This is a genomic window from Kineosporia babensis, assembly GCF_021129305.1.
In the GTDB taxonomy this organism is placed as follows: domain Bacteria; phylum Actinomycetota; class Actinomycetes; order Actinomycetales; family Kineosporiaceae; genus Kineosporia; species Kineosporia babensis.
The window spans coordinates 1-54,254 of the sequence record NZ_JAJOMB010000037.1 but is presented as its reverse complement, the minus strand read 5'-3'; the positions used below and the strand labels follow the sequence as shown (position 1 = coordinate 54,254).

Annotated in this window: 53 protein-coding genes and 5 pseudogenes; 30 read left to right on the top strand and 28 right to left on the bottom strand. The window is 67.5% G+C overall.

Annotated features, from left to right (window positions below):
* Positions 1-119: 119 nt before the first annotated feature.
* Together LR394_RS39335 and LR394_RS39330 are read left to right on the top strand one after the other, a co-directional pair.
* Positions 120-1,343 (top strand): IS110 family RNA-guided transposase, encoded by a 1,224-nt coding sequence (locus LR394_RS39335; RefSeq protein WP_231449818.1) that lies wholly within the window; start codon positions 120-122, stop codon positions 1,341-1,343.
* A 68-nt stretch (positions 1,344-1,411) separates the two neighbouring features.
* A pseudogene (locus tag LR394_RS39330) lies at positions 1,412-1,825 on the top strand (DDE-type integrase/transposase/recombinase); the annotation flags it as partial.
* A gap of 39 nt (positions 1,826-1,864) precedes the next feature.
* Here the strand turns inward: LR394_RS39330 and LR394_RS39325 are convergent.
* The 6 genes from LR394_RS39325 to LR394_RS39305 all read right to left on the bottom strand — a co-directional run bounded on the left by LR394_RS39325 (position 1,865) and on the right by LR394_RS39305 (position 6,717).
* Positions 1,865-2,200, bottom strand: a complete 336-nt coding sequence (locus LR394_RS39325; RefSeq protein ID WP_231449817.1) for a phage integrase N-terminal SAM-like domain-containing protein — start codon at positions 2,198-2,200, stop codon at positions 1,865-1,867.
* Positions 2,201-2,300: 100 nt separating this feature from the next.
* Positions 2,301-3,005 carry a transposase family protein gene (locus LR394_RS39320; RefSeq protein WP_231449816.1) on the bottom strand — a complete coding sequence of 235 codons (705 nt, stop codon included), beginning with the start codon at positions 3,003-3,005 and terminating at the stop codon, positions 2,301-2,303.
* A gap of 445 nt (positions 3,006-3,450) precedes the next feature.
* The gene (locus LR394_RS43910) at positions 3,451-3,735 is read right to left on the bottom strand and encodes a transposase family protein (protein ID WP_407937209.1); all 285 of its coding nucleotides are present in this window, start codon (positions 3,733-3,735) and stop codon (positions 3,451-3,453) included.
* Positions 3,736-4,033: 298 nt separating this feature from the next.
* Positions 4,034-4,909 (bottom strand): transporter substrate-binding domain-containing protein, encoded by an 876-nt coding sequence (locus tag LR394_RS39315; protein WP_231449815.1) that lies wholly within the window; start codon positions 4,907-4,909, stop codon positions 4,034-4,036.
* Positions 4,906-5,580 carry a hypothetical protein gene (locus LR394_RS39310; protein ID WP_231449814.1) on the bottom strand — a complete coding sequence of 225 codons (675 nt, stop codon included), beginning with the start codon at positions 5,578-5,580 and terminating at the stop codon, positions 4,906-4,908. Before LR394_RS39310 ends, LR394_RS39315 begins: the two co-directional genes overlap by 4 nt.
* A 330-nt stretch (positions 5,581-5,910) precedes the next feature.
* On the bottom strand, positions 5,911-6,717 hold the full coding sequence (locus LR394_RS39305; protein WP_231449813.1) for a hypothetical protein: 807 nt from the start codon (positions 6,715-6,717) through the stop codon (positions 5,911-5,913).
* Between the two features lie 451 nt (positions 6,718-7,168).
* Here LR394_RS39305 and LR394_RS39300 point away from each other — a divergent pair, with 451 nt between their 5' ends.
* From LR394_RS39300 to LR394_RS39280, 5 genes are all read left to right on the top strand, one after another.
* Entirely contained in the window at positions 7,169-8,284 is a 1,116-nt protein-coding gene (locus LR394_RS39300) for a LacI family DNA-binding transcriptional regulator (protein WP_231449812.1), read from the top strand.
* A 99-nt stretch (positions 8,285-8,383) separates the two neighbouring features.
* Positions 8,384-9,652 carry an extracellular solute-binding protein gene (locus tag LR394_RS39295; RefSeq protein WP_231449811.1) on the top strand — a complete coding sequence of 423 codons (1,269 nt, stop codon included), beginning with the start codon at positions 8,384-8,386 and terminating at the stop codon, positions 9,650-9,652.
* A 6-nt stretch (positions 9,653-9,658) separates the two neighbouring features.
* Positions 9,659-10,543, top strand: a complete 885-nt coding sequence (locus LR394_RS39290) for a carbohydrate ABC transporter permease (RefSeq protein ID WP_231449810.1) — start codon at positions 9,659-9,661, stop codon at positions 10,541-10,543.
* A gap of 9 nt (positions 10,544-10,552) precedes the next feature.
* Positions 10,553-11,362, top strand: coding sequence for a carbohydrate ABC transporter permease (locus tag LR394_RS39285; protein ID WP_231449809.1), 810 nt, complete (start codon positions 10,553-10,555; stop codon positions 11,360-11,362).
* A gap of 10 nt (positions 11,363-11,372) precedes the next feature.
* The gene (locus tag LR394_RS39280; protein WP_231449808.1) at positions 11,373-13,202 is read left to right on the top strand and encodes a glycoside hydrolase family 3 protein; all 1,830 of its coding nucleotides are present in this window, start codon (positions 11,373-11,375) and stop codon (positions 13,200-13,202) included.
* Here the strand turns inward: LR394_RS39280 and LR394_RS39275 are convergent.
* The 6 genes from LR394_RS39275 to LR394_RS39250 all read right to left on the bottom strand — a co-directional run bounded on the left by LR394_RS39275 (position 13,199) and on the right by LR394_RS39250 (position 21,632).
* Positions 13,199-13,708 (bottom strand): flavin reductase family protein, encoded by a 510-nt coding sequence (locus LR394_RS39275; protein ID WP_231449807.1) that lies wholly within the window; start codon positions 13,706-13,708, stop codon positions 13,199-13,201. The two genes, LR394_RS39280 and LR394_RS39275, sit on opposite strands and share 4 nt — an antisense overlap.
* Entirely contained in the window at positions 13,698-15,788 is a 2,091-nt protein-coding gene (locus LR394_RS43495; RefSeq protein ID WP_231449806.1) for a tetratricopeptide repeat protein, read from the bottom strand. Before LR394_RS43495 ends, LR394_RS39275 begins: the two co-directional genes overlap by 11 nt.
* 11 nt (positions 15,789-15,799) lie before the next feature.
* Positions 15,800-16,996, bottom strand: a complete 1,197-nt coding sequence (locus LR394_RS39265; protein ID WP_231449805.1) for a hypothetical protein — start codon at positions 16,994-16,996, stop codon at positions 15,800-15,802.
* A 253-nt stretch (positions 16,997-17,249) separates the two neighbouring features.
* A complete protein-coding gene (locus LR394_RS39260; protein WP_231449804.1) occupies positions 17,250-19,016 on the bottom strand; it encodes a BTAD domain-containing putative transcriptional regulator in 1,767 nt (588 codons plus the stop codon).
* 193 nt (positions 19,017-19,209) lie between these two features.
* Complete coding sequence (locus LR394_RS39255) at positions 19,210-20,229, bottom strand: STAS-like domain-containing protein (RefSeq protein ID WP_231449803.1); 1,020 nt, start codon at positions 20,227-20,229, stop codon at positions 19,210-19,212.
* Between the two features lie 281 nt (positions 20,230-20,510).
* A complete protein-coding gene (locus LR394_RS39250; RefSeq protein WP_231449802.1) occupies positions 20,511-21,632 on the bottom strand; it encodes a DUF3500 domain-containing protein in 1,122 nt (373 codons plus the stop codon).
* A gap of 284 nt (positions 21,633-21,916) precedes the next feature.
* Here LR394_RS39250 and LR394_RS39245 point away from each other — a divergent pair, with 284 nt between their 5' ends.
* Positions 21,917-22,207 carry a hypothetical protein gene (locus LR394_RS39245; protein WP_231449801.1) on the top strand — a complete coding sequence of 97 codons (291 nt, stop codon included), beginning with the start codon at positions 21,917-21,919 and terminating at the stop codon, positions 22,205-22,207.
* 103 nt (positions 22,208-22,310) lie between these two features.
* Positions 22,311-23,342, top strand: coding sequence for a hypothetical protein (locus LR394_RS39240; protein ID WP_231449800.1), 1,032 nt, complete (start codon positions 22,311-22,313; stop codon positions 23,340-23,342).
* Here the strand turns inward: LR394_RS39240 and pip are convergent.
* The 3 genes from pip to LR394_RS39225 are packed head-to-tail and all read right to left on the bottom strand — an operon-like array spanning position 23,318 to position 25,214.
* Positions 23,318-24,277, bottom strand: coding sequence for a prolyl aminopeptidase (pip, locus tag LR394_RS39235; protein ID WP_231449799.1), 960 nt, complete (start codon positions 24,275-24,277; stop codon positions 23,318-23,320). The genes LR394_RS39240 and pip overlap by 25 nt on opposite strands.
* Positions 24,277-24,744: an SRPBCC family protein gene (locus LR394_RS39230; RefSeq protein ID WP_231449798.1), complete on the bottom strand. Its 468-nt coding sequence runs from the start codon at positions 24,742-24,744 to the stop codon at positions 24,277-24,279. The genes pip and LR394_RS39230 overlap by 1 nt, the downstream gene beginning before the upstream one ends.
* 56 nt (positions 24,745-24,800) lie before the next feature.
* Positions 24,801-25,214, bottom strand: a complete 414-nt coding sequence (locus LR394_RS39225; RefSeq protein ID WP_231449797.1) for a VOC family protein — start codon at positions 25,212-25,214, stop codon at positions 24,801-24,803.
* 142 nt (positions 25,215-25,356) lie between these two features.
* On the opposite strand from LR394_RS39225, the gene LR394_RS39220 reads away from it, so the two are divergent.
* Positions 25,357-25,767: a nuclear transport factor 2 family protein gene (locus LR394_RS39220; protein WP_231449796.1), complete on the top strand. Its 411-nt coding sequence runs from the start codon at positions 25,357-25,359 to the stop codon at positions 25,765-25,767.
* Between the two features lie 3 nt (positions 25,768-25,770).
* On the opposite strand, the gene LR394_RS39215 is transcribed toward LR394_RS39220, so the two are convergent.
* Complete coding sequence (locus tag LR394_RS39215) at positions 25,771-26,436, bottom strand: hypothetical protein (RefSeq protein ID WP_231449795.1); 666 nt, start codon at positions 26,434-26,436, stop codon at positions 25,771-25,773.
* Positions 26,437-26,466: 30 nt separating this feature from the next.
* Here LR394_RS39215 and LR394_RS39210 point away from each other — a divergent pair, with 30 nt between their 5' ends.
* On the top strand, positions 26,467-27,549 hold the full coding sequence (locus LR394_RS39210; protein WP_231449794.1) for a M20 family metallopeptidase: 1,083 nt from the start codon (positions 26,467-26,469) through the stop codon (positions 27,547-27,549).
* A gap of 1 nt (position 27,550) precedes the next feature.
* Here LR394_RS39210 and LR394_RS39205 read toward each other — a convergent pair whose 3' ends face one another.
* Positions 27,551-28,150, bottom strand: a complete 600-nt coding sequence (locus LR394_RS39205) for an NAD(P)H-dependent oxidoreductase (RefSeq protein ID WP_231449793.1) — start codon at positions 28,148-28,150, stop codon at positions 27,551-27,553.
* A 132-nt stretch (positions 28,151-28,282) separates the two neighbouring features.
* On the opposite strand from LR394_RS39205, the gene LR394_RS39200 reads away from it, so the two are divergent.
* A complete protein-coding gene (locus LR394_RS39200) occupies positions 28,283-29,131 on the top strand; it encodes a helix-turn-helix transcriptional regulator (protein ID WP_231449792.1) in 849 nt (282 codons plus the stop codon).
* Here LR394_RS39200 and LR394_RS39195 read toward each other — a convergent pair.
* From LR394_RS39195 to LR394_RS39180, 4 genes are all read right to left on the bottom strand, one after another.
* Positions 29,095-29,949 carry a carbohydrate ABC transporter permease gene (locus LR394_RS39195; protein ID WP_231449791.1) on the bottom strand — a complete coding sequence of 285 codons (855 nt, stop codon included), beginning with the start codon at positions 29,947-29,949 and terminating at the stop codon, positions 29,095-29,097. The two genes, LR394_RS39200 and LR394_RS39195, sit on opposite strands and share 37 nt — an antisense overlap.
* Positions 29,946-30,875, bottom strand: a complete 930-nt coding sequence (locus tag LR394_RS39190; protein WP_407937208.1) for a carbohydrate ABC transporter permease — start codon at positions 30,873-30,875, stop codon at positions 29,946-29,948. Before LR394_RS39190 ends, LR394_RS39195 begins: the two co-directional genes overlap by 4 nt.
* A gap of 18 nt (positions 30,876-30,893) precedes the next feature.
* Complete coding sequence (locus LR394_RS39185; protein WP_231449789.1) at positions 30,894-32,156, bottom strand: ABC transporter substrate-binding protein; 1,263 nt, start codon at positions 32,154-32,156, stop codon at positions 30,894-30,896.
* A gap of 80 nt (positions 32,157-32,236) precedes the next feature.
* Positions 32,237-34,111 carry a glycoside hydrolase family 127 protein gene (locus tag LR394_RS39180; RefSeq protein ID WP_231449788.1) on the bottom strand — a complete coding sequence of 625 codons (1,875 nt, stop codon included), beginning with the start codon at positions 34,109-34,111 and terminating at the stop codon, positions 32,237-32,239.
* A gap of 175 nt (positions 34,112-34,286) precedes the next feature.
* Here LR394_RS39180 and LR394_RS39175 point away from each other — a divergent pair, with 175 nt between their 5' ends.
* The gene (locus LR394_RS39175) at positions 34,287-35,324 is read left to right on the top strand and encodes a LacI family DNA-binding transcriptional regulator (protein WP_231449787.1); all 1,038 of its coding nucleotides are present in this window, start codon (positions 34,287-34,289) and stop codon (positions 35,322-35,324) included.
* Between the two features lie 163 nt (positions 35,325-35,487).
* Positions 35,488-36,288 (top strand): hypothetical protein, encoded by an 801-nt coding sequence (locus LR394_RS39170; protein ID WP_231449786.1) that lies wholly within the window; start codon positions 35,488-35,490, stop codon positions 36,286-36,288.
* On the opposite strand, the gene LR394_RS39165 is transcribed toward LR394_RS39170, so the two are convergent.
* On the bottom strand, positions 36,276-37,142 hold the full coding sequence (locus tag LR394_RS39165; RefSeq protein ID WP_231449785.1) for an LLM class flavin-dependent oxidoreductase: 867 nt from the start codon (positions 37,140-37,142) through the stop codon (positions 36,276-36,278). The genes LR394_RS39170 and LR394_RS39165 overlap by 13 nt on opposite strands.
* Positions 37,143-37,255: 113 nt before the next feature.
* Between LR394_RS39165 and LR394_RS39160 the strand changes: the two genes are divergently transcribed.
* The 4 genes from LR394_RS39160 (at position 37,256) to LR394_RS42535 (ending at position 38,528) form a co-directional block, all read left to right on the top strand.
* Entirely contained in the window at positions 37,256-37,495 is a 240-nt protein-coding gene (locus LR394_RS39160) for a hypothetical protein (RefSeq protein WP_231449784.1), read from the top strand.
* Positions 37,496-37,644: 149 nt separating this feature from the next.
* On the top strand, positions 37,645-37,986 hold the full coding sequence (locus LR394_RS39155) for a helix-turn-helix domain-containing protein (protein WP_231449783.1): 342 nt from the start codon (positions 37,645-37,647) through the stop codon (positions 37,984-37,986).
* Positions 37,987-37,993: 7 nt separating this feature from the next.
* Positions 37,994-38,356 carry a response regulator transcription factor gene (locus LR394_RS39150; RefSeq protein ID WP_231449782.1) on the top strand — a complete coding sequence of 121 codons (363 nt, stop codon included), beginning with the start codon at positions 37,994-37,996 and terminating at the stop codon, positions 38,354-38,356.
* A 43-nt stretch (positions 38,357-38,399) separates the two neighbouring features.
* Positions 38,400-38,528: a hypothetical protein gene (locus LR394_RS42535; protein ID WP_269330508.1), complete on the top strand. Its 129-nt coding sequence runs from the start codon at positions 38,400-38,402 to the stop codon at positions 38,526-38,528.
* Here the strand turns inward: LR394_RS42535 and LR394_RS39145 are convergent.
* Entirely contained in the window at positions 38,519-38,767 is a 249-nt protein-coding gene (locus tag LR394_RS39145) for a hypothetical protein (protein ID WP_231449781.1), read from the bottom strand. The genes LR394_RS42535 and LR394_RS39145 overlap by 10 nt on opposite strands.
* Positions 38,768-38,999: 232 nt before the next feature.
* Here LR394_RS39145 and LR394_RS39140 point away from each other — a divergent pair, with 232 nt between their 5' ends.
* Positions 39,000-39,998, top strand: coding sequence for a GlxA family transcriptional regulator (locus LR394_RS39140; protein ID WP_231449780.1), 999 nt, complete (start codon positions 39,000-39,002; stop codon positions 39,996-39,998).
* A gap of 721 nt (positions 39,999-40,719) precedes the next feature.
* Positions 40,720-41,241 (top strand): hypothetical protein, encoded by a 522-nt coding sequence (locus LR394_RS39135; RefSeq protein WP_231449779.1) that lies wholly within the window; start codon positions 40,720-40,722, stop codon positions 41,239-41,241.
* Here the strand turns inward: LR394_RS39135 and LR394_RS39130 are convergent, their stop codons facing one another.
* The 3 genes from LR394_RS39130 to LR394_RS39120 form a co-directional block, all read right to left on the bottom strand.
* Positions 41,242-41,466, bottom strand: coding sequence for a hypothetical protein (locus LR394_RS39130; RefSeq protein WP_231449778.1), 225 nt, complete (start codon positions 41,464-41,466; stop codon positions 41,242-41,244).
* Positions 41,467-41,590: 124 nt separating this feature from the next.
* Positions 41,591-43,156, bottom strand: a complete 1,566-nt coding sequence (locus LR394_RS39125) for a multicopper oxidase family protein (protein ID WP_231449777.1) — start codon at positions 43,154-43,156, stop codon at positions 41,591-41,593.
* A gap of 30 nt (positions 43,157-43,186) precedes the next feature.
* Entirely contained in the window at positions 43,187-43,762 is a 576-nt protein-coding gene (locus tag LR394_RS39120) for a TetR/AcrR family transcriptional regulator (RefSeq protein WP_231449776.1), read from the bottom strand.
* Between the two features lie 76 nt (positions 43,763-43,838).
* Here LR394_RS39120 and LR394_RS39115 point away from each other — a divergent pair, with 76 nt between their 5' ends.
* Positions 43,839-44,417 carry a dihydrofolate reductase family protein gene (locus LR394_RS39115; protein WP_231449775.1) on the top strand — a complete coding sequence of 193 codons (579 nt, stop codon included), beginning with the start codon at positions 43,839-43,841 and terminating at the stop codon, positions 44,415-44,417.
* A 24-nt stretch (positions 44,418-44,441) separates the two neighbouring features.
* Here LR394_RS39115 and LR394_RS39110 read toward each other — a convergent pair whose 3' ends face one another.
* Complete coding sequence (locus tag LR394_RS39110) at positions 44,442-46,559, bottom strand: MMPL family transporter (protein WP_231449774.1); 2,118 nt, start codon at positions 46,557-46,559, stop codon at positions 44,442-44,444.
* Positions 46,560-46,582: 23 nt separating this feature from the next.
* Here LR394_RS39110 and LR394_RS43490 point away from each other — a divergent pair, with 23 nt between their 5' ends.
* The 8 genes and pseudogenes from LR394_RS43490 (at position 46,583) to LR394_RS39075 (ending at position 52,196) form a co-directional block, all read left to right on the top strand.
* A complete protein-coding gene (locus LR394_RS43490) occupies positions 46,583-47,122 on the top strand; it encodes a MarR family winged helix-turn-helix transcriptional regulator (RefSeq protein ID WP_231449773.1) in 540 nt (179 codons plus the stop codon).
* A 90-nt stretch (positions 47,123-47,212) separates the two neighbouring features.
* Entirely contained in the window at positions 47,213-48,832 is a 1,620-nt protein-coding gene (locus LR394_RS39100) for a carboxylesterase/lipase family protein (protein WP_231449772.1), read from the top strand.
* 136 nt (positions 48,833-48,968) lie between these two features.
* Positions 48,969-50,162: a sensor histidine kinase gene (locus tag LR394_RS39095; RefSeq protein ID WP_231449771.1), complete on the top strand. Its 1,194-nt coding sequence runs from the start codon at positions 48,969-48,971 to the stop codon at positions 50,160-50,162.
* A complete protein-coding gene (locus LR394_RS39090; protein WP_231449770.1) occupies positions 50,159-51,019 on the top strand; it encodes a hypothetical protein in 861 nt (286 codons plus the stop codon). Before LR394_RS39095 ends, LR394_RS39090 begins: the two co-directional genes overlap by 4 nt.
* A gap of 47 nt (positions 51,020-51,066) precedes the next feature.
* A pseudogene (locus tag LR394_RS43905) lies at positions 51,067-51,157 on the top strand (sugar O-acetyltransferase); the annotation flags it as partial.
* Positions 51,133-51,207: pseudogene (locus LR394_RS43900) on the top strand (sugar O-acetyltransferase); the annotation flags it as partial. The pseudogenes LR394_RS43905 and LR394_RS43900, both read left to right, overlap by 25 nt.
* A gap of 39 nt (positions 51,208-51,246) precedes the next feature.
* Positions 51,247-51,648: pseudogene (locus LR394_RS39085) on the top strand (sugar O-acetyltransferase); the annotation flags it as partial.
* A complete protein-coding gene (locus LR394_RS39075) occupies positions 51,648-52,196 on the top strand; it encodes a TetR/AcrR family transcriptional regulator (protein ID WP_231449769.1) in 549 nt (182 codons plus the stop codon). The pseudogene LR394_RS39085 and the gene LR394_RS39075, both read left to right, overlap by 1 nt.
* A 20-nt stretch (positions 52,197-52,216) precedes the next feature.
* Here the strand turns inward: LR394_RS39075 and LR394_RS43895 are convergent.
* A pseudogene (locus LR394_RS43895) lies at positions 52,217-52,983 on the bottom strand (aldo/keto reductase); the annotation flags it as partial.
* Between the two features lie 169 nt (positions 52,984-53,152).
* On the opposite strand from LR394_RS43895, the gene LR394_RS39060 reads away from it, so the two are divergent.
* Complete coding sequence (locus tag LR394_RS39060; RefSeq protein ID WP_231449766.1) at positions 53,153-54,202, top strand: hypothetical protein; 1,050 nt, start codon at positions 53,153-53,155, stop codon at positions 54,200-54,202.
* The last annotated feature ends 52 nt before the right edge of the window (positions 54,203-54,254 follow it).

The following is a 54,254-nucleotide window of genomic DNA, read 5'->3' as shown; positions in this document are numbered from 1 at the left end:
CCCCTTCGGTCTGGACGCCCTGGCCACTGATTCAGATCTGATGCGAGTCGTCGCTGTTTAGGGACCTGCTGGCGGGGTTGTCCACCGGGGTTGGCCTGCACGAATAGGAGGTGACGGCGATGGTGGACCGGCTACTGCTCTGGGTCGGAATAGACGTGGGCAAGAGCACGCATCATGCCTGCGCGATGGATTCCGAAGGAAAGATCGTCTTTTCGCGGAAGGTCGCCAACAATCAAGCGGCGATCGAGGATCTACTGGCCAGAGCTGCCCGATTGGTCGACTCGCATGCCGGGCAGGTGCGTTGGGCGATCGACCTGACCAGCAACGCCGCCGCCCTGTTGATGGGGGTGCTGTTGGCTTCCGGCCAGCAGGTCGTCTACGTGCCGGGCCGGGTCGTCAATCGCATGAGCGGCGCCTTCCGAGGCGAAACCAAGTCGGATGCCAAAGATGCTCGGGTGATCGCCGAAACTGCGCGGATGCGTTCGGACTTGAGCCCGGTCACGGCCACGGACGACCTCGTGGTCGAGCTCACCCGTCTCAGCGGACATCGCGAGGATTTGATGGCGGACTGGGTCCGCGGAGTTAACCGGCTGCGTGACCTTCTCACTGGTATCTTCCCCGGCCTGGAGCGAGCTTTCGACTACTCCACCCGCGCTCCGTTGATTCTGCTGACCGGCTTTCAGACGCCCGATGCGATCCGTGAAGCCGGTCAGGACGGCATCGCCGGCTATCTGCGTGAGCACAAGGTCTGGGCCAAGGGCATCCCGGCCATGGCTTCCGCAGCTGTGCAGGCCGCTGCAGCCCAGAGCGTGCGACTGCCCGGCGAGAGAGCTACCGCCGAACTCATCGCCCGTCTGGCCCGGAAGCTGCTGGATCTGGACCGCGAGATCAAGGACACCGACAAACTCATCACCAGCAGCTTCCGCTCCCACCCGCAGGCAGAGATCATCGAATCCCTGCCCGGGCTGGGCCCGATCCTGGGGGCGGAATTCATCATCGTGACCGGGGGCAACCTCAACGGTTTCGCCACTTCCGGGCGCCTCGCCTCCTACGCCGGCCTCGTTCCCGTGGCTCAGGACTCCGGCCGCATCACGGGAAACCTACGCCGCCCCAAGCGATACAACCGAAAACTCAGACGCGTGTTCTACATGGCTGCGCTTTCCAGCATCCGTAGCGAAGGACCCTCACGTACCTTCTACGACCGCAAACGCGGCGAACGCCTCATCCATACCCAAGCCTTGCTTGCGCTGGCCCGCAGGCTCGTCGACGTCCTCTGGGCGCTCCTTCGCGACGGTCGAACCTTCACACCTGTAGCGCCGCAAACAACCGCTGCCGCCGCTTGACTTGGTCATTCAGATTCCTCCGACATCATGTCGGGTTCAGCGTGTCCAAGGTCCGGGGGTAAGTCCCCTTCTCCAACCGGATCGTGGGCTACTCCATCGACTCCCGCATGAAGGCATCCCTGGCCGTCACAGCACTCAAAATGGCCGTGGCCCTGCGGAATCCACGCGGAACGATTGTCCACTCGGACCGCGGGAGCCAGTTCCGGTCCAAGAAGTTCGTCCGCGCCCTGAAGAAGGCCAAGCTACGCGGTTCGATGGGCCGGGTCGGCGCCTGCGGCGACAACGCAACCATGGAATCGTTCTTTGCGCTGCTGCAGAAGAACGTCCTGGACCGCCGCCGCTGGAACACCCGCCAGGAGCTGCGCCTGGAAATCGTGACCTGGATCGAAAGGACCTACCACCGCCGACGACGCCAGGCCACCCTCGGCAAACTCACCCCGATCGAGTACGAGAGCGTCATCAGGCATACTCTTGCTGCCTGATCACCCCAACCCGTGAGTCAACCGGCTTGGGGGCAGTCCCTACCGGCCATCGCAGAGGAACTCGTTGAAGATCCGCAGATTTCCCTGGTAGGCGCGGATCGTCGCCGGCGCCAGACGCCGCTCCGACGCCAGCGACATCGACCACTCATCCACATGGGCAGACGTCCAGCGCCACGGGTACTCGTTGGTGAACGCCATGAACTGGCGCACCAGCCGCTCCCGCTCCGCGATGGTCTCCTCACGCAGACCCCGAGCCGTCTGCTGCGCCCGCCAGCCCCGCAGCATCGCCTCGCTCATCGCGTCCTGCGGACGCAACCGGACAACACCCGACAACAGTTCCAGGTGCGCCGCACCTGCCAAGTCGATCTGACGCAACCGGCCCTCCCCCGAACACCCGGATAGCGGGAAGATCATGCATCAGAAGGGATCCCGGCGCCAAACACTCTGGCCAACGGCGTGTCTCACGCCGGATGCGTTAGGTACTAGATCCTCGCCCCACCACGACACCAGCAACGTACTCGCCCGTCTGATGCAATTCCCGAGGGTTCGCATAGGCGTTAGAGCCGTCGCGACAGACGATCTCGATCCCAGGATGCGCCTTCAACCACGTGGCCAGGGTGCTCGAGAGCCGGTCGGGCAGGAGATCCAGCGGACGATGCGTACCGACGTCGATGATGATCGTCGCGTAACGGTGGCCCTTGCGGATCGCGACGTCATCCACCCCCAGCACGGCGGGGACCACTTCTCCTGCGGCCTGGGCCTGCTCGAACGGAAGCGGCAGCCCCATCACGACCCGCAGCACGGTATCCCGCGAGACCTGCACACCCGCGGCCCCCAGAAGCCGGGAACCCGCACGCCCAGCGGCCAGAGTCCCGAACCGGGCGATCATCGATGTGACCCGCTGCGTGCGGCGCGCCCACCGCCGGGTCAGAGAAGGGATCTGCTCCCGGAACGTCCTTCGAACACAGGCGGCCTCGACGCACACTAGCCTTCGAGAACCTAGCTCCAGCAGCACGTTTCTGCCTGCGATCGCAACGTCCTTCAACCGGCGACGACACCAGCCATGAACCCGGCTCGAAAGGGAACCGCACGAAGGGCATGCCACCTCCGCCGCGGTGGAGACGACCTGGATCCGCAGGCCGTCCCCATCCTCGCAAACCCCTTCCACCACGACGGGCACCCCGGGAAACGACACCCCATCAAGATCAACAGCACACTCAACTCAAGATCACATAGAACGTGATTCACCGGAAATCGACCACTTCGACCACCGTTTGTGCGCCAGAGCCGTTCCCCGGACAGTCCCTCTTCCGACTGGCAATGGGTGGACACCGCCTGGCGAGCACGATGACAAAAGCCCGGTGACGGGAGACTGTCACGCCGGGATCTGTGGGAGCCGGGGGCTGCAATGCCCCCGGCCACCCGACCCTGGGTTCCGCTTAGCCAATGCTCGTGGTCGTGCTCGGCCGGGTCGTGTCAGGGTGCCCGTGGCGTACGTGTGGCCCCGACGGATCGCGACGTCGTCCACCCCGATCACCGCGGGCATCTCCTACCCGGACTGACAGGCCTGCTCGAACGGTAACGACTGGGCCATCACGACCCGCAGTACCGTGTCCCTGCTGACCTCAAGCCCTGCCACGGCCAGAAGCCGTGATCCGGCGCGGCCAACCACCCCGGTACCGAACCCGGCGATCAACGTCGTTGCCCGTGTCGTGCGCCGGCGCCCACCGCCGCGTCAGATCAGGCACCTGCCCCCGGAACGTCTTCTGCCCGCAACCGGAACCAGAACAGAGCATGCGGCGAGACCGCAACTCCACCAACACCTTCCGTCCAGCGCCAGCAAGGTCTTTCAACCACCGCGTGCACCAGCCATGAACCCGGTCCGAGACCGACCCGCACGCCGGACACACCGCTGACGAAGCAGTCGAGACCAGCCGAACCCGAAGGCCTTCCTCCGAGGCGTGCACGCCCTCCACCACCACTGGCAGCCCTGGGAACAACACCTCACCAAGATCAAAATCGCACTCGAGCCAAGATCAGATAGAAGGCGATTCACAGAAAGCCATGACTTGACCACTTTTTGCGCCAGAGCTGCCAGCCGGACAGTCCCTGGCCCTGAGGTACTCAGGCATCATCGGGGCGGAACGGCGGCGGGGACGAGAACGCTGTCTCCAGGGTTGCGTCCAGGCGGCGACATCGACGTCCCGGTCAGCCGTCCGAAGCTGTCACGTCGGCCTCGACCTGGCACGAACGCTCGCTCATCTCGCTGGCATTGGGCAGGAACGGGTTGTTCGGCTGGTACACCGAAGGCGGAATGGCCGGGAAGTAACTGGCGAAGTCACTTTTCCAGTTTCCCGCCAGGTACTTCTTGATGGCTTCGTTGACCCGCTCGCAGTCCTCCTGGTGCCCGCCCAGGATCCCGATTCCGTAGTACTGGGTGCGGCCTTTGACGTCCTCGATGATCCGGTAGTCGTTCTTGTAGTCAGGCAGCCCCATGTAGCCGTAGAGCACGAGCGTGTCGTCGAAGACGGCCTCCACGGCACCGTCGTTCAGGAGCTCGATGCACTGGCTCACCTTGTCCCGCGTGGTGAGGTCGCTCAGGCCGCTGGAGTCGGCGGGAGCGGTTGTGCCGGACACGACGCACACGGACCGGCCCTGAAGATCCGCGGGGGTCGCGGACGAGCCCTTCGGGACGAGGAAGGCCTGGCCCGTCTTCAGGTAGGGGCCGGCGAAGTCGATGCCCTTCTGGTTACGGGCGGGCGTGATCGAGTAGGCGGCGGCGACCAGCGTGGTCTTGCGGTCGAGGATGGCCGCGTCGCGTTCACCGACGTTGTTGAGCCGGACCTTGGTCTGCTCGTCGGACGGCATGTCCGGGCTCTTCAGGCTGGCGTACAGGGCGGTGGCCAGGCTCGCGTCCAGCCCCTGGGGATCCTCCTCGCCCCACGAGAAACCGGGGCTGTCGACCACGTAACCGATCGAGATGGCGTTCTGACCGTCGAACAGGCTCTCGCGTTCGTCGCCGCAGGCGGTCAGGACCAGGGCCGCGGCGGACACCGCGGCCACGGTTGCTCTCAGGGATTTCACCGTTCCAGCCTCGCCCTCTCGATGGAGATGTCGACCACGCAGTTGTTCTCTTCCTCGACGTTCGTGACCGTGAGATCGAACTCCAGATCGGCCTGACCGTCACCCAGCGAGCTGGAGATCGCGTACCCGTTCTCGCCGTCCGCCTCGTACTTCGCCAGCCGGACGCGGTTCGAATCCGTCACCAGCTCGGTGTAATTCGCGCACTCACCGAGCGCGTCGTCCTGGTTGACGATCGCCAGGGTGATGTCGAGCCGGCGCGGTCTCTCCTCCAGGCCGTCGGCCCGGACGCCGATCGACTGACCGGTCTTCATCGAGACGACCCGGGAGCCGTCGGCGAACTGCACCCGGTCGCCGACGTCGACTGGCCTGAGGTAGGTGGCCAGGGCACCGATCGACAGGGCCACCAGCACCACGAAGGCCAGCCCGGTGAAGAAGCGGAGCAGGCTGGCGGTGGAGGCGTCCTTGCCGACGGGATTGATCCCCAGGTAGCTGAGCACCTCGAGAAAGGCGATGACGACGGCCGCCACCAAGGCCAGCCGCTGGCTCCACTGCGGGTAGTTGCTGCGCAGGACCCACACGTTGAGCAGGATGATCACCAGCAGGGCAACGATTTCCCAGGACGTGGGCCGATCGTCGTACCCGTAGTAGTAGGAATTCCTCGAACGTCTCATGAGCGTGCCCCCCGGCCGCCGTTTGTTCTCTCCCCCGTCAGAAAGTAGCACCCAATGACCTGAAAGGAATATTGAGAGCGAAAACCTTAAAAAGATTTGAGCTTCCTGTGGAGAACTGCAGCGACCGGCATCGACAGTCTGCGGACTCCGCTGCCTCCGAAAGCCCTCTCGTTTCCGCAAGGTCGCGGGCCACGAGTGAACGACGGGCAGCCGGAGGGCTCTGCGTGGTTTCGGTCTCCGGCCCGGCCGCGGCGCCGGCGTCAGCAGCCGGCCTGGCTCGTACGGCAAACTGGCCGCTGACAACGGTGCCACGAACCGGTTGGCGTTCGCCTACTTCACCTTGACGTAGTCGCTGCCCGAGGTCGAGACCGAGGTGGCGTCGGTGGCGGGGTGGTAGGCCCTCCAGTGGCCCGACTTCCTGACCTTCACGCGGGCGTCCACCTCACCGTCCTCGGCCGAGACGGTCTTGACGGTGCGATACTTCTGCTCGCCGGCCGCCTTGAACTGGATCTCGACCTCGCCGTCGATTTCTTCCCAGGTGCCGTTGTTCCAGTCCGCGGTCTGCAGGGTGGCCGTCAGGTTGATCCGCTTCCCCTTGCGAACGGGCTCCGGGGAGGCGTTGAAGCTGTCGCCGAAGCGGGTCTGGCGCAGCAGGTTGATCGTGCTCGACTCGCCGAAATGCCCGGCGCCGTCGTCGTCCAGGTGGTTGTGGTCGGCATCGACGAAGGCCTCGGCGTGGATCGGGTTCGGGCCGGTGAGGTCGTTGCCGGGGATGAAGTCGTAGCCCCGGTACGTGCCCCCGATCGGGTTGATGATGCCCGAACCACCGTGCGTGCAGTCATAATTGGTGGGCCCCTGGCGCATGTCGTAGTTGCAGGCTGCGAACCAGAACGCGTGGGCCGCGGTTCCCACGCCGGCGCCCCGCACCGAGAACTTGACGTCCTGGTCGTCGCAGGTGGTCCTGACGCCGAACTGCACGCGCTTGGCTTTGACACCGATGACGACCGTGTGCGGCAGGACGTCGGTCATGGTGCAGTTCTCGACGCTTCCGGCGGCCTGAGCCGGACCGGCCATCAGCAAAGTGGTTGAGGCCAGGGCCGTACTGGCCAGCCCGATCATGAAAGTGCGCTTGATCATCGGTTTCTCCCGTCCGATGGGACTGCCGGTGTGCGGTCTTGCCGAGACATGAGTGCGAGTGCTCTCGCATCACGAAGCGCCGCCGGGCAGCATTTTCCGGCTAATGGCAACGAAATTCGCTAAAGGCGGTCTGGACGTCCTCATCTCCCCCGAGACGTTTCCACGGTAAGTCGTTTACAACAGCTTTGGGCCGTTTTGAGGAAACCGGACCGAACGGGTACTGACAAAAGGCAGCGGGCGTAGACCGGTCGAGGCACCGGCCCCTCCGAGCCGGCACGAACCAGTCCCCTCTTCGCGGACGCAGCGAGGGCGTCGCAGCGAGGTCCAGCCGGCAACCGTCCCGTTGGTAGCCTGCAACAGCACACACCCGGGGCCGGGACGGCTCCGTCGCCACCCAGCAGGTGAAGCCGTCCACAGTCCCTGATCTGCCTTGCTTCCTGGGAGGACACTCTTGACTTCGCGACGCCGTCCGACGGTCCATGACGTCGCGAAACTGGCCGGCGTCTCGATCGCGACAGTGTCGTTCTCGTTCCGCCGCCCCGACCAGGTACGCCCCGAGACCCGCGAGACAGTCCTCCAGGCAGCTCGGGAGTTGGGGTACATCCCCAGCGCGTCGGCGCGAGGGCTGGTGCGGGGTAAGACCGGAACGCTCGGCCTGCACTCGTACGAGTTCCTGCTGGAGCGCCCGCTGCATGAGGAAGCAACAAACCCGGCACCCGCGCCACCGGTGGACATCGATCGTCCACTGATCCCCTGGGAGGACATCGCCGACGCCCAGCGCGCAGATCTCCGGGCCTACCCCCTGTACGTCGATGAGGTGCAGCGCGGATTTGAGCTCGAGGCGCGGCGGCATGAGCGGCCAGTGCTGCTGGGCCGCGGCGATCCGTCGCAGGGGGCGATCACCGAGACAGCGGGACGGGTGGACGGGCTGGCGATCTTCCCCGGCCGTTCGGCGGCGCAGTGGCTGCAAGGAGCCACGCTGAACATGCCCGTGGTCCTGCTCAGCCTTCCTTCCGGCAACGACCGGTACCACCACGTTCTGGCCGACAATCGCGGTGGGATGGACCAATTGGTGACGCACCTGGTCACCGACCACGGGATCGGCGACCTTCAGTTCGTGGGCGGGACCATCGCCTACGACTACCAGGAGCGCTTCCTGGGTTTCCAGCAGGCCCTGCAGAAACTGGGCAGGCCGGTGCCGCAGAAGGTCTGTGACGACGCCGACCTGGGCCAGGGGCCACGGTTCACCGGGGTACTGGAGCTCCTGCGCAGTCATCGGTTGCCGCAGGCGCTGGTGTGTGCGAGCGATCAGCTGGCCCTGGAACTGCTGGACGTGCTGCGTCAGGAGGGTGTGTCGGTGCCGGGTGATGTGGTGGTGACCGGATTCGACGGCATCCTGGCCGGAGCGCTGGGCAGGCCGCCGCTGACCACGGTGCGCCAGCCGATGGAGGCGATGGGGCGGGTGGCCGCCCAGCTCCTGATGATGGAGCACGACGCCGATACGCCCGGCGGTCGCACGGTCGAACTGGGCACCCGTCTGGAGATCCGGGCCAGCTGCGGCTGCTGAGAGGCGCTTGGCCCCTTTGCGCATCGTGGCTGGTCGTGCCACAGTGACCTGGTCGATCTAAACGTTTAGATCCGCGCCGCGTGTTCAAGGAGGAACATTGTGAAAGGGACATCTGCCCGGTCCGCCCTGGCCATCGTCCTGACCGCCGGTCTGGCGCTGAGCGCCTGTGGGCGGGCGGAGGAGGCCGACAGCGGCACCTCGGCCGCCGCCTCCACCATCGGCTCGGACCCGGCGACCGGCGAGATCACCATCTGGGCCATGGGCACCGAGGGTGAGTTGTTGCCGAAGTTCGTCGAGGAGTTCGAGAAGGCCAACCCCGACGCCGACGTCGAGGTCACCGCGATCCCCTGGGACTCCGCACACAACAAGATCCAGACCGCGATCGCCGGTGGCAACAGCCCCGACATGGCCATGATGGGCACCACCTGGATGGCCGACTTCGCCGACGACTTCGCCACCGTGCCGACCGATCTGGACACCTCGGGCTTCTTCCCGGGCGCGCTGAGCACCACCGAGTCCGGCGAGCGCAAGGTGGGCATGCCCTGGTACGTGGACACCCGCGTCCTCTATTACCGCACCGACCTGGCCGAAAAGGCCGGCTGGAACCAGGCCCCGGCCACCTGGGAAGAGCTGCAGCAGATGGCCAAGGACATGCAGGCCAAGGCCGGCGCAGAGTTCGGTATCCGGCTGCCCGCGGGCCCGGACGCCTTCCAGGGCACGCTGTGGATGCCGTGGTCCAACGGCGCCGAGATCACCAGCGGCGACGAGTGGACGCTGGACACCCCGGAGATGGTCGAGGCGTACGAGTACTACCAGAGCTTCTTCACCGGCAAGATCGCGGACGCCAACGCGGACGTCTCGGCCGGGGCGCAGGAGAACTCGTTCGTGGACGGCAGCACCCCGATGCTGATCGACGGCCCGTTCATGCGCGGCTCGCTGGCCACCGTCGGTGGTGACGACTTCGACGAGAAGTACGCGGTGGCCTCGCTTCCGGCCCGGGACAGCTCGACCTCCTTCAGCGGCGGCGCCAACCTGGTGGTCTTCGAGGACAGCAAGAACGCCGGCAGCGCCTGGAAGCTGGCGCAGTGGCTGGGCCAGGCCGACACCCAGGCCGCGTGGTTCCAGGCCTCCGGGGACCTGCCCTCGGTCCAGGCCGCCTGGGACGAGAAGGAACTGGCCGACGACGAGGATCTTCAGGTGTTCGGCACCCAGCTGGAGACCGCCAAGGCACAGCCGGTGAGCACCTCCTGGGTGCAGGTCGGCGCGGCCGCGGACCAGGCCCTGGAGCAGATGCGCCGCGAGAGCGTGAGCGCCGCCGACGCGCTGAAGGACCTGCAGAACAAGGCCGACTCCATCGGGCTGGACTGATCCCGGGTGGGCGCCCAGCTCAGGCGCAAGCAGGCCCTGATCGCGTGGGGGTTCTGCCTGCCCTTCGTCGCGGTGTTCGGGCTGTTCATGCTGGTACCGATCCTCGGCTCGTTCGGCATGTCCTTCACCGACTTCACCGCCCGGGACATCCAGACCCCGTTCTCGGTGAACTTCACCGGCCTGCAGCAGTACACCGACCTGTTCGCCGACGCCCGGTTCCGCCAGGCCATGCTGGTCACCGCGCTGTTCGTGGTGATCGGCATCCCGCTGACGATGACCGTGGCGATGGCCCTGGCGCTCGCCCTGAACTCCGGTTCGGGGCGGATCGTCGCGTTCTTCCGGGTCGGCTTCTACGCTCCGGTGGTCACCAGCATCGTGGCGATCTCGGTGGTCTGGCGCTACATCCTGCAGCCCGAGGGCCTGGCCAACCAGGCCCTGTCGGTGGTGGGGATCAGCGGTCCGGACTGGCTGAACGACTCGACCTGGGCACTGCCCTCGCTGATCGTGATGGCGGTCTGGCGCAACGTCGGCACCCTGATGATCATTTTCCTGGCCGGCCTGCAGGCGGTTCCGCAGGACGTGCACGAGGCCGCCACGATGGACGGTGCGGGCGCGTTCCGGCGGCTGATCTCGGTGACGCTGCCGCTGCTGCGGCCCACGCTGCTGCTCGGCGCGGTCCTGATCTCGGTGGGCTACCTGCAGTTCTTCGAGGAAGCCTTCGTGATGACCAAGGGCGGGCCGCTGGACGCCACCCTGTCGGTCGCCTACTACACCTACCAGCAGTTCGGTTTCGGTGAGTACGGCCTGGCCTCGGCCGCCAGCTACGTGCTGTTCCTGGTCATCGCCCTGGTCAGCCTGGTCCAGTTCCGGCTGCTGCGCTCGCAGGACTGAGGGGGAATCATGCCTAGACGTCTGACCTACGGTGTGCTCACGATCGGTCTGGTGGCCTGGCTGCTGCCGTTCGTCTGGATGGCCCTGGGCTCGTTCAAGAACCAGGGTGAGATCCTGCGGCGGCCGCCGACCTGGTGGCCGCAGACCCCGACCGGTGAGAACTACAGCCAGTGGTTCGGCCCGCTGCACTTCGGCACGTTCTTCACCAACAGCCTGGTGGTGGCCGGGTTCACCGTGCTGGGCAACCTGGTGTTCTGCTCGATGGTCGGCTACGCCCTGGCCAAGATGGACTTCCCGGGCAAGAAACTGCTGTTCGGCGCGGTCATGGTGACCCTGATGGTGCCCGGCGTGGTGACCTTCGTGCCGCTGTTCGTGATGGTCTCCAAGATGGGCCTGCTGAACAGTTACGCGGCGCTGATCCTGCCGTTCATCACCGCACCGCTGGGCGTCTTCCTGATGCGGCAGTTCATCCTGGGCATCCCCGACGCCCTGCTGGAAGCGGCGCGGATCGACGGCGCCGGCGAGTTCCGGATCTTCGCCCGGATCGTGATGCCGCTGTGCGGGCCGCCTCTGGCCACACTCGGCATCCTCACGTTCCTCAGCTCCTGGAACAACTTCCTCTGGCCGCTGGTGGCCGCGCAGAGCGAGGACCGGTACACCCTGCCGGTCGCCCTGTCGCTGTACTCCACCGGGCAGAACGCCACCAACTACGGCCTGCTGCTGGCCGGCTCGGTGCTGGTCATCGTCCCGATCCTGCTGCTCTTCCTGGCCCTGCAGCGCTATTTCATCCAGGGCGTCGCCACCACCGGCCTGAAGTAAGGAGATACCCATGCGCATTCCTGAGTCCACCACCGAAACCGGCGATGTCTACCGTGATCTCAACGGCAACGGCGTCCTGGATCCGTACGAGAACCGTTCCCTGAGCGCCGAGGAGCGGACCGAGGACCTGCTGGCGCGGCTGAGCCTGGCCGAGAAGGCCGGCCTGATGTTCCAGACCGTCATCGAGGTCGGCCCGGACGGAGACCTGGTCCAGACCGCGGGTCGGATCAGCAAGTCCCCCACCGGCGAGGTGGTCCTCGGCAAGCACCTGAACCACTTCAACGTGCACCAGATCGAGACCGCCCGCCAGGCCGCCACCTGGAACAACAACCTGCAGGAACTGGCCGAGCAGACCCCGCACGGCATCCCGGTCACGATCAGCACCGATCCCCGTCACGCCTTCGTCGAGAACGCCGGGGTCGCTTTCTCCGCCGGGCCTTTCAGCCAGTGGCCGGAAGGCCTGGGGCTGGCCGCCCTCGACGATCTGGATTCGGTGCGCCGTTTCGCCGACGTGGCCCGCCAGGAGTACGTGGCGGTCGGCATCCGGGCCGCCCTGCACCCCCAGGTCGACCTGGCCACCGAACCGCGCTGGGGACGCCAGGCCCAGACCATGGGCCATGACGCCGACCGGGTCGCCGAGTTCACGGCCGCCTATCTCGACGGCTTTCAGACAGCGAACCTCGGCCCGTCCAGCGTTGCCTGCACCACCAAGCATTTTCCGGGTGGTGGACCGCAGAAGGACGGGGAGGACGCGCATTTCCCCTACGGCCGCGAGCAGGTCTACCCGGGCGGCAGGTTCGACTACCACCTCAAGCCTTTCCGCGAAGCCATTGCCCGCGGAACTGCAGCGATGATGCCCTATTACGGGATGCCGATCGATCTTGAGCTGAACGGTGAGCGGATCGAGGAGGTGGGCTTCGGCTTCAACCGGCAGATCGTCACCGGCCTGCTGCGCGAGGAACTGGGCTACGACGGCGTCGTGGTGACCGACTGGGAACTGGTCAACGACAACCACGTCGGCTCACAGGTGCTGCCGGCCCGGGCCTGGGGCGTCGAATCGCTCACCCCATCACAGCGAATGGCCAAAATTGTAGACGCCGGATGCGACCAGTTCGGTGGGGAGGAGTGTGTCGACCTGCTCATCGATCTCGTGGAACGCGGCGTGATCGAGGAGTCCCGGATCGACGAGTCGGTGCGCCGGATCCTGCTGGTGAAGTTCCGCCTGGGGTTGTTCGACAACCCCTACGTGGATGTGGAGGCCGCCGAGCGTCTCGTCGGGAACGCTGAGTTCCGGCGCCAGGGTTTCGAGGCACAGGCCAACTCGACCACCCTGCTGGTGAACAAGAACGACTGCTTGCCCCTGGCGTCCTCCATTTCCGCCTACAGCGAGAACCTGAGCACCGAGCACCTTTCCGAGTGGGCCAAGCCGGTCGAATCCCCGCAGGAGGCCGACGTCGCCATCGTGCGGCTCATGGCTCCCTTCGAACCGCGCGACGACCTGTTCCTGGAAGCCTGGTTCCACCAGGGGTCCCTGGACTTCCCGCCCGGTCTGGTCCACCGCCTGTCCCGGATCGCCGACCGCTGCCCCCTGATCCTCGTGGTCACCCTCGATCGTCCGGCGATCCTCACTCCCCTGCTGCCGTTCACCTCCGCACTGGTGGCTGACTACGGTAGTTCCGACGCCGCCGTCCTGGCTGCTCTGACCGGCAAGTTCCCGCCCCGCGGGCGACTTCCCATCGAGATCCCCCGGTCCATGGACGCGGTGCGGGCCTCGCGAGCGGACGTCCCCAGCGATACTGAGGACCCGGTCTTCCCGCTCCATTTCGGCCTCGCACTCTAGGTCGTGCTCTGAACTTCCCTGCCGGAGAAGGCCAGCGGCTCCCCGGCGACCGGAAACAAGCTGTGGTAATCCCGGTTCCAGTACACCAGCGGACGCCCGGGAGAAAGATCGACCTGCTCGAGGAGCCCGATCACCATGGTGTGGTCCCCGATCTCGAACCGTTCCCGCGCCGAGCACTCCAGGTGGGCCACGGCACCCGGGATCCGGGGCAACACCTCGCTGGTCAGCCCGACCAGGTCCCGGTCGCCGGGTTCACCCTGGGCGAAGTGCTCGCCGATCCAGGCCTGCTCCTCGGCCAGGACGTTCACCCGGAACCGGGTGAGCCCGTTCAGCAGGCAGTGGCCGCGGCTGCCGCGGGTGAGGCTGAACATCACCAGCGGCGGGCGCTGCGACAGCACGCCCAGCGAACCGACGGTGACCCCGAGCCCGTCCCCGGTAGTCACCACGGCTACCGACGAAGGCACCTGGCGGCCCACCTGCCGCAGACTCTTGGCGTCAACCGGCATGCGCCACCGAGCCCGACGGCTGGGTGCACTGATGCAGCCGCTCCAGAGCCTCGTCATCGGCGGACGATTCCAGGACCGCCGCGAAGTCGGCTGCTGCTTCGGTCAGGTTTCCGCTGTCCTGGTGGACCACCCCACGGTTGAAGCGGAAGGACGGCTGGTCGTCCAGAGCCACGGCAGCATCGAAGTCGGCCAGTGCCCCGGCCAGGTCTCCTTCCTGGTAGGCCAACTCCGCCCGTACTGCCCAGGCCTGAGGGTAGCGGGGGTCGGCGTGCAAGGCCTCGTCCAGGCACTGCCGGGCCGCGGCGCCGGAGCTCAGGATCTGGGCCTTGAGGGTGAGCAGTTCGGGTCGAGCAGGGATCTCGGTGAGGGCCCGGTCCAGCGCGGCCCGGGCTGCGTCGAGCCGGCCCACCTCAACCAGGAGCTCGATGTAGCTGACGTGCGCCTCGAGCCGGGTGGGATCGAGTTCAACTGCTTCGGCGAAGCTTTCCAGGGCCGGTTGTACTCGTCCTTGGGTCAGTTCGGCATCCCCGATGTTGTAGTGGGCCTCGGGGAAGGGCGGAGACTTGGCCAGGGCGGTCCGGTAGGCGTCTACTGCTTCGGCGGGCCGCCCCAGTCGCCGCAGGAGGTTGCCGATCTGGAAGTAGTGCTCGTAGAACTCCGGGTCGGCCTCGGCCACCGCCCAGTACTCTTGGAGCGCCTCCTCGGTACGGTCGCTCATCATCAGGACCTGGGCCCGGTTGTAGCGCAGGACGATCCGGTGCAGGCGGTACTGGCCCGGTTCGAGTTCAGCGTCCAGCCGGCTCATTCCTTCCTCGAGCAGCCGCAGGGCCACCTCCGGCTGCTTCTCCCGGACCTCGATCAGCGCCAGCCCGTTGTGCGCGAACACCGACTCGAACGCCCGCTTGGCCGGATCCTCGACCTGCCGGGTCAGCACGATGTGCATGTTCATCCACATCCGGGCCAGACGCGGGTCCCGCCGCGGCTCGGGGTAGTACCGCGCATACAGCATCGCCATGCCGTACGTGATGTTCGAGTGGACGCCGTGCTTCTGGCTGCGCACGGCCGCCTCCTGGAACTGCTCGGCCGCCTCGTCCGCCCGGGCCAGCGAGGACAGGCACACCGCGACGGCATGCGTGAACTCCCACCACACGTCCTCGTCGGCAACCGGGTCGACCAGGGACACGCCTCGCCGCCCCAGCTCCACCGCAGCCGAGTACAGCCCGAACTCCCGGCACCGTCGCACCGCCTCCCGCAGGAGATTGACCAGACGCTCGTCACCGGCGCGTTCGGCATGAAAGAGAGCGGCCCCCAGCCCCAGTGAGATCTCCCCTTCTTCGTGCACGGCGGACAGCACCGACTCCAGGGCGGCGCTGTGCAGAGCTGCGCGCTCCTCGTCGGACAGCCGGGCGTAGCGGGCAACCGGGCCTGGTGCGTCGTCCAGGCAGCATCCCTCAACGAATTCCTCGAGCTCACCGTCGTCGATGTTCTCCGAAGCGGTCACAGCCCGCGCCTGAGCACATCGGTCCAGCTCACGGACCAGGGAGATCGGTAACTCACCGGGTGGGTCGGTGACCTGCGCGGTGCCGGTGCAGGCCACGACGGTCAGGTCCGGCAGGTCGGTCCGCCGCAGCAGCACCGCGACGAACTCCTGATCGGTGACGTCGGCCTCGTCCAGGTTCTCCAGGACCAGGGTGCGCGGGCCGCCGCCCAGAGCCCGCAGATGATCGCGCAGCAGGGCGGCCAGGCCGTTGGCCAGGTTGAAGGTGTGCAGCCGGGAGTAGTAGCGGGTCTTCTCCTCACGATCGAGTGACCATTCGAACGCGGCCAGCACCGGCGGTACCCGATGGGCCAGTTCCGGCGCGGCGATGGCGATCTCGTTGAAGTGACGCGGACCGATACCGGGATCCAGCTGCAGGGCGTGGTCGATGATCTGCCGCAGCAGGGTGCCCGCCGCCGTGTACGGGCCGCGCCGGCGACGGTGGGCGTCCAGGACCGCCAGCACCGGTGGCAGGTTCATCCCGCTCAGGGCCCGGGCCCGGTCCGCGCGTCGGCCGCCGTGGATCCAGTGGTGTCGCTTCACGCTGTTCTCCTTCATCCGACGGCATTTCGGCGGTCCCGGGCCCGCAGGGCGAACCAGATCGCGAGCTGTCCCAGGGCGGCCGCGGTCACGACGGCCGAATCGATCAGTTCCGGCAACGGTGTCCGGGTTCCGGCGGCGAAGCGTTCCGCCACCCCGGTGATGATGTGCAGCGTCGCCGGGAGCACGAGCCAGGCGAAACTGACCAGGCTGACGGTGTATCCCACGACGACGAGCCAGGCGTACCAGCGTGAGGCCCGCACGTCGGCCGGATCCCAGCCGTCCGGCCCCACGACTCGCTCCGGGTGACCCAGAAGGCGGTGAAAACGGTTACGGATGACTTGTTTCGTCACCCCGTGCAGGTCGTTCAGGCCGAGTACGGTGGTGAACAGCACGTACAGGTCGGTGCGCAGGTAGAAGTTGAACTGCCACAGCACCCGCAGCCACGAGACGAGCGCGACCGCCAGGCACAATCGTCCCACATTGCTGAAACTCCCCTCCGGCGTCCGGGTCAGGTCGGCGATCAGCATCATCGAGGCGATCGAGACCACATCGAACAGCAGGCCGGCCAGGATCGGCAGGTAGCGCTGCCGGCGGGGCACGGTGACCAGGCCGTCCATCGAGGTCTCGAGGACGACGAAGTACAGGCGGCGATCCAGACGCAGCCGGGAGTTCAGGCCCAGCCGGCGTCCGGCCAGGGCGTGAAAAGCCTCATGGACCATGATGAGAGGGATCCCGATCAGGAACAGCCCCAGCTGACTGATCGAGTAGTAGGAGCTGAAGAACATGTGCTCGTACCGGGGCAGGAGGTCCGGCTTCTGGGCGGCCGCCACCGCGGCGGCCACGATCGCAAGCCCGAACGACAGCAGCACGGGCAGGCTGAACAGCACCCGGCCCAGCCTCCTCCAGCGCACGGCCTCCGGCGGTGGTCGCTCACCGGCGTCCGGCGGTCGCAGGAACTGGCATTCCTCGAGAGACTCGACCAGGTCATGGATATCGAGCGTTTCACCGTACTCCGTGAAGTACCAGTCCGCGGTCTCGCGCGGCGTACGGCCTTCCTCGAGGCGCCGGATCACCTCGGCGCCGTCCGGAGGCACCACGATGTAGACGTCGATGTCGCGACGGCCGACCGTTACCTGCTCGCCCTCCGGCTGGTAGACCAGACGGTGCAGGCTCAGCGCCGCGTCGAGCCACTGTTCGCGCGTGGTCACCGATGTCATGAATCCCCCCGGAAAAGCGCCGGAGCGGTCACCGGGGCCACCATCGAGCCCCGGTGCCGCTGACCAGCGAGTCGGCCTACGTCGGCTTCTTGTACGTCGTGCAGGCCGGGGCCGTCATCCGAACCGGGCCGGCCTTACGGATCTCGATCTTCTTCACGTGGGTCACCTCGCTTCCGTCTGGTGGCGGGATCGATTCTGGATCACCGGTACTGGACCCGAACTGGCCGGATTCTGGACCCGACTGTCAGGGCGCCAGCTCCTGAGCCAGAATCCGGTTCAGTCCCGACAGCGAGTACCAGGAACCGCCGCCCTCGTCCAGACCGTCGAAGCGGATCAGCCTCCGGTCGGTGAGCTGACCCAGCAGTTCCTCGACGATGTCGTCGCTGTGGCCCAGCCAGTCGATCGCCGTCTGCTGACTGAAACGCTCGTCCCGCCGGCCTCCGATCGCGTGAAAAGCTTTCCGGGCCGGTTCATCCAGCTGATCCAGTTCGTCCTCGAAGGTTGCCCGCACGCACAGGCCCGGCAGCGACAGCTCGGCCATCCGTCCGCCCGGCCTCGAAAGACGTTGCACCATCCGGCTCAGGCTGCACTGCGGCCGGTCGGCCAGCCGCACCGCAACGATGCGCAGAGCCAGAGGCAACCCGCTGCACAGCCGGACGATCGCTTCCGCCGCGGCCGGTTCCTGCGCCACCCGCTCGGAACCCAGGATCTGGGCCAGGAAGGTAATCCCCTCCGCCAAGGTGAACGAGTCCACCTCACGCACCTGATGATTGGGAAAGTTGCGGCGTCGCCCCCGGCTGGTCGCGACCACGGCGCAGGTCTGGTTGCCTGGAAGCAGAGGAGCCAACTGGGTCTCGTCGGCCAGGTTGTCGAACACCAAGAGCAGACGACGGTCCGCGAGGGCTGAGCGGTACACCACTGCGAGCTCAGCAGCGTCACCGGGTAACTGATCACACGTGTGCCCGAGGGCGTGCAGCACCCGTCGCTGAAGCCGGGGCACGACGGCATCGCCATGCTGAGCCTCGATGTGAACCTGCCCGTCCGGATACTGCGGCGCCAGCCGGTGGGCCAGCTGCACGGCCAGAGCGCTCTTGCCCGCACCGCCGGCTCCGGTCAGCACCAGCGCCGAGCACCGGCCCATCTCCGCGCGCAGCGAGTCGAGAAGCGTTTCCCGCCCGACGAAATCGCTCTGATCGCCGAGTATCAGGGCCACGCCCTGCGACGGTGTGGCCGGTTGCGGATCAGCCCGGCCCAGCGCGTGACGCTGGGCCGCCTGCAGGTGCGGGCCCGGTTCGATCCCGAGTTCCTCAACCAGGCGCCCGCGGATCTGTGCGTACTCGGCGAGGGCAGCCGCCTGGGCTCCGGAGTCCGCCAGTCCGGTGACCAGCCAGGCGTGCACCGCCTCGTTGAGGGGGTTGAGCGCGCTGACCGCTCTCAGATGCGGCACGATCTCGCCGGTGCGCCGCAGCTCACCGGCGATCCGGGCTGTGGCCAGCACCGCGTCGGTCCACTCCTGGTTGAGATCCCGGATCCACGGATGTTCCGCAAGGTGCTCGTCGAGATCGCCCAGGCACGGATCACGCCAGTGCTCAAGTGCGTCCAGCATCAGGCGCAACCGCTGCGGCAGCTGCTCTTCCCGTTCGGCACCGGCCACCAGAGCCCGGAAACGCAGCAGATCCAGATCGCAGAACTCGGTCCGGATCGCATAACCGGACCCCCTGGTCACCAGCCAGGACTCCCGCCCGCGAACCCCACGACCGGCGTCGACCGCCCGTCGCACCCGGCTCACGTAGGTGTGGACCAGGTTGATCCGGGAGGCCGGGGCGTCCGGGCCCCACAGCGCATCGATGATGGTCTGCCGGGCGACCGGCTCACCGGCCCGGACCAGCAGAAGCCCGAGCAGGGCACGCTGCTTACCGGAAGAGATCTCGACCCGACGCGAACCCCGCATCACGACGAGGGGCCCCAGCACCCGGAACGTCAACGGAGCAAGCTCGGTGTCCTTCTGCATCACAACCCCCGGTTCCGTTCTTCAGCACCTAAGGGGTCAGACTATGGGCGAAACTAACAGAACCAGTGAAACCCTCACTATCAGGCCGAATTACCTCCTCGTCCGCCCCGGCAGCCTGAACAGCACCCGTTCCCCCTTGGGCACCAAGAAGTTCGGGCAGCACAGCATCCCCGGGCAATGGCCCGATTCAGGCTCAGCCGTCCCGACGGGGCAGGCCCCTGCGGACCATGAACTCCACCGGCCCGACCATTCCGACCGGTTCGACAACGGTCTGCGGATGCTGCCGTGGCCAAACCCGGACGATCTCGTCCACGAATCCTTGGCCGACCTCCTCCACACCGCTGAAATCCATGGTGACGTGGGAAAAACGCTCCAGCCCGCGCAACAGGCGCTTGGCCTCGGACCTACTCACGAAGCGAACCCCGAAGCCGAAGAGCTTGACCACGGTCCGCGTGCGCGCGAAGTCGAGATCCTCATCTGTATAGGCCGAGAACACCTCTGAGATGGGAATCTCCGTGGACGGATCCATCTCCCAGCGCACCCTGGTGCCTTCAGTGACATCACTGGCACCCACGGCCTGGTCACGGCGCACATTGTCGACGGTCCACCTGATCCCTCCCGACTCCAGCGTGAACACATCGACCGCTTTCGAGGTAAAGAAGATCCCCTCACCGGTATGACGGTCCGGGTCCGTCGTCGTCTTGCCCTTGGTGAGCTCACCGAGCGCGTCGTAGAGATCGCTCAGTGCCAGACGTTCCCTCAGGTGTGGCAGAGCACCTCGGCCTCGATCCGCGACCTCGAAGCGAGCCTCCACACGCGAGATCCAAACACTGACCTGGACTTCCTCGGCCCCTGAATGGTCGATCGCGTTGTTCAGCATCTCGGTGAAGGCGTAGGCGGCCGTGGAGCGGCCTTCCTGACTCATCCGGTCATGCAGGGCCTCAGCCAGAGCGTCCTGCCAGACGACGTCCTCCTGAAGACCGGAAAGTTCGAGCGTGCGATGCCAGTCCGGCCGCGACCATCTGCGAGAGCTGAAGTCCGAGGTCGACATGAGCTGCGCCAGAGCGCTACGGACGGCCCCCGGATCGAAGAGACGATGCCCTCCAGCCGACCGCTCCGAGGGAATGACCCCACTGTCGGCCAATTGACGCAAGCGCGAGGGAGAGACTCCGAGCTCCCGAGCAACCTCCGAGATGCGGATCAGATCAGCCATTCCACAAAGCTACACAAGATTGGAGATTCGCGCGATGCCAATCGCATCAAAACCTTCCATCACTATGGAGGTTCTACTGACGCCAGGGACAGAGAACCTGCTTCACGAGTGAAGATTTTGGAGGCATCGAGCACCCAGCCGCGGACCAGGCTCCAGGGCCAGAGTGGCGCCGCTGACTCAGACCAGCCACAACAACGACCGGATCCACCTGGCCGCCAGCGCCAAGGCGGGCAGGCGCCCGTCGCCCAGCAGCCCACCCAACCGGCGCCCGGCCTACGTCCTCAATGAAAGTTCGCCCGGTGCTGGGCCAGCACGTCGACGCCGAAGTCGTTGTCCGGGTCACGCCAGACCGAGTGGACGTGGTTGGCATCCCGTTGCGTGTTGTCCCACTCGGCCAGCAGTCCCGGCGCCTGCACCCGGAAATAGTGCGGCCGGCCCGGTTCCTTGCTGCCCGCCCAGGCAAAGTGAACGCCGTCGAAACGATTCCCGGCGTACTTGTCGGCCTCCCGCTCGGCCACTTCCCGTGGCACGCGATCGATGAAGGTACCAAGCAAACGCCGCAGCAGACTCTGCTGGGATGCCGACAACCAGCTCGCCGGAATGCCTTTGGGGACAGACGAGTATTCCACCGCCGCCCGATGCTCCGGCTGTATTCCGGCTCTGGTCTCGGCGATCTCGTGCCCGGCCTCCACGCTGTCCCGCAGCCGGGGCGCAGTGAAACGGCTTCGCCAGAGGTCGGCCAGGGGAATCACGTTGTTCCCGTCTCCAATCTGAGGACGGTTGCCGGTCACCAAGTCGACGGGCGCCACCGGGGCGAGCACCGCCTTGGCTGCCTGCTCCTCGTCCAGCGAGCGCACCAGGCCCCCGGCCAGGTCCTCGCTCGCGCCCAACGGGCGCAGGAGCAGACCGCCCAGAAGTGGGGACGAGGCGGGGTCCGCGCCCAGGAAACACGGGGTACTCGCCTGCACGGCTCCGTCCAGAACCAGGTGCTGGACCGAGACGTGATGCCCGCCGAACCGCCAGGACCAGGGACCCTTTCCATCGGGATCCCCGAAGATGCGCAACCGGTACTCCTGAGGGTCACGACCTCGCGGGCGTCCCCAGTCGACTTCCCAGCTGTCGGCCTTGTCCAGCACGTTCTCCAGGCCGATGATGGTGGCCGCGGTGACGTAGCCCGGATCCGACAGGCCGGTGGCCAGCAGCCGCATGGCCAGGCCCTGCTGCCCCGGCTGCATCTTGTGCAGCGAGAGCCCGCCATGATCGGTCGGGGTGTAGAACCAGCGCAGCCGTTCCTCGTCCGAAGGCCAGGCGTACAGGGCCTGGGCCCGTTGCCCGGCGTTCAGGCTGTGCAGCCAGGCGCGGGCCGCTTCGGACATGGTGGCGGCGAGATCCCCATTGGTCACGCACCTCACGCTACGTCCGGTTCGGAGTTGACTCAACGGGTAGACGCCGATGCGTCGTGAGAAAGTTGCGATCACGACGAGCAGGCCGCGAATGTCCCCATGATGACGAATCATCAACCTCAGAATCCCGCTGCGTTCCAGCAGTTTTCGCGAACACTGAATCCGGCCGGGAACAGCGTGCTAACTTCCTGAGCACTGGCAGGACCGTCAGCTGATGGGCCGTCAACCGGGGGAGGCTGATCGATATGGCCAGAAGAACCAGCACCATGATCTATCCGAGCGGAATGCCTGTCGTACCCGACGGCCTGGACATCGCACTGGGGGGAAAGACATTGGTCGGCGACGATCTTCGGATAGCGGGGGCCACTCCCCCTCATCCGCGCAGGCCCGGCGACGACAAGTCGATCCTCGAGATCCTGTCCGAGGGCGGAGGCCAGCTGTCGCTCTACGAGCTGGCCCAGAAACTCGGCAAGAACACCCTGGTGACCTCCGAGATCGTCCTCCAGTTCGAGAAGTGCCGGCTGGTCGTGCTCGACGGGCTCCCGGGCGACGAGAGTGTCCGGCTCCCCCGCTAGAAGCACGATGCGGCCCGGGAGCGGCCGGTCCGGCCGACGAGGGCTGGCTTTCGCCGACGCTGCCTCAGAATGGCGAGGTCGGCACATCCTGGTCTGCTGCGTCATGATGGTCGGGTTCGCGGTGGTGACCGGGTGGGTCATCCGCAGCGAGGAACCGGATTACTGGTCCTTCTACCTGACTGGCCTGCTGGGCTACCTCACCTCACTGGCCGAGTTGGTGTCCCGTTACCGGGACGCACCCGTCGTCGCCTCGGTCTCTCTTCCGGGCATTGCGTATCTACTGGTCAACATCGGCGCGGCGCTCGCAGCCCTGCACATCGTCCAGCGCTTCGGGTGGGACCTGGGGGCCGGCCCTGACCATGAACAGTTCGCCCAGATCTTTCTGGCCGGATTCGGGGCCACCGCCGTGTTCCGCAGCTCGCTCCTCAACATCACGGCCGGCGATCACACCGTCAGCGTGGGCCCGTACGCTGTGCTGCACGTGATTCTGACCGCGGCCGACCGGGCCGTGGACCGGGAGCGGGCCCTGGCCCGGATGCGACACGTACGCCGGGCGATGCACGGCATCTCGTTCCAGCACAACGCGGACACCATGTTCACCTACACGGTCGCGACCTTGCAGAACCCACCGCCGGACGAGGTGGCCCGGGTGAGCTCCAAGATCTCCTCGCTGCGAGATGCCCAGAACGCAGACATCCCCGATACCGCGAAGTCCCACATCCTCGGTTTCTCGCTGATGGCCCTGGTCGGAAGCAAGGTCCTGACGCAGGCTGCGCACCACGTGCGTGAGCTGCGGAGTGTCAACTCGGACCCGCCGGGCGAGGCCACTGGCGGGCCTGAGCACCGGACGATCGTGCTCCCGGACGAATCTGCCCCGACGGACGATCCCGCAACCGTTGTCAACAACGAACTCAGGCAGACGATCGAGGTGGTGCTGGCTCAGCAGGAGCCGATGTTGCTGCGCGACCTGCACAGGCTGACCAGGGCACCGCTACCTGACTTCACCACGCTGGTCAGCGCGTTGGTCGAGAACGAAACTCTCACCATCGAAGGCGCTCCCGGCGGTGAGCGGGTCTCCAGAACGTTCAGGCCGCCCAGCGCCTCCGACATTCACCCCGAGCCCCGAAGCGTCTGACCGGCCTGCTTTCCCAGGTCGTTCAGGGCGTCGATCCAGGATGCGAACATCTGCGCGCCGCCGTGCCCCTCGTCGCCGATCACCACCAGGCGGCTCGCGGGCCAGGCCTGGTGCAGGCCCCAGGCGGTGTCCAGCGGCGAGCTGACGTCGTAACGGCCGTGGATCAGCACGCCGGGGATGTGCCCGATCTTGGCCATGTTCTCCAGGATCGGCGCCTGGTCCAGGAAGTGGCCGTTCCCCCAGTAATGGCTTATCAGGCGGGCTTTGGTGCGCTGGACCTTCATCTCCTGCAAGGAGTAGGAGGGCTCGAAACCGGGGGCCAGCGAAGGGTGCACGTCCTCCCAGGTGTTCCAGGCCTTGACCGCCCGTTCGACAACCTCCGGATCCGGGTCCGCGAGCAGGCGGGCGTAGGGGGCCGAGAGGTCACCGGTGGCGCCGGGCACCAGCGCGGCGAACTCTTCCCATTCCCGCGGGAACACCCGGCGCATGTCCCAAGTGATCCATTCGGTCTCCCGCCGCGTGCCCGCCGTCACCGCCACCAGCACGATGCCCAGCACCCGCTCCGGATGCGCCTGCGAGTAGGCCAGGGCCAGCGCGGATCCCCAGGAGATGCCGGTCACGATCCACCGCTCGATCCCCAGCGACTCGCGCAGCTTCTCGATGTCCGCGATCAGGTGCTGAGTGGTGTTGACCGTCAGATCCACATCCACCGTCTCGGCCGACGGCCGGCTGCGCCCGCATCCGCGCTGGTCGAACAGCACCGCCCGGAAGACCTCCGGATCGAAGAGCTCCCGGATGTTCTCCTTGGCGCCGGAGCCCGGGCCGCCGTGCAGGTAGACCGCCGGAACACCGTCGGGATTGCCGACCGTCTCCCAGTAGATCTCCTGCCCGTCGCCAGGTTTCAGGTAGCCACTGGCGTACGGTTCGATGGCCATCAGTGTTTCTCGACGTTCCGGGCGAGGATGCCCAGAGTGGCCCGAAGACCGGCTTCAGGAATGATCGGAAAATTCACCAGCCCACGATACTGCGGCAGGATCCGGCTCCAGTCGTAGTAGGACCCGACCAGCGTTCCCCCGTCGTTCGGGGTCAGCGTGTAGCCCCACAGGTGCTCGATCGGCGGCTGGACGGTGCCGGAGATCATCCACTCGATCTGGGCATCCGGCCGGTACCCGGTGATGATCACCTCGACGTCGTACTTGCCCATCGGCAGGTCGTTCAGCGCCTCGCGGTCCATGTGCACCACGAACCGGTCCCCCACCTGCCGCACCTTCTTGCCCTCGGCCGACTGGAGCATGCCGGTGGAATCGATCCGGACGTGGCCCTGCGGATCGGTCAGGAGCTCGAAGATCTCCGCCGCCGGCGCCTCGATCTGACGTTGCACCTCAAATCGCTCAATCCCCATGCCGACCAGCCTGACACCCCCGCAGGTAATAGACAAGAGCCTCTACTGACTATTACTCAGGACGCTCGGGCCGAGATCTGCTGAATCGCCCACCCATTGCCGTCCGGGTCCTCGAAGAAGACGAAACCCACGTTGTCCAGTGCTTTTCCACCCTCCTCAAGCTTCGCCGCGTCCCCGTCGACGACCTGCACGTCGCTCACCGGAACGCCTCGCCCCTTCAGCTCGGCATGCGCCGCCACGATGTCGGCCACCACCAGCTGCAGCCCCTTCAACGTGCCCGGTGCCATCCCCGACGCCCAGCCCAGCACGATCGAGCACCCCGACCCGGGCGGCGTGATCTGGACGAACCGCACCCCCGGTGCCGGCGCCACGTCGTGGTCCACCGGCCAGCCCATCCGGTCCTTGTAGAAGGCCTTGGCCACGTCGATGTCGGCGACCGGGACGTTGACGACTTCCAGGGTGTAGTTCACGAACTGCCTCCTCAGCTTCTGGTTTTACGTTCGCTCATCACGACTCGGCCACGCGGCCGAACTCATCGCTGAACCACGAGCCGTTGTGTGCATTCAGCCACCTTTCGTAGCACCCAGTACCGGACGGGCGCAGGATGGAGGCATGGATCTTTCAGAGTGGATCGATGCATACGCCGCTGCCTGGCGGGAGAAGGACGACGTGGCCGTCCTCGAGCTCTTCACCCCCGAGGCCGCCTACCATTCCTCCCCCACCCAACCCCCGCACCTCGGCCACGGCCAGATCGCGGATTACTGGAAACGGGCCACCGACACCCAGTCCGACCTCACCCTGGTCTTCGGTGTCCCGATCACCCAGGGCCCTCGCAGCGTGGTCGAATGGTGGGCCACGCTGCGCGATCCGCAGTGGCAGCCCGAGGCCGCGAACGACTGGGTCACCTTGCCCGGCAGCCTGATCCTGCGCAGGGACGATCAGGGCCGGTGCGAGCAGCTGTGGGAATACTACAACCCGGTCTTCGGCCAGAAGATCGATGCGCCACCCGGCTGGGGCGCCTAAAGGTCAGGCCGGATAACCGATCTCGGCGGCGTAACCCCGGACGTCGTCGAGATCAGCCTCGGGGTTCAGGGCCAGCAGCAGCTCGTCGGTCAACGGCTGCCGGGCGATCACCCGCGTCACGTCGTCCGCTGTCACGACCATCTCGTAGATGTCCTCGGCGAAATCCGGGTAACGGTCGGCCATGTCGTCGAGCAGGATCTCCAGCATCTCGGTGCCGTCCGGGCTCTTCGCCACCGTACCCTCGACCTCGGGAAAGACGATGTTCCGGCCGGTCGCCCACTGCGGGTCACCGAAGCCTCGCCACAGCAAAGCGGTGGCGACGTAGTCCCCGTCGTCACTGAACGCCGGTTCTTCCAGCTGATCGCGAAAAGCCTCGGGCAGGCCGTCGAAGAGACCGGGCCACAGATCCATATCGGAGTCGCGGTACGGCGTCATCTTGGACTCGTGGTCGAAGACCCGGATGAAACAGCCGTCGGGCGTGAAGATGACCGCCCATTCGTCGCCGCCGCCGTTCTGGTGGATGGCCGCCTGCCCTTCACCCCAGACCGGCACGTAGTAGTGGTAGGCGTCTTCGCCGGCCAACGTACGGTCCAGCACCGCGAGCGCCCGGCACCGATCCCGCAGAACCTCGATCGGGGGCAGCTTCGCAGCGAGTTCGTACGCATCCACGCCCGCGACCCTACAGCTACCCTTGAGCCCATGGAGCCCGATCTGCCAGCCATGCTCGACGACCTGCGCACCCTCGTCGAGATCGAGTCACCCTCCAGCGATCTGGCGGCTCTGCAGGCGTCCGCCGCAGCGGTCGCCGGAGTACTCGAGAAGCGGCTGGGCGGTACGGCCGTTCTGGTGGAAAGCCCTGCGGGCCCGCATGTTCGCTGGTCGGGCGGTGGCTCGCCGAAGGTGCTGGTCCTGGGCCATCACGACACGGTCTTCCCGCACGGCACGCTGGCAGAGCGTCCGTTCACCGTGGCCGACGGCAGGGTTTACGGCCCAGGTGTTTTCGACATGCTCGGTGGTCTGGTCCAGGCGATTCACGGGCTGGCCCTGCTGGAGCGCCGGGCGGGCGTGGAGGTGCTGATCACCTGCGACGAGGAGGTCGGCTCGAACGCCTCGCGCGAGCTGATCCAGGAGCTGGCCCTGGAGTGCGGGGCGGTGCTGGTGTTCGAGGGCGCGGGTGAGGGCGGTGCGGTGAAGACGGGGCGCAAGGGCTGCGGCACGTTCGAGGTGGCGATCACGGGACGGGCCTCGCACGCCGGGCTGGAGCCCGAGGCCGGAGTGAACGCGCTGGTCGAGGCGGCGCATCAGGTGCTGGCGATTGCGGCGCTGGCGCGGCCGGAACTGGGTACGACAGTGGTGCCGTCGATGGCGAGCGCGGGTACGGCCAGCAACGTGGTTCCGGCTCAGGCTTCTTTGACGGTAGACGTCCGGGTCGCCTCGGTTGCCGAGAAGGAACGTTTGGAAGCTGGTTTCGGTGCGCTCGAGCCGCGCCATCCTGAGGCCGTCCTCAAGGTGTCCGGCGGGATCACCCGGCCTCCCATGCCTGAGGACGTCTCTGCGCAGCTTTTCGAGGTGGCTCGCCAGTTCGACGGTAACCTGCGAGGGGTTTCGGTCGGTGGCGGTAGCGACGGCAACCTCACCGCAGCGGTCGGGGTACCAACTCTGGACGGTCTGGGCGCCGTCGGCGGGGGCGCTCACGCCGATCACGAGTACCTGGTGCTCGACAGCATGTCCGAACGCGCCCGCCTGACGGCACATCTGGTACGCCACCTCACAGCCGGCTGAGTCAGCCCAGCGCGGCCAGTTGCTTGTCCAGGTGAGCGGCGTAGCCGTCGATACCGGCGGGCACGTCTGCGCTGCGGAAGATGTCGTAGATCCCGTAGTGCTCGAGGACCCGGTAGCCGACGAACTTGTAGCTGGTGCTGATGCCGAGCAGCAGGTCGTCCACGCTCTTGCCCTCGAACAGCACGCTGTCGGGGTTGCTGAAGGTTTCGGCCGGCGCGTTCCAGGTGGCCGCGACGAAGAAGCCCCGGCCGTGCAGGTGGCCGCCCGTTCCGTACTGCTTGGTCGGGTCCGAACGGGTGCGCCCGTCGTTGTCCAGGAACGTCTTGCTGTGCAGGCCGGCGTTGAAGACCTCGTCGACGTAGCGTTTGTAGATCCACGGGGCGCCGAACCAGTTGATCGGGGTCTGCAGGATCACCAGGCCGGAGTCGAGATGCCGCTGAACTTCGATCTCCGGGTCGTAGGACTGCTCGATCCGGGTCTCGGTGACCTGGTGGCCGCGCTCGAGCAGGCGTGATCTGGCTTTCCCGGCCATCGCGGCGTTGAGGGTGCCCTCCGACCAGTCCGGATAGGTGAGATGGGCGTTGACCAGGTGGATCTGCACGGTTTGCTCCGTAAGTGAGGGGTCCTGAACGCCCTCACTCTGCGCGCTCGGGCGCCGCCTACCGAGTCCTTGTCCAGGGGGTCAATCCGAGTACCCCTTTGCCACGCCCGTCCAGCACGTACATTCGTGGCTGTGGAACGCCAGAACGAGATCCGCCAGTTCCTGACCTCGCGCCGCAGCAGGCTCACGCCCGAGCAGGCCGGTCTGCCGGATTTCGGCGGCCGTCGCCGGGTGCCCGGGCTCCGTCGCGAAGAGGTCGCCCTGTTGGCGGGGATGAGCCGGGAGTATTACGTGCGCCTCGAGCGCGGTAACGCGGCCGGGGTGTCCGAGGTGATCTTGGAGGGCCTGAGCCGGGCTCTGCAGCTGGATGCGGCCGAGCGCGCCCACCTGTACGACCTCGCCAGGGTGACCAGCAAGAACTCTGCGCCCACACGTCCTCAAGCAGTTCGGCCCATCGTGCAGCAACTGCTCGACGGGATGCCCGAGGTTCCGGCGTTCGTGCAGAACAGCCGTCTCGACGTCCTGGCCACCAACCAGCTCGCCGCGGCTCTGCTCGCCCCGGTCCTGGGCCAGTCGCCGGCCAACTTGGCCCGCTTCACTTTTCTCGACCCCAGTGCCCCGGTGTTCTACCGCAACTGGAGCGATCTGGCCGCCCAGAAGGCGGCTCTGCTGCACGCCGAGACCGGAAGGTCGCCGCACGACAGCGAACTCACCCGCCTGATCGGAGAGCTCTGCGCCGGCAGCGCAAACTTCCGCCGGCTCTGGGCTGCCCACGACGTGCGCGAGCACCAGGCCTGCGACACCCACCTGCAGCACCCGGTCGTCGGTGATCTCGCCCTGACCTGCGAGGGGATGGAACTCACCAACGACCGGGGCCTTTTCGTGATCGTCTACGCCCCAACCGATCCGGCATCGAGTGACCGGTTGCTCAGGCTGGGTGAGAGCTACTTGACCGCGCCGGCCACCAGCCCGGCCACGTAGTACCGCTGCAGCACCAGGTACAGCACGATGCACGGGATCGCCGTGACCGCTACCCCGGCCTGCATGATGCCCCAGTTCAGGGCGCCGAGCTGGTTGGAGGCCAGCACGGTCAACGTCACCGGCAGGGTGAACTTGGCCTCGTCAGTGATCAGGACCAGGGCCGCGAAGAACTCGTTCCAGCTGGTGAAGAACGTGAACAGGGCGGTGCTGATCAGGCCGGGCACGGCGACCGGCAGCATCACCCGGATCATCGCCGAAAGGTAGCCGCAGCCGTCGATCAGGGCCGCTTCCTCGATGCTGGCCGGCAGGGCGGCAAAGCTGTTGCGCATCAGGAAGATCCCGAACGGCAGCTGGAACGTGGTGTAGACCAGCACCAGCCCGATCAGGGTGTTGTTCAGGCCCAGGGTGTGCAGGATCGAGAACAGCGGGGTGATGATCGCCTGGAACGGGATCATGAACGTGGCCAGGATCAGGAAGAACAGCAGACCGCTACCCACGAACCGCATCTTGGCGAAGCCATACCCGGCCAGGGTGGCCAGCACGATGGTCAGGAAGGTGGCGCCGAACGCGACGAACAGGCTGTTGCCCACGTGCGTCCAGATGCCCACCGCCCCGGTGTTGCCCAGCGCCTGGTAGTTGTCCGGCGAAAGATCGTGCGGGTAGAGGGTGGGCGGGTTCCGGGTCGCCTCCGAGGTGCTTTTCAGCGACTGCGACAGCATGATCCACAGCGGGTAGAGCACGATCACCGACACGCTCAGGCACGCCGCCCACCAGGCCGCGCGCGGGAGCGTGCGACGCACGTCCAGCAGGGTGTTCATGAATGGTCCGTCTTCCTCAGCAGGAGCATCTGGAGCGCGCTGACCGCCGCCAGCACGACCATCAGCAGGGCGGAAAGCGCTGCGCCGTAGCCCAGGTCGAAGTTGATGAACGAGGTCCGGTAGATCTGATAGACGGCCGTGATGGTGGTGTTGGACGGCCCGCCGCTGGTCATGATGAAGAACTGGTCGAACGCCAGCAGCGAGCCGGCCACCGAGAACACCAGGACCAGGGCCAGGGTGGGGCGCAGCAGCGGCAGGGTGACGTGCCGGAACGACTGCCAGGGCCCGGCCCCGTCGATCCGGGCCGCCTCGGTGAGCTCGACCGGGATCGACTGCAGGCCGGACAGCAGCAGGATCATCTGCATGCCGGTCATCTTCCAGACCACCATCAGCACCACCGTGACCAGGGCGCTGGTCGAGGTGGCGAACCAGTTCGACTCCCGGGTGCCCAGGCCCAGGTGCACGGCCAGGTCGGTGAGCGGGCCCAGACCTGGCTGGGCCAGGTACAGCCACAGGTAGGCCGCGGCGGCGAAACCGATCACCACGGGCAGGAAGAAGATGGTCTGGAACACCCGGGCCGGCCGGCCCGGGCGGTTGATCAGCACGGCCAGGGCCAGGGCGGCGACGAACAGCAGCGGGGTGATGAACACGGTGTACTTGAGCGTGAAAATCACCGAGTCGATCCAGGTCTGGTCCTGCACGGCCTGGCGGTAGTTGTCCAGGCCGACCCAGCTGTGCTCACCCAGCAGCGGCCAGTCGTGCAGACTCATCCAGAAGGTCATGCCCAGCGGGATCAGGAAGAACACCAGCACGACGAGCAGGGCCGGGGAGACCAGCGCGAGGCCGACCAGCTGACGGCGGCGGCGCTGAGTCAGCCATGGCCCCTTCCGCCGCTGGGTGGCAGCGGCGGAAGGGGCAGGAGTCAAGGTCGCGGTCATCGCTGCTCAGCCTGCGTCGATGATGGCCTGGGCGGCCTTCTGGGCCTCGGCCTGCGCCGCGGCGATGTCGCCACCACCGAACACCGCCTTGTTGATCATCGTGGCCCAGGGGCCGTTGTTGTCGTTGATGATCTCGTTCTCGACCACGCTGTACGGGGTCCGGCCGGTACTCATCGACTCACCGAGCACCTTGTAGCGCTCGTCGTCCGGGCCGTAGACGGTCTCCACCAGGTCGGTGCGCACCGGCACGATCGAGTTCTCGGCGAGCAGGGTCTGCGCCTCGTCGCCGGTCGACCACTTCACGAAGTCGTAGGCCACCGCCTTGTTCTTCGCCCCGGCGGTCACCGCGATCTCGTCACCGCCGGCGAACGAGGCGGTGCCGCCGTTCTGGCCGACGATCGGGGTGACGCCGAAGTCGATCTTCTCGTCCGCGGCCAGGGTCTGCACGAAGAAGGCGCCCAGGTTGACCATGCCGACCTTGCCGCTCTGGAACGTGCCGCCCTGGGTGCTGCCGTTGTCGGTCTTGGACGAGGGTGCCATCAGGCCCTCCTCCCACATCGTGCGGTAGAACTCCAGCGCCGCAGTCACTTCCGGGCTGTCGAAGGAGGCGGTCCGGCCGTCTTCGGAGAGCACCTCGCCGCCGCTGGCCCACACGTGCGGAGCGAACTCGAAGATGTTGCAGCCACCGCACTGGCCGGCCATCACGAAGCCGTAGTGCCCCTCGCCCAGCTTCTTGATCGCCCGCGCCGCCTCGAGCATCTCGTCGTACGTGGTGGGCGGGGCCGACGGGTCCAGCCCGGCCTTCTCGAAAAGGCCCTTGTTGTAGAAGGTCACCGAGGCCTCGGCGGTGAACGGCAGGGCGTAGGTCTTGCCCTCGTACACGGCCAGGTCCTTGTGCGCCTGGCTCAGGTCGTCCTTCCACTCCAGCTCGTCCAGGACCGGGGTCAGGTCGTCCAGAACCCCTTTGGAGGCGAAGTACGGCAGGTAGACCAGGTCGATCGAGGCGATGTCCGGGCCGGAGCCGGACGCCGCCGCGGTGCCGAACTTCTGCACGAAGCTGGCCGCCGGGACCACCGAGACCTTGATCTTGCCCTCGTGCGACTTGTTGTAGGAGTCGGCCAGCAGGTTGATGAAACCCTTCTGGCTGTCCCGGGCCCAGAGCGTCGCCTCGCCGACCGGCTCGTCCGACGCACTGCTGCTGTTATCGTCCCCGCCGCCGCATCCGGCCAGCCCTACCAGGGCGATGGCCGCGGCCGCGGCTGCTGCCACGAACCTCGTTGTCCTGACCATGACGACTTCGCTTTCCGCCCGCGCCCCGACACTGGAGCGCGGGCTGGGAGAAGGATGGTTTACCGCACGGGCAGCCAGACCCGCATCGCCCCCGGGCCACGGTTGGCCCAGGCGTTGTACGGGATGGCGGTGAACTCGATGGCCGAACCTTCGGTGCGAGCCGGAAGGGTGGTGTAGAGAGCGGGTTCCAGCGCCCGCACCACTCCGGTCAGCCGCAGCCGGACCGGTGCCACGTCACCCTCGGTGGTTTCGGTGGTGATCGGCGCGGCCGGGTCGAGGTGCAACTGCTCGACCACCACGCCCTCGGGCAGGTCGGCCTGCTCCACGCAGAACACCAGCGGACCGCGCAGTACCGCCACACAGCCGCGCACCGCATCCACCCGGTCGTCCGCCCGCACCAGAGTCGCGTTCATGGGCAGGCTGATCCGCAGCTCTTCCCCGTCTTCAATTCTGGTCTTGAAGTACTCCCCGGCGACCAGCTCCACCCCCGAAGCGGTGGCCCCGACCGCCCAGGCCGGGATGCGCACGCTCAGCTCACCCGAGCCGCTGGCCCGGATCACCAGCTCCCCGTCGTACGGGTACTGCGTCTCCACCGTGACCGAAAGCCCATCGGTGGAATAGGTTCCGGCGTGCAGCAGATGCAGCTGCAGAGCACCGGCCGTGCCGGTGGCCGTGTACCCCTGCAGCGAGGCGATCAGCCGGGCGATGTTCGGCGGGCAGCAGGCGCACCCGTACCAGGGCAGCCGTTCACTGGGCGAGTCCTCGTCCGAGCCCTCGTGACCGGTGCGCAGCTGCAGCGGGTTGGAGTAGAAGAACGCCTTACCGGTGTGCGACGTGGAGGCGGCAATACCGTTGAACAGCGCCCGTTCCATCTCGTCCGCGTAGTGCGCCTGCCCGGTGGCCAGCAGCATCCGCCAGCCCCACTGGAAAGCCGCGATGGAGGCGCAGGTCTCGGCGTAGGCCCGATCCGGCGGCAGCTCGAACGGATCGCCGTAGGCCTCGTCGCGATGCCGCGAACCGTGCCCGCCGGTGATGTACATCTTGGTGCCGAAGGCGCTGCGCCACAGCTTCTCCATGGCCCGCAGCAGCGTCTCGTCGCCGTTCTCCAGGTACACGTCGGTGGCACCGGCGGCCAGGTAGAGCTGGCGCACCGAATGGCCGATGGCCTCGGTGTTCTCGCGCACCGGCAGATGGTCCTGGTAGTACAGCGAGCCGAACCGGCCGGGCTCCAGCGAGCGGTGGCCGCGCCGGTCGATCTGCCGCTCGGCCGCCGTCAGGTAGTCCTGCTCGCCGGTCTCGCGGTACAGCTCGACCAGGGCGGTCTCCACCTCGGGGTGACCGTCGATGATCGGGTTGCCCTTCCCGTCGTCCAGCTTGACCACGAAATCGGCCACCCGGCGGCCGATCTGCAGGAACCGCTCGTCCCGGCTGCCGCGGTGCAGGGCGACCGCGGCCTGGATCAGGTGCCCGGCCGAGTACAGCTCGTGCGTGAAGTCAGGATGGGCGAAACGCTCCTGGCCCTCCACCCCCTGCACGTAGGTGTTGAGGTAGCCGTCCTCGGCCTGGGTCTTCTCCATCAGGCCGGCCAGATCGGCCAGCCAGGGCGTCCAGGCGTCGGTACCGGAGCGGCCGATCTCCCAGCCCATCGCCTCGATCGTCTTGTACAGGTCGGTGTCGGCGAACCAGGGCCCGGCGAACGCGCCTTCCGGACCGTTCTCCCCGGCCTCGGCCAAGCGCCGGAAATTGGCGATGGTACCGGTGGCTTCGAGGTTCTCCACGCAGTGCGGGATGGTCGCGGCGCCGTTCAGGTCCTGCCAGCGCCCCAGCGAGGACTCCGGGTGCAGGACGGCCGACCGCAACGGCAAGGGGGTGAGATGTGCGGGCCGGCGGGGTGCGGCCGGGCCCTGCGCGACGAATTCGGTCTCAAGGGTCAACGTGACGCCCTCTCAGATCTGGACCGGCCACGCCGCCGTAAGAACCGGCGCCGTCGCCAGGAAAACTTAGGAAACCGTTTGTCCGATTCACAACGTAGGCCGGGCCCACGAGCGGGTCAACCCCTCGCCGGTATCGGTTCTTGCCGGACAAACGGTTTCCTGTTTAGCTGATCCGATGACGAGCGACACCAGCGTTCCCGAGTCCGGGCCGCCTGCGAACGGTCTGCCCCGCCGGGCCGGCATCGCCGATGTCGCCGCCCGCGCCGGAGTCTCCGTCGGCACCGCCTCCAAGGCCCTCAACGGCCGCGGCAACCTGCGCGAGGAGACCCGGGCCCGGGTCCGAGCCGCCGCCGAGGAGCTCGAGTTCGCCCCCAGCACCGTGGCCCGCAGCCTGCTGACCGGCCGCACCTTCACGGTCGGGATCATCACCACCGACAGCTACGGCCGCTTCAGCATCCCGATCATGCGCGGCGCCGAGGACGCCCTGGGCCTGGGCGAGATGCTGGCCTTCCTGTGCGACAGCCGCGACGACCCGATCCGCGAACAGCACCACATCAAGCGCCTGCTCGAGCGCCGGGTGGACGGGATCATCGTGGCCGGGCGCCGCACCGACGCCCGCCAGCCGGTCGGCCGCAACCTGCCCGTCCCGGTGGTCTACGCCCTGGCCCCGAGCGCCGACGAGAGCGACATCAGCGTCACCAGCGACGAACCCGGCGCCGCCCGCCTGGCCATCGACCACCTGGTCCGCACCGGCCGCCGCCGGATCGCCCACATCACCGGCCCGCACTCGCACGCCTCCTCCCGCGTGCGCGCCGACAGCACCGTCGAAGCCCTGCGCGCGCACGGGCTCGAACTGGTCGGCGACCCGTGGTTCGGCAGCTGGTCCGAAGCCTGGGGACGCTTCGCGGTGGCCCAGTTGCTGCGCAGCGACCCGGATGTCGACGGCATCTTCTGCGGAGCCGACGTGATCGCCCGAGGAGCAACGGACGCCCTGCGCGAGTCCGGGGCATCGTTGCCCATGCAGGTGGGGGTGGTGGGAGTCGACAACTGGGTGATCAGCGCCGAGGCCGCCCGACCGCCCCTGACCACGGTCGATCTCGGCCTGCAGGAGCTCGGCCGGCGTGCCGGTGAGCTGCTGATCGCCGCCATCGACGGCTCCCCCGCACCGGGCCTGCACACCGTTCCCGGGCACCTGGTCGTGCGCGAGTCGTGAGGACTTTGGTCCTGAAAACCCAGAACTCTCCGGCAATGCTCAGCAGCGACACGTAACCTCCCAGGGGCCAGGAAGTTCCTGTCTTGCGCCTGCCATGGAGGGCTGCGTGGACGTCGAAAAACCTTCCGAAGCAGGGTTTCGCTCGTTACACCTTGAATCGACCATGGACGCGGGCCGGCGCACCTTCCGGTTCGTGATCGACGAACGTCTGAGCGCCGCCGCCCACTGGAGCCCGCACGAAGCCCGCCTGGCCTGGCCCGCTCACGGCCCTGCCAAGGACTGGCCCGACCTGCTGCACGAGGCGCGAGCCACCACCTCGGCCGTGGAACAGGCCCGGGCCCCCGAGCCCGACTGGTCCGTCCTCCTGCCCGGCGACATCACCGGCCCGAGCCCAGCCTGGTACGCGCTACGGCGGGCGGTTGCACCTCGGCTGCTCACCGTCCGCGTCGCCGACGGCAAGCTCAACCTGCTGGTGATCAACGACAGCGCCGAGCCTTTCCAGGAAATCGTCACCCTGCGCCGGATCGCTTTCGACGGTTCGGTCCTGGCCGGGGTATCCCTGATTCTCGACGTCCCGGCCTGGGCCTCGCAGACCCTGGAGGTGCCCGGCATCCTGGCCTCCCCGGAGAAACCCTCCTCGCAAGCCCTGGTGGTCGAGGCCGGAACCATGCGCTGCACCCATCTTTTCGCCGACGACCGCGAACTGGACTACGACCCGTTTCCACTTGAAACCGCAGTCCACACCACCCGCACCGGATACGCGGTGCAGGTGCGCGCCCGCTCGTTCGCCCGCGACGTCACCGTGCTGGCCGACCGTTTCCACCCGGAAGCACTGGCCGACGAGGCCTTGGTGACGCTGCTGGCCGGCGAGACGCACACCTTCCGGGTGAGCGCCCCGCCGGGCCTTCCGGCGGCGGCCCTGAGCTCGGCTCAGGTACTGCGCAGCGCCGATCAGATCATCTGAGCGGCGACCTGCTCGAGCACCTTCACATCGCCCGCGTACGGCCCGTCCGGACGGGGCCAGTGGGTGATCACGTCGGTGAAGCCGAGCTCGCCGGCCCGGCCGGTCATGTCCGCGTAGAACTCGGCGCTGGTCAGGGAGAACGGCACGGCCGGACGCATGGTGGGCGCGTCGAGCATGAGGTAGCGCCGCACGCTGCCAGGCTCACGCCCGGCGATGGCCAGTTCCTCGTCGAAGATCTTCTGCTGCCCGGCCAGGCCGGTGAACCACTCGTCCAGGGTCTCGGCCTTGGGGCCGAGGGTCATCCAGCCGTCGCCGGTGCGGGCGGCGTAGCGCACGCCGCGCGGGCCGTTGGCGGCCACGACCAGCGGCATACGGTTGGGCTCGGGCAGGGTGCGGGCGTCGAGGGTGGAGAACCAGCGGCCTTCGGAGGTGACGTGGTCCTCGGTGCGCAGGCGGACGAGGAGGTCGGTGAATTCCTGGAACCGCTCCACTCGCTCCTTCACGCTGAGGGCGGGCAGGTTCAGGATGCGCGAGTCCAGGTCGCCGCCGGTGCCCACGCCCAGCACGAACCGGCCGGCGGAGATGTCGTCCAGGGCCTGGGCCTCGCGGTACAGCGACAGCGGGTGGCGGAAGTTGGGGGCGCAGACCGCGGTGCCGAGCTCGATCCGCTCGGTGATCATCGCGGCGGCGGACAGCATCGGCAGGCCGGCGAACCACGGCGAGTTCGGCAGGCCGCCCCAGACCAGGTGGTCGTACGTCCAGGCGTGGTCGAAGCCCATCTCCTCGGCGGCGAGCCAGAACGGGCCGGCCTGCGCCCAGGACTGGTCGGTGAGGATGGTGACGCCGTGCTTCACGGTGCTCCCTAAGGGCTGATGGTCTGCAGAAATGTCTAGGCTATCGGCCGCTAGAATCGCCGCGGGCTGCCGTCCGGAAGGGACCGCCTCAGACACCGAGGAGACGGTCGGTCATGGATGACGAGCGGGACGAGGAAGAGGCAGAGCCCACCTTCTGGTGGCAACTGCTGCAGGACGTCCTGTTGATCTCGGGCGCCTACGGCACGGTCTCGGCGTGGTACCCCCGCGAGGGCTGGCAGCACTGGGCCGCCTATCCGATCGCCTTCGGGCTGGCCTGGTACTGCTTCGACCGGGCCCGGGACTTGCGGCGGTGGCTGGCCGAGCGCCGCAACACCCCTACGATCCAGCCCTGAGCACCAGGAATCGAAAAGGCTTACCGGCCAGTCACTAACTGGTGTCAACCATTGGCCGAGAAAGCCGCAAATCGGATTCCCGGTTTGGTTGACTTCGTGCGGTACCGGTGCCTGTAATGGTGTGTACGGCCACGGGGAGGTAATGCTTCATGCACGCGGACGTCTCCACCATCGTGTACGAGATCCGCCGCCTGGCAAGAGATTTCCCGGGCGAGTCGTTCCCGCCCGAGATCGTTCCCACGGTCCTGGGCTTCGCCGACGTGGACACGTCCAAGGCCGCGGTGCTGCGCCTGTCACCCGCCCAGCGGCGCGTGCTCGGCCTGGCCGGCCAGGGCTACCGGCCCAGCCAGATCGCGCAGCTCACCGCCAGCTCGCTGGGCCAGACCCGCAGCCGGCTGCGCTCGGCCGCCGAGGATCTGGGCCTGAGCCCGCGCCTGGCGGCGGCCTTCGGTACCGGCGCCCGGCCCGTCATCCCTCGTCCTCGTGCCTGAGCACGTGATGACGACCGATACCGCGGCCCGCCTCGAAGAGGTCCGCCACACCTTCGCCCGGCTGCGCTGTCAGGCCGGCGCCACCTCGGACCCGGAGCAGAAGGACCGTCTGCACCGGATGTCGGCCAAGCTCCTCGAAGGTGCTCCCCCGGTGGCCAAGAGCTCGTTCTACCCTCAGCACCTGACCGGCCGTGAGATCGACGTGCTGGCCGTGGTCGGTGTGGGCGCCACCAACAACGAGGCCGCGCAGCGGCTGGGCGTGAGCACCGAGACGGTCAAGGGCTATCTGCGCACGGCCATGCACAAGCTGCAGGCCACCAACCGCTACAGCGCCGTGCAGTCCGCCCGGCGTCTGCGGCTGATCCCCTAGCGAGCAACAACGCTCCCAGGGGTCGCAGGCGACGATGGGCCCGATGGCAGCGCTGCAGTCGTCGGCCCCGCTCAGTTCGGAGAAGGCCCGCGCGACGTTCGGCTGGAGCACCAGCGGTCCCTCGCTGCTCGAGGAGTTCCGGTCCGACTCGTACCAGGCGCCTCAGTCATGAGCGCCGGCCTGACCAGCCTGCTCCTGGTCGGCGTCCTGCGGCTGTCCGGGATCAAACAGCGCCAGTTTCGACCCGAGGCGGTTCACCACCCAGATCGCGAATCCGGCGGCACCGAAGCTCAAGGGCGCCACCGTGCCGAAGGAGAACTTCGAGGGCTGGCCGCCGTATCGCCTGAGCACCGGAAACCCGCAGGCGTACGCAAATTTCCGGCATGGCGGAGCCTGGGCCGCACCGACCACGAGACAGCACCGGGCGCCGGCCACCCGGATCGCCCGCGAGACCGGGCCGTGGTCCTTGTCAGTCCTCGGACGGGTCCGGCCTGCTCGTCCCCTCCACGAGCTCAGCCGAACGCCTCCGGTTCATCACCAGGTGACAGCCGCAATGGCCGCCGCCTTCGAGCATGCCGGTCCCCTCGAAGGGCGAACAGAGTCCTGTTCGCCATTGATCGAGGGTTTCGTGCCACGATGCGCTGTGAACGCTTTCCACCGCGTGGTCGCTTACGTCCCCCAAGGCGCGACCGCACTGGGCCTGGGCGTGGTCAGCGGAGTGTTCGCTCCCAGCGGCGTCCTCGATCAGCGCCCCGGCCTGCCCACCATCGAGCTGACCCTCTGCGCCCGCCGACCAGGAACCCTGCGGACCGACGGCGGGCTGAGCCTGAACGTCGAACGAGGACTTGACGCGTTCGCCGAGGCGGAACTGATCATGGTGCTACCCGGAATCGGCTTCCGCGAGGACCTCGACGGCTCCGTGGTGCAGGCCCTGAAGACCGCCCACGAACGAGGAACGCTCATCGCCGGCCACTGTGTGGGTTCCTTCCTACTGGCCGCGGCCGGTCTTCTCGACGGACTGGAAGCGACCACCCACTGGCAGTACGCCGATGAGATGGCGGCCACTTTTCCCCAGGTCACAGTCCGGCGCGATGCGCTGTACATCGACCATGGCCAGATCTCCACCGGTGCCGGAGCCACCGCCGGGTTCGACCTCAGTCTGTACCTGATGCGCGCCCACCACGGGGCCACCGTGGCCAACCGCATTGCCCGCCACCTGGTCACCCCGCCGCACCGGGCCGGCGGCCAGGCGCAGTACCTGCATGCCCCCGTTCCCTCCGGCTCTCACGACCAGGCTCTGGACGAGGTCCTTGCCTGGGCCCGCAAGAACCTCGACCGTCGACCATCCGTCGACCAGCTCGCGGCCCGCGCCATGACCAGCCGCCGCACCTTCCTGCGCCGGTTCAAGCAGGCGACCGGCACCTCACCGCACGCCTGGCTGAAAGGCCAGCGTCTGAACCAGGCCGAGGAACTCCTCGAGACGACGGACTTTTCGGTGGAACGCATCGCTCAGCTCGTCGGGTACACAAGCAGCGCCTCACTGCGAGATCAGTTCGTCCGGCACCGCGGGGTCCCGCCCCGTGAGTATCGGCGCACCTTCTTCCGCGGGCCATCACTCGACCGGCCGGGCAAGGCCGTCTGAGATCCTGTTCGGTATGCGACGTCGTCGCTGAGGCATCCCATGCTCCTGGCCGCCGGCATGATCTTCGCGCTGTTCGTCCCCGGCTCCCCAGCCCTCCTGGCGGCGGTGGTCCTGCCGGGAGCCTTGGGCTGCATTCGCCACTGATCTTCCCGCGTCCGGGAACGCGCGCGAGCTGGACGGACTTCGTGCGAAGCAGGCGGCCTTACTGGCCGCCACCATCGGGGCGGCGCGCACGAATTCAGTGCTCGGGACAGGTCACGCGGAGTACAACGGCAGATGCCCTGATCAATCAGACAAGCTCGACGGACATCCTGCACGGCACGAGAACACGCCAGCGCAAGCCGACAATTTCACCCGCGACGGCGACCAGTCACCCGTCGTCCTGGCCCTGTGCCCGCTGGCCACTCATCCGCAGGGGCCTTCTCCACGGCCGTTGTTTGGCCGGCTCATTGCCTTGGACAGGAGTGCTTGCACTGCAATTGTATTCAAGGCCGCGTTGGGATGTCTGGGAGAGGGAGAGCCCGAAAGATGATTTGGCATTATCGCGAACGGTGTGGGATATTTCTGATTCGGCACAAGGGGTGACAGATCGGGAAACTGCCACCAGGGCACGCGGGAGTGTCCACACTGTGCCGGATTGCGGCCATCGCGTCTTGGGGCGGTGGCCGATCGGGGAGCGCCGAAGGGGTGGATTTTGGTGCAGTTGAGTCTGGAGAGCCGGATGGCCGTTGTGGAGCAGGTGGTGGGCATCGAGGATGGGAAAGTGACCGCGCGCGAGGGTACTCTCATCGCCATGATGGGAACGCAGGCAGCGGTATTGCGGCGTCAGATCGATCATGGGGTGCTTCTCGGTAGTGTCAGTTCGACACTAGACGAGCACACGGTCCTGCTGAAAGAGCATTCGGCTCAGCTTGCCGGTCTTCAGGCCGGACAGGAGAAGCTGCAGGCCGGGCAGGACGGTCTGCGAACCGACGTAGGCCAGCTGCAGGCCGGACAAGACAGCCTGCGAACCGACGTAGGCCAGCTGCAGGCCGGACAAGACAGCCTGCGAACCGACGTAGGCCAGCTGCAGGCCGGACAAGACAATCTGCGAACCGACGTAGGCCAGCTGCAGGCCGGACAAGAGAGGCTGCAGGCCAACATAGTTGAACTGCAGGCCGAGACGCGGGGGTTGCGCTCGGACAGCCAGCGGATCATCCAGATGATCACCGATCTTGCGACCGGCGAGTTCCCGAAGAAGTAGCTACACGTCCCTGGCCGCCCCCGTCCTCGCATGTGCGAGATCGGGGGCACCGGGCACTGCCATCAATTGAAGGCCGTTCAGGTTGCCCTGGGTAGATTCGCCTGCTTGTACCCAGGCCTGGTCGGCCACCCCTGTCTCTACCAGGGTGGCCGACCAGGTTGAGCGCACCACGGCGAGGTCAGTCTCGTAAGCGCCCAGATAGATCAGGCAGGGGCCAGACGCCACGGCGTCATCTCCTTGATCATGTCGTTCTGGAAACGGTCTGCTGATCTCGCAAGGAAGAACGTGGCTGGCGTGGTCGGCCGAATGTTAGCCAGGAACCTCTGGGTAGGTAGTTCTTACAGGTCAGTCACACAACCTCGAAGTTCGCCATCATCATCATGTCCTCGTGCTCCAGGTTGTGGCAGTGCAGCACGGCCAGCCCCTGGTGCTCCTCGAAGCGCACCAGCAGGTCGGCCTGGCCACCGTTGTCCAGGTTGACGGTGTCCTTCCAGCCCACGTCCGAGCGCCCGGCCGTGCCACCTGAGCTGCCGAGCACCTGGAATGCGCCCAGGTGCACGTGGAAGGGGTGCTCGTTGTTCTGCGAGATCACCCGCCAGCGTTCCACCGTGCCCACCTTGATCTGCGCCAGCACCCGCTCCGGATCGAACGCCTCGCCGTTCACCGTCCACAACGACATGCCATGAGCCTCGGCCCCGCCCCGCCGGAAGGTGAACTCCCGGGTGGCCACCACGTCCGCCTCGCTCAGCACCTCCAGCTCGGCCAACCGCGACGGCATCCGGCTGTCGTCCTTACCCGGCCCGCTCACCACGAACTGCATGACCTGCGCCGTTGTGCCTTCCCCGCGCTCGTTGACCATGGTGATCCGGGTGCCGGCCGAGTACTCGGAGAAGTCCACCACCACGTCGAACCGCTCGCCCTGGGCCACGTCGATCCGTTCCAGCGTCACCGGCTCGGACAGCAGGCCCTGATCGCTGCCGATCTGGACGAACGAGGGCCCGTCGTCCAGGCGCAGCCGAAAACGCCGGGCGTTGGCGGCATTCAGGATCCGGAAGCGGTAGCGCACCGCCTCGACCTCCAGCACCGGCCATGGCGAGCCGTTGACCAGAACGCAGTCCCCCAGAACGCCGCTCATGAAATCCGCGGTGACCCCGGGCGTCCCCAGTAGAGAACCATCCACGGACGGATAGGCGAGCGAACCATCGGCCGCGAACGAGCGGTCCGCGATCATCAAAGGGATGTCCCGCTCCCCCGACGGCAGCCCCAGAGACTGTTCCACATCGTCCGTAATCAGATGGAAACCGGCCAGACCGCGATACACCTGCGGCCCGGTGAAATCCATGCGGTGATCGTGGTACCAGAGCGTGGCGGCGGGCTGGTCGATGTCGTAAACGTAGTCGCGGGAGCCCTGTTCGCCGTTGAGTCCCTTGCCGTGGCTGTCGGCGACCCGGCCGCTGACCGGATGCAGGTAGTCGGTGGGATAGCCGTCCTGGTCGGCCGCGACCCGTCCGCCGTGCAGGTGTACCACCACCGGCACGGGCAGTTCGTTGGTGTGCTGCACCACGGTTCGCCGGCCGCGCCGGGAAATGATCGTCGGGCCCGGGAATGTGCCTTCGTAGCCCCAGATCTCGGTCGGCAGATCGTCAAGGATCTGCGCGGTGGCGGCCTTCTGGGTGATCTCGTAGTAATCGGTGTCTGCGTCAGTACGAACCGGCTTGAGGACGGGTGGCAGCGGCAGAGCGCGCTGGAACGGCTTCGGGAGCGGGGCCTGACTGGGCAGCAGGCGCCCGGCGCTGCCTTCCATGCTCGTGTTCGCGCTGTTCTCCACCGCTCGCCCGCCGCAACCGGCCGCAACCAGTGGGACGATCGGGGCGGCGAGGGCAAGACGGAACAGGTCACGGCGTGCGGGGAGCATCGGACCAGTCTGCTGTACGGCCCGATGGAGCTACGCAGGGCCCGGCAGCAGACGCTCGACGAGGGTCTGCACGATCTCGTCGGTGGAGGTCTGCGGGTCGATCGGGGTGGTCAGCCGGTCCAGGACCAGGCCTTCGATCGCGTAGTGGAACAGGGCGATGTCCTGCGCGGTACCGGGCAGGCCCGCCTTCTGGTTGAAGGCCACGTCGGCGGCGAATCCCTGACGCTGCCAGGCGGTGAGCGCGTCGGCCACCTCGGGACGGCGGCGGGCTTCGAGGCGCAGTTCGATCAGGGCGAGGGTGGCTTCGGGGGCATTCAAGAGCCTACGGACGATGTCGCGCAGGTATTCGGCGAACAGCTCCTTGGTCGGTTCCTGGGTTCCGACCTCCGCGAGCACCTCCGGCGCCGGGGCCAGCCGCTCCCCGATCCGGTCGACCAGGCCCGCGATCAGGGCATCCCGGGTGCGAAAGTAGTTCGAGGTGGTGCCGGCTGGTACGTCTGCGGCGGCATCGACCGCCCGATGGGTGAGGCCGCGTGCTCCTTGCGTGGCCAGCACCTGCAGACCTGCATCGCTCAGGGCCTGACGTCGCGCCTCGTTCCGTGCCATGCCGGCAGCGTAGACGAATCACTACGGCTGTTGTAGTTTACCTTCAACCACAACAGGCGTAGTGATTGGACGGGTCATGCGCGAAGCGACGTACTACGTAGGGGTCAGCCTGGACGGCCGGATCGCGGCCCCGGACGGCACGTTCGACGCCTTCCCGGTCGAGGGCGACCACCTGCAGGTCCTCATGCACGAATACACCGACGCCATCCCGACTCACATCCAGGACGCGGTGGGGGTGAAGGCGACCACCACGATGTTCGACACTGTGCTGATGGGCTGGGAGACATACACGCCGGCGCTGAAAGAGGGCATCGACAGCCCGTACCGGCATCTGCGGCAGATCATCGCCTCCCGCCGGCAGCGCGAGGTGCCCGAGGGGATCGAGGTGACGGCCGAGCCGTTGCAGCGTCTGCGGGAACTGAAGGCCGAGGACGGCGCCGGGATCTACATCGCGGGCGGGGGTGCGCTGGCCGGTGCGGTGCTGCCGGAGATCGACCGGCTGGTGCTGAAGATCTATCCGGTGGTGCTGGGCGCCGGGATTCCCCTGTTCGGTGGGATCGACTACTCGCCGGACGACTTTCAGCGGATCGAAGTCCGGACGTTCGACTCCGGGATGATCATGGCTGAGTACCGGCGGAGTGCGGCCCGGACGTGAATGCCCCGGCCGCACCCCGCAGGTTCACGGCGCTGCGGTCTCCTTCTCCGGCTTGGCTTCCGGTGCCACCGGCTTGCGGGACAGGTGGCCGGGCCACCAGAACCAGCGGCCCAGCAGCGTCACCATGGCCGGCACCAGCACGGTGCGCACCACCAGGGTGTCCAGCAGGACGCCGATGCCGACGATCACACCGATCTGGGTGAGGACGATCAGTGGCAGCACCCCGAGCACCGCGAACACCGCCGCCAGCAGCACCCCGGCGCTGGTGATCACCCCACCGGTCACCGCCAGGGCCACCGAGATCGGGCCGCGGGAGACGTCGTCGTCGGTTGCCTGCTCGGCCTCTTCCTTGGCCCGGGTGGTCAGGAAGATGTTGTAGTCGACGCCCAGGGCCACCAGGAACAGGAAGGCCAGCAGCGGCACGGTCAGGTCGAGGGCCGGGAAGTCGAACACCTGGGTGAAGACCACCCAGGCCGCTCCCATGGCCGCGGCGTACGTGGCGACCACGGTGGTGACCAGCAGGATCGCCGCCACGACGGAACGCAGCAGGGCCAGCAGCACGGCCAGCACGACGGCCAGGACCAGCGGGATGATCAGCCAGCGGTCGCGATCGGCACTGCGGTCGCCGTCCAGGGCCTCGGCGTCGGTCCCGCCGACCAGGGCGCCGCGGTCCACCTCCGAGGCGGCGGCCCGGATGTCGGTGATCACGTCGAATGCCTCGTCGGTGGCCGGAGCCGCGCCCAGCACCGCCTCGACCACGGTCCGGCCGTCACCCTCGGCCCCCAGCTCGGCCGAGCGCACCCCTTCGACGCTCTTGACCGCGGCCAGGACCTGCTCGGCCTTGTCGCTGGAGGTCACCACGATGGTCGGCTGTGAGACCCCGGCCGCGAAGTGCTCGCCCAGGGTCTCCTGCCCGGTGACGGATTCCGGCGTGGCGCGGAACTGCTCGGTCTGCGAAAGGCCGGTGCGCAGCCCGGTCAGCGGGATCATCAGCACGGCCAGGAACACCACCGCCGCGGCGCCGACCACGACCGGGCGCTTGGTCACGAACTCGGCCACGCGCCACCAGGCCCCGGCGCGAGGACCGGCGTCCTGCCCGGCCTTCGGGATGAACGGCCAGAACAGGGCGCGGCCGGGCACGGTCATCGCGGCGGGCAGGACGAACAGGGCGTAGACCACGGCGGTGATGATGCCGAGCGCGCCGCCCAGGCCGATGTTGCGGCTGGAGGGGCTCTCGGCGAAGCCCAGGCACAGCAGGGCCAGGACGACGGTGCCGGAGCTGGCCAGGATCGCCGGGGCCGCCCGGTCGACGGCGATCTTCATGGCGTCGTAGCGGTTCTCGTGCCGGCGCAGCTCTTCGCGGTAGCGGGCGATCAGCAGCAGGGCGTAGTTGGTGCCGGCGCCGAAGACCAGGACCGAGGTGATGCCGACGGAGGCGCCGTCGGTGGTGAACGGCAGGATCTTGGTGCCGATCGCCACGACGGTGATCGCCACCTGGTCGGCGATGCCCACCACGGCCAGCGGGACCAGCCAGAGCCAGGGACTGCGGTAGGTCAGCAGCAGCAGGACGGCGACCACGATCGCGGTGAACATCAGCAGCCGGGTGTCGGCGCCGTCGAACACGCCGGCCAGGTCGACGGTGAAGGCCGGGCCGCCGGTGACCTGGGCGCGCAGGCCCTCGGTGAGCCCGGCGTCGAGCTTCTCGCGCATCTGCCCGACGATCTCGACGAGCTCGTCGTTGGAGGCCTCGGCCGACAGCGGAACGCCGATCAGGGCGGCCTCGCCGTCCTCGGACGGCTGCTGGAACACCGGGACGCCGCCGACGGAGTACTCCTGCAGCATCTGCCCGAACGACTTGATGACGTTCTGGTCGTCCTCGGTGAGCGGCTGGCCGTTGCGGTCGATCACCACGATCGCCGGGACGACGTCGCTGCCGCCCATCTCGTCGCGCAGGTCGGCGGCCTGCCGGGACTCGGCGTCGGCGGCGACGTTGGCCACGCCGTTGTCCGACTCCTCGGCGGCGATCGGGGCGGACAGGGCCACCCCGGAGAAGACGATCGCCAGCAGGACGACGATCCAGCTCAGTTTCGGGCCGACCAGATGGGGCAATCGGTGTTTGGTTCCACCGTCGAATAGTTCCACGAGCGAAAGAGTATGATGGCTGCGTGCACCACGCCAATCCGCAACGCCCACCGGCCGAGAACGACGCGCAGCCACGACGGCATGCTCACGGTGACCGTCGACCGGAAGCGATCCGGGCGGTCCGGGCGATGGCCGCCTTCGCCAACGAGTCGGAGATGTACCTGGCCGCGACCGGCCGCGACGAGTCGATCCACCGGACCGACCTGAACGGGCTGCGCGTGGTGATGTCGGGAGCCGCCCCCGGCGCCGAGCCGGTCACCCCCCGGCGGCTGAGCGAGGCCCTGCAGCTGAGCGCCCCGGCCACCTCGGCGATGCTCGACCGACTGGAGCGCCTGGGCCACATCGAGCGGCATCCGCACCCCAGCGACCGGCGTTCGGTCGTCGTGACCGCCACCGATCATGCACACACGGTCGGGGCCGCCATGTTCGGACGCGTCGGGTCCCGGATGGCACCCGTGCTGGCCGGCCGCACGGCCGAGGAACTGGCGCTGATCTCGCAGTTCCTCGAAGAGGCGGCCGCGGCCACGCACTCGGCCCGGGCCGACATCGACGACCACCGCTGATGCACTGACGCTGCGGCCGAGGCGGTTGCGGCAACTGGCAGCACGGGCTCAGCTCGCTACGGTCGGGGCATCCGAGTGGGGAGGCTCGTCATGTTCACCGGTCCTTTGCGCACCTGGGTCGTGACGGTTGCCGCGCTCGCTCTGCTGATCCCGCTGAGCGCGTGCACCCAGGACAACCCCTACGAGACCAGACCCGTCCCCAGTTCTGCTTCTGCTTCTGCTTCGGCGACCAGCAGCTCTCCGGGCGACCCGCTCACCGTGGAGACCAGCAGCGGACGCCTGGAAGGCCTGGCCGACGGGCCGGTGCGCAAGTTCCTCGGAGTCCGCTACGCGCAGCCGCCCACCGGCGAGCGCCGCTGGACCTTGCCGGTCATGGCCGAACGGGCTGAGGGGACGGTCGACGCGCAGCAGTCCGGGGCCCGCTGCACCCAGGGTGAGACCGGCGCTGAGGACTGCCTGTTCCTCGAGGTGACCACCCCGGCCAAGGCCGAGCCCGGTCAGAAGCTGCCGGTCATGGTCTGGTGGCACGGCGGTGGTTACACCAGTGGCGCGGGCTCCGACTACGACGCGGCCCGGCTGGCCGAACGCGGCAACGTCATGGTCGTGACCATCAATTACCGGCTCGGAGTGTTCGGCTATCTGTCCCTGCCCGGTCTGGAGGGCAGCGGCACGTTCGGTCTGGCCGATCAGATCCTGGCCACCCGCTGGACCAAGCAGAACGCCACCGCGTTCGGCGGTGACCCGGCCAACATCACGGTCTTCGGGGAGTCCGCCGGAGCGATGAGCGCCTGCGCCTTCCTCACCTCCCCCGAGGCCGAAGGCCTGGTGGACAAGGTGGCGATGTCGTCCGGCGGGAGCTGTCAGCTCAGCTGGCCGGAGAACGGCCTGGTGGTCACGGCTGCGGCACAGACGCCCTACGTCAGCTTGAAGGACGGCGAAAAACTGGGGGCGGCCCAGGCCAAGAAGGTCGGCTGCCAGAAGATCGCCTGCCTGCGCCGCAGCAGCGCCGAGGACCTGCTGAAGATCTCGCCGCAGTTCCACGACGTGCTGGCCTATGACACTCCCCTGCTCCCGGCCGACCCGGCGCAGGCCGTCACCGAGGGCAAGACCCCGCCGATACCGGTCCTGTCCAGCGTCAACCGGCACGAGGCCCGGGCCTTCGTGGGCGCCACCGTGCAGGAGTTCACCGAGCTGACGTACCCCTCCTACGTGGCAGCGGCCTACCCGGGTAAGGAAACGGAGGTACTGGGCGAGTACCCGCTGGAGAAGTACGGCAGCGCCGCCCTGGCCTGGTCGGCCCTGATCACCGACAGCTCCTGGGCCTGCCCCACCCAGAGCGGCAACACTGCCCTGGCCACCAACGGCTCCCCGGTCTTCGCGGGCGAGTTCGCCGATCCGGACGCCCCCGACATCAACCGGATCGCCAGCAAGGGCTTCGACCCGGCGGCCGCCCACGGCAACGACCTGCCCTACCTCTTCGACCTGGCCGGCAAGAACGCGCTGGCGGACGACCAGCAGCAGGATCTGGCCGACACGATGATCGAGTATTGGAGCTCGTTCGCCCGCACCGGCGTCCCCACCGCGGCCGGCCAGCCGGACTGGCCCCAGTTCAACGGACCCAACGCGGAAACTCTGCGCCTGCAGCCGGACGACGTCGACCTGATCGACTTCGCCACCGAGCACAACTGTGCGTTCTGGTCCGATCTCTGATCCGTTACGAAAAGGCCGTTCGGACGAAGGTCAAGCCTTTCTCACCCTGGCCTTGACCCTCCGACCATTACACTCCGGCATGTCACAGCTCGTGCGCCTTGCCGAGTAATGTCCTGATTACTGTCCGGAGAACGAGTTGGTCCAAAGCGTCGCCAGTGCAGATGCACCCGTGCACGGCGTCTCCCCCAGGCTGGTCCCGGCCGGGTTCCCGGGTGTGCAGGCCGCGGCCGTGATCGCCCTGGGCCGGGCGGTCCTGCTGGCCCGGTTCGGGCTCTCCCTGCTCTACGCCGCCGCGGCTGTCCTGCTCAGCGGCCTCAACCCCGACTCGGTACAGCGCTACCTGGTGCCGTTCGCGATCATCGCCGTGGTCACCCTCGCCGAGACCCTGGTGCTCAAGCGCCTGGCCTCCGGCCCACCCCGGGTCGCGCTGGTCTTCGCCGACTCGGCCGTGGCCGTGGTGCTCTTCCTGGTCTGGACCGCCGACCCGGTCTACGTGATCTACCAGATCGGCGCCGCCGCCCTGGCCGGCGCCATGCTCGGCCTGCACAGCACCCCGCTGTGGGGCGGCCAGGCGATCCAGGCCGTCGCCACCTGCTGGGTGGTGCTGGCCGACAAGATCGCGCCGCCGCTGACCACCCTGGCCCTGGTCACCGCACCGGCCCTGATCGTCGCGGCCGGGGCCTCGGCCGTCACCATCACCCGGATCGTGCAGGAACGCCTCAACCGCGACCTCGACCCGTCCCTGCCGGTGCCGGAGATCCACCGCCGCACCCGGCGTATCCTGCGCGCCAGCTCGTTCACGATCTTCCGCTCGCGCCGGCGCCTGCGGCTCGCCGACGAACTGGCCCGCACCCTGGTGCACGACACCAGCGTCGCCATGGACCACGCCGGGACCCCGGTCAACGGCGTGCGCTTCGACTACGACCACGAGGACTTCGCCGAACCCCTCGACGCCCTCTGCATGGAATGGGCGCAGGAGGCCCGCGTGAACATGCGCACCTCCCTGCCCCCGGTGTGGCTGCGGATCCCGGTCCGCCACCAGCTCGCCCTGATCGTCGACGACGCCCTGAGCAACGTCGCGGTCCACTCGCACGCCACCCGCGCCCGGGTGGAACTCGCGGAACGGAGACAGGTCGTGACCCTGACCATCGCCGACAACGGCCGGGGATTCGTGGTCCCGGCCGACCCAGCAGTCCTCAAGGGTGGGCACTACGAAGGGATCCGCCGGATGATCGACCGCTCCTCGTTCCTGGGCGCCGACCTGACCATCAGCAGCCAGCCGCACGGCGGCACCGAGATCAAGGTGCGGATGACCGGGATGCCGTCATGAGGAAATCAGTCACCTTCAAGGCCGACACCACCAGCAAGGCGTTCACCGCCCTGCCCACCGCCTGGCTGTGGCCCGCCGGGCCGCCGATCTGGCAGCTTTCCACCCTCGGCGCGGCCGTCGCCCTCACCTCGGTGGCCGTCCCCGTCCTGCCCACGGTGCTGCCCGACAAGCCCCCGGCAACCGAGACCCCGGCCGCCCAGGCAGCCGACCAGGACGACGAGAACGACTCCACCGGCACCGGCGGCACCGCAGGCAGCCCGGGCAGCGATCCGACCTCGATCCCCACGATCACCGGGGTTACCCCTTCCGAAACCGTGGGCGAAACCCCCAGCGAGAAACCTCGGGCGAGCGAGGACGTCTCCAAGCCCTCTGAGTCCGCCGCCCCGGAGGCGAGCGACGCGCCCACGCCCACCCCCACCGGCTCCGCCGAACCGGAAGACACCACGCAACCGCCCGTCGTCGACGTCCCGGACGTCCCCGTCGTCGAGGCGATCACCGTCGCTGCGACCGACGCGCTGAACAAGCGCTGGCTGGTCAGCGCGGTCGACTGCAGCACCTGCGCCTCGGGCAGCCGGATCATCGGCATCGGCCTGCTGTCCACCCTGACCGTGCCGGTGAACTCCGACTCGGCCGGGACCCGGCAGCTGAACATCGCCTACGAGTCCAAGTACCAGCGCGATCTGTACGTCACGGTGAACGGCGGCAGCTCGCAGAAGGTCACCGTGCCCGGCACCGGCAGCTTCGACGAGCCGGGCTGGACCAGCGTCAGCATCGACCTGCAGGAGGGCTCGAACTCGATCAAGTTCGGCAACCCGCTGGGCCTGGCGCCCGACCTGGACCAGATCACGATCAAGTAGCCGCGACCTGCGCCGGTGCCGGGACGATCGTGTGTACAGTCGTACGCATGACCGACTACTTCGCCGGCGACCCGCGGACCAACCGCGAGCGCATGCTGGCCGGGGACCTGTACATCGCCGACGACCCGGAGAGCGAGAAGATCTACCGGCGCACGCTGCTCCTGCTCGAGGAGTACCGGCTGCAGTCGATCCGCGGCGAGGACAAGGAAGCCCGCGAGACCCTGGCCAGCGTGCTGGGCACGCTCGGCGCGGACGTCGCGGTCCGGCCGCCGCTCTTCGTGGACTACGGCGAGAACATCCACATCGGCGCCCGCACCTTCATCAACATGAACCTGACCGCGCTCGACGTGGCCGAGATCCGGATCGGCGAGGACTGCCAGCTCGGCCCCAACGTCCAGCTGCTCACCCCGACCCACCCGATCGAGCCGCAGCCGCGCCGGGACAAGCTGGAGGCGGCCAGGCCGATCACCATCGGCGACAACGTCTGGCTCGGCGGCGGCGTGATCGTCTGCCCGGGCGTCAGCATCGGCGACAACTCGGTGATCGGGGCAGGGGCGGTGGTCACCCGCGACATCCCGGCGAACGTGGTGGCGGTCGGCAACCCGGCCCGGGTCATCCGCTCGATCTGATGGCCCGGCGCTTCGACCCCGAACGCCGCGAGCGGATCATCGCCGCCTGCCTCGACGTGATCGCCGAGGAGGGCGTGGCCGGCACCTCGCACCGCAAGGTGGCGGCCGCCGCCGGGGTGCCGCTGGGCTCGATGACCTACCACTTCGACGGCATGGACGAACTGCTGCGCGAGGCCTTCACCCGCTTCGCCCACGACGTCGCCGACCGCTTCGAGGTCCTGATGCAGCAGGCCCCCGACCTGGACGCCGCCCGCAAGGCCGCGGTCGAGCTGATCACCAGCGCCACCCTGCAGGACCAGCGCGAGCTCGTGCTCACCCAGGAGCTGTACACCCTGGCCGCCCGGCAGCCCGCGTTCCGCACCATCACCAACGCCTGGATGGCCCGCAGCCGGGCCGCCCTGGAACGCCACTTCGACCCGCTGACCGCCCGGCTGCTGGACGCCCTGAACGAGGGCATGACCCTGCACCGCGCCCTGGACACCGAACCCCACGACGTCGCCACCGTGATCGAGGCCGTCGCCCGGATCACCCGAACAACGGACGATTGACGCACCGAGAGTTCGCCCGATCAGTTCTCCGGAATCACCAGGTTGAACATCTGCGGACGCGGGACGTCGAGGTCGGGGCCGTAGCGCTTGGCGCGGTCGAGCCCGTCGATGACCGCCAGTTCTGCGGCGCTGAGCTCGAAGTCGAAGACCGCGAAGTTCTCCGCGATCCGCCCCGGATTCGTCGACTTCGGGATCGCCGAGCGCCCCTGCAGCAGGTGCCAGCGCAGCAGCACCTGAGCCGGGCTGCGGCCGTGCTCCTTCGCGATCGCGGCGATCGCCTCGTCCTCCAGCACGTTCACCCGGTCCTCGCCCCAGCCGTCGTAGAAGGTGATGCCGCCGATCGGTGACCAAGCGGGTGAGAATGCCGAGTTCCGCATGCACGGCCTGCAGCTCGAGCTGGACGAAGTAGGGATGCAGCTCGACCTGGTTGACGGCCGGAACCACCGAGGTGCGCGCCATCAGCTCGGCCAGGTGCGGCGGCCGGAAGTTGCTGACCCACGATGGCCCGGACCTTGCCCTCGGCCAGCAACCGCTCCAGCGCCTGGTATGCCTCGATCGTGCGCTCGAACCGGTCGGTGGCGGGCTGGTGCAGGATCAGCAGGTCGATCTGCTCGATCCCGAGCTTGCCGGCGGCCTTGTCGAAAGCGTGCAGAGCAGCCTCGAAGCCGTAGTCGCTGACCCAGATCTTGGTCTCGACGAAGACTTCCGAGCGATCGACGCCGGAAGCCCGCAGACCTTCGCCGACCTGACGCTCGTTGCCGTAGGCAGCGGCGGTGTCGACGTGCCGGCCGACCCGCTCCGGTGAACCGCCGATGCACCGGCCAGACCCGAGTGTGCCTCCTCCTCTAACGTGCTTATCCGCAGCCGGTCAAGTGCTCGGGGGCTCAGGACGGACTGATCGGCCCCTTCTGTGAGGGGGAGAATTGCTCAGGATCATGCTGTGCGGGGCGCACGACGTGGACGCTGTCAGACCCAGCTTCCTCAAGCAAGTGCAGAATTTCGGGGCCGAGCCGGCGTTCTACCAGGACGGCACGCTCACCTATGAGAACTCGCGAACGTCCCGGTGGACGAACAACTCGACCGCCACGGTCAGGGACGTGGACATCTGTGTCTTCGTAGTCCTGGAGAAGTACGGCGAGATCACCTGGAACACGGAACTGGATCAGGCCCTCGAGTCCGGACACCCCTTCATCATCATGGTCCTGGAGTCTTCCCTGGCCAAGTACACGGCGTTCGTCCATGGCCTGACCGACCTGAGCGCCCTCAAGTCGCCCGACGACCGGAAACTGGTCGAGATGCTCCAGATGATCAGGTCCGACTACGAACTCACCGTGGTTCCGTTCAGCCACGATTCATTCGGGCTCGTCCTCGGCATGCAGTTGTCGAAGCTGTTCCAGCGCTCGGTGCGGCTCCTGCGTCGTTGCGACCGACGCACCGCCCTGCTCCGAAGTCTTGACAGCTCCGGTCAGCTCAACCGGCGGCAGATCGACCAGTTGATCGAGATCGCCACGAACGACTACGAGGTGGACAAGCTCCAGCGAAAAATGGCTCTTCGGCGGCTGGCCGCGGCCGATGTCCGAGACCGCGACCTGCTGCTCGATGTCTGCACCTCCAAGGAACAGGGAGTACAGCGGCTGGGCTTCGACCTGCTCGACAAGCTCATCCCCCTGCCTCCCGACGAGGATCTGGTGCGTCGACTCGCCGATATCTCGGCCCAGAGTGATGACGTCGGGGTGCCGCGTCGATTCCTGTCCAGCATCGCCGATCTGGAGCCTCAACTCCTGGACGTTGCGTTGTCAGCGGCCGGCCCACGAGACGAAGGCTCGCGTCGACGCGCCTTCGAGGGCCTGGAGAACAACGAGCAGGTCATGCGCGAGGCCTGGGGGCACAACCGACTACGTGAATTCCTCGATCTCTGCGAAGGAAAAACGCCGGACCAACGACGCTGGATCGACCGACTTCGCGCGATGCGTGAGGAGCTGGACCGTCCGGACGAACCGGCCTAATCCCATCAGGGATACTCACGAAGAAGTTCCTCGTTCCACCGCGGCCTTGACC

What these genes read in the sequence shown, in the direction of transcription:
- LR394_RS39090 (WP_231449770.1), top strand. Translation starts at nt 50,159, where the DNA reads ATGAGGAAATCAGTCACCTTCAAGGCCGACACCACCAGCAAGGCGTTC.
- LR394_RS39115 (WP_231449775.1), top strand. Translation starts at nt 43,839, where the DNA reads ATGCGCGAAGCGACGTACTACGTAGGGGTCAGCCTGGACGGCCGGATC.
- LR394_RS39195 (WP_231449791.1), bottom strand. Translation starts at nt 29,949, where the DNA reads ATGAACACCCTGCTGGACGTGCGTCGCACGCTCCCGCGCGCGGCCTGG.
- LR394_RS39210 (WP_231449794.1), top strand. Translation starts at nt 26,467, where the DNA reads ATGGAGCCCGATCTGCCAGCCATGCTCGACGACCTGCGCACCCTCGTC.
- LR394_RS39075 (WP_231449769.1), top strand. Translation starts at nt 51,648, where the DNA reads ATGGCCCGGCGCTTCGACCCCGAACGCCGCGAGCGGATCATCGCCGCC.
- pip (WP_231449799.1), bottom strand. Translation starts at nt 24,277, where the DNA reads ATGGCCATCGAACCGTACGCCAGTGGCTACCTGAAACCTGGCGACGGG.
- LR394_RS39275 (WP_231449807.1), bottom strand. Translation starts at nt 13,708, where the DNA reads ATGCCGGTTGACGCCAAGAGTCTGCGGCAGGTGGGCCGCCAGGTGCCT.
- LR394_RS39335 (WP_231449818.1), top strand. Translation starts at nt 120, where the DNA reads ATGGTGGACCGGCTACTGCTCTGGGTCGGAATAGACGTGGGCAAGAGC.
- LR394_RS39170 (WP_231449786.1), top strand. Translation starts at nt 35,488, where the DNA reads ATGGACGCGGGCCGGCGCACCTTCCGGTTCGTGATCGACGAACGTCTG.
- LR394_RS39160 (WP_231449784.1), top strand. Translation starts at nt 37,256, where the DNA reads ATGGATGACGAGCGGGACGAGGAAGAGGCAGAGCCCACCTTCTGGTGG.
- LR394_RS39310 (WP_231449814.1), bottom strand. Translation starts at nt 5,580, where the DNA reads ATGAGACGTTCGAGGAATTCCTACTACTACGGGTACGACGATCGGCCC.
- LR394_RS39220 (WP_231449796.1), top strand. Translation starts at nt 25,357, where the DNA reads ATGGATCTTTCAGAGTGGATCGATGCATACGCCGCTGCCTGGCGGGAG.
- LR394_RS39260 (WP_231449804.1), bottom strand. Translation starts at nt 19,016, where the DNA reads ATGCAGAAGGACACCGAGCTTGCTCCGTTGACGTTCCGGGTGCTGGGG.
- LR394_RS42535 (WP_269330508.1), top strand. Translation starts at nt 38,400, where the DNA reads ATGGCAGCGCTGCAGTCGTCGGCCCCGCTCAGTTCGGAGAAGGCCCGC.
- LR394_RS39120 (WP_231449776.1), bottom strand. Translation starts at nt 43,762, where the DNA reads ATGGCACGGAACGAGGCGCGACGTCAGGCCCTGAGCGATGCAGGTCTG.
- LR394_RS39125 (WP_231449777.1), bottom strand. Translation starts at nt 43,156, where the DNA reads ATGCTCCCCGCACGCCGTGACCTGTTCCGTCTTGCCCTCGCCGCCCCG.
- LR394_RS39285 (WP_231449809.1), top strand. Translation starts at nt 10,553, where the DNA reads ATGCCTAGACGTCTGACCTACGGTGTGCTCACGATCGGTCTGGTGGCC.
- LR394_RS39155 (WP_231449783.1), top strand. Translation starts at nt 37,645, where the DNA reads ATGCACGCGGACGTCTCCACCATCGTGTACGAGATCCGCCGCCTGGCA.
- LR394_RS39100 (WP_231449772.1), top strand. Translation starts at nt 47,213, where the DNA reads ATGTTCACCGGTCCTTTGCGCACCTGGGTCGTGACGGTTGCCGCGCTC.
- LR394_RS39150 (WP_231449782.1), top strand. Translation starts at nt 37,994, where the DNA reads ATGACGACCGATACCGCGGCCCGCCTCGAAGAGGTCCGCCACACCTTC.
- LR394_RS39245 (WP_231449801.1), top strand. Translation starts at nt 21,917, where the DNA reads ATGCCTGTCGTACCCGACGGCCTGGACATCGCACTGGGGGGAAAGACA.
- LR394_RS39305 (WP_231449813.1), bottom strand. Translation starts at nt 6,717, where the DNA reads ATGATCAAGCGCACTTTCATGATCGGGCTGGCCAGTACGGCCCTGGCC.
- LR394_RS39280 (WP_231449808.1), top strand. Translation starts at nt 11,373, where the DNA reads ATGCGCATTCCTGAGTCCACCACCGAAACCGGCGATGTCTACCGTGAT.
- LR394_RS39230 (WP_231449798.1), bottom strand. Translation starts at nt 24,744, where the DNA reads ATGGGGATTGAGCGATTTGAGGTGCAACGTCAGATCGAGGCGCCGGCG.
- LR394_RS39255 (WP_231449803.1), bottom strand. Translation starts at nt 20,229, where the DNA reads ATGGCTGATCTGATCCGCATCTCGGAGGTTGCTCGGGAGCTCGGAGTC.
- LR394_RS39240 (WP_231449800.1), top strand. Translation starts at nt 22,311, where the DNA reads ATGATGGTCGGGTTCGCGGTGGTGACCGGGTGGGTCATCCGCAGCGAG.
- LR394_RS39135 (WP_231449779.1), top strand. Translation starts at nt 40,720, where the DNA reads ATGGCCGTTGTGGAGCAGGTGGTGGGCATCGAGGATGGGAAAGTGACC.
- LR394_RS39175 (WP_231449787.1), top strand. Translation starts at nt 34,287, where the DNA reads ATGACGAGCGACACCAGCGTTCCCGAGTCCGGGCCGCCTGCGAACGGT.